The 57,486-nt window shown below is 64.3% G+C and carries 50 protein-coding genes and 1 riboswitch (2 of these 51 running past the window's edge); of the genes, 18 read left to right on the plus strand and 32 right to left on the minus strand.

Annotated features, from left to right (window positions below; genetic code table 11):
- Positions 1-3,317: the 5' portion of a YhdP family phospholipid transporter gene (locus NCS02_RS02480; RefSeq protein WP_250519307.1), read on the minus strand. 1,009 nt of this gene lie to the left of the window's left edge; the window shows 3,317 of its 4,326 coding nt (coding positions 1-3,317); the start codon lies at positions 3,315-3,317; the stop codon falls past the left edge of the window.
- A 182-nt stretch (positions 3,318-3,499) separates the two neighbouring features.
- Between NCS02_RS02480 and glnE the strand changes: the two genes are divergently transcribed.
- A complete protein-coding gene (gene glnE, locus NCS02_RS02485) occupies positions 3,500-6,298 on the plus strand; it encodes a bifunctional [glutamate--ammonia ligase]-adenylyl-L-tyrosine phosphorylase/[glutamate--ammonia-ligase] adenylyltransferase (RefSeq protein WP_175979811.1) in 2,799 nt (932 codons plus the stop codon).
- Positions 6,299-6,307: 9 nt separating this feature from the next.
- Here glnE and recN read toward each other — a convergent pair whose 3' ends face one another.
- Together recN and NCS02_RS02495 are read right to left on the minus strand one after the other, a co-directional pair.
- Positions 6,308-7,960 (minus strand): DNA repair protein RecN, encoded by a 1,653-nt coding sequence (gene recN / locus NCS02_RS02490; protein WP_034470661.1) that lies wholly within the window; start codon positions 7,958-7,960, stop codon positions 6,308-6,310.
- Between the two features lie 30 nt (positions 7,961-7,990).
- On the minus strand, positions 7,991-8,887 hold the full coding sequence (locus NCS02_RS02495; RefSeq protein ID WP_008351476.1) for an NAD kinase: 897 nt from the start codon (positions 8,885-8,887) through the stop codon (positions 7,991-7,993).
- Between the two features lie 186 nt (positions 8,888-9,073).
- On the opposite strand from NCS02_RS02495, the gene hrcA reads away from it, so the two are divergent.
- The 3 genes from hrcA to NCS02_RS02510 all read left to right on the plus strand — a co-directional run bounded on the left by hrcA (position 9,074) and on the right by NCS02_RS02510 (position 11,714).
- On the plus strand, positions 9,074-10,090 hold the full coding sequence (hrcA, locus tag NCS02_RS02500) for a heat-inducible transcriptional repressor HrcA (protein ID WP_008351475.1): 1,017 nt from the start codon (positions 9,074-9,076) through the stop codon (positions 10,088-10,090).
- Positions 10,091-10,213: 123 nt separating this feature from the next.
- Positions 10,214-11,281 (plus strand): ferrochelatase, encoded by a 1,068-nt coding sequence (gene hemH, locus NCS02_RS02505; protein ID WP_008351474.1) that lies wholly within the window; start codon positions 10,214-10,216, stop codon positions 11,279-11,281.
- A 25-nt stretch (positions 11,282-11,306) separates the two neighbouring features.
- Positions 11,307-11,714, plus strand: coding sequence for an RNA-binding S4 domain-containing protein (locus NCS02_RS02510; RefSeq protein ID WP_008351473.1), 408 nt, complete (start codon positions 11,307-11,309; stop codon positions 11,712-11,714).
- Here NCS02_RS02510 and NCS02_RS02515 read toward each other — a convergent pair.
- On the minus strand, positions 11,686-11,847 hold the full coding sequence (locus tag NCS02_RS02515; protein ID WP_008351472.1) for a hypothetical protein: 162 nt from the start codon (positions 11,845-11,847) through the stop codon (positions 11,686-11,688). The two genes, NCS02_RS02510 and NCS02_RS02515, sit on opposite strands and share 29 nt — an antisense overlap.
- A gap of 360 nt (positions 11,848-12,207) precedes the next feature.
- Here NCS02_RS02515 and grpE point away from each other — a divergent pair, with 360 nt between their 5' ends.
- From grpE to pabB, 4 genes are all read left to right on the plus strand, one after another.
- The gene (gene grpE / locus NCS02_RS02520) at positions 12,208-12,810 is read left to right on the plus strand and encodes a nucleotide exchange factor GrpE (protein WP_008351471.1); all 603 of its coding nucleotides are present in this window, start codon (positions 12,208-12,210) and stop codon (positions 12,808-12,810) included.
- Positions 12,811-13,021: 211 nt separating this feature from the next.
- A complete protein-coding gene (gene dnaK, locus NCS02_RS02525; RefSeq protein WP_008351469.1) occupies positions 13,022-14,977 on the plus strand; it encodes a molecular chaperone DnaK in 1,956 nt (651 codons plus the stop codon).
- Positions 14,978-15,221: 244 nt separating this feature from the next.
- Positions 15,222-16,358, plus strand: a complete 1,137-nt coding sequence (gene dnaJ / locus NCS02_RS02530) for a molecular chaperone DnaJ (RefSeq protein WP_008351467.1) — start codon at positions 15,222-15,224, stop codon at positions 16,356-16,358.
- 37 nt (positions 16,359-16,395) lie between these two features.
- Positions 16,396-18,174 carry an aminodeoxychorismate synthase component I gene (pabB, locus tag NCS02_RS02535; RefSeq protein WP_502800860.1) on the plus strand — a complete coding sequence of 593 codons (1,779 nt, stop codon included), beginning with the start codon at positions 16,396-16,398 and terminating at the stop codon, positions 18,172-18,174.
- Positions 18,175-18,180: 6 nt separating this feature from the next.
- Here the strand turns inward: pabB and dgoD are convergent, their stop codons facing one another.
- A complete protein-coding gene (dgoD, locus tag NCS02_RS02540; protein ID WP_008351463.1) occupies positions 18,181-19,329 on the minus strand; it encodes a galactonate dehydratase in 1,149 nt (382 codons plus the stop codon).
- Between the two features lie 140 nt (positions 19,330-19,469).
- Between dgoD and NCS02_RS02545 the strand changes: the two genes are divergently transcribed.
- On the plus strand, positions 19,470-20,150 hold the full coding sequence (locus NCS02_RS02545; RefSeq protein WP_033536533.1) for a FadR/GntR family transcriptional regulator: 681 nt from the start codon (positions 19,470-19,472) through the stop codon (positions 20,148-20,150).
- Here the strand turns inward: NCS02_RS02545 and NCS02_RS02550 are convergent.
- The gene (locus tag NCS02_RS02550) at positions 20,147-21,007 is read right to left on the minus strand and encodes an MBL fold metallo-hydrolase (protein WP_250481478.1); all 861 of its coding nucleotides are present in this window, start codon (positions 21,005-21,007) and stop codon (positions 20,147-20,149) included. The genes NCS02_RS02545 and NCS02_RS02550 overlap by 4 nt on opposite strands.
- Before the next feature lie 151 nt (positions 21,008-21,158).
- Here NCS02_RS02550 and NCS02_RS02555 point away from each other — a divergent pair, with 151 nt between their 5' ends.
- On the plus strand, positions 21,159-22,172 hold the full coding sequence (locus tag NCS02_RS02555; RefSeq protein ID WP_008351458.1) for a DedA family protein/thiosulfate sulfurtransferase GlpE: 1,014 nt from the start codon (positions 21,159-21,161) through the stop codon (positions 22,170-22,172).
- 7 nt (positions 22,173-22,179) lie between these two features.
- Here the strand turns inward: NCS02_RS02555 and NCS02_RS02560 are convergent, their stop codons facing one another.
- From NCS02_RS02560 to NCS02_RS02625, 14 genes are all read right to left on the minus strand, one after another.
- Positions 22,180-23,109, minus strand: a complete 930-nt coding sequence (locus NCS02_RS02560; protein WP_250481479.1) for a DMT family transporter — start codon at positions 23,107-23,109, stop codon at positions 22,180-22,182.
- A 147-nt stretch (positions 23,110-23,256) separates the two neighbouring features.
- Positions 23,257-23,643, minus strand: coding sequence for a lactoylglutathione lyase (gene gloA / locus NCS02_RS02565; protein WP_008351454.1), 387 nt, complete (start codon positions 23,641-23,643; stop codon positions 23,257-23,259).
- A 77-nt stretch (positions 23,644-23,720) separates the two neighbouring features.
- Positions 23,721-24,647, minus strand: coding sequence for a M48 family metallopeptidase (locus NCS02_RS02570; RefSeq protein ID WP_250433723.1), 927 nt, complete (start codon positions 24,645-24,647; stop codon positions 23,721-23,723).
- An 82-nt stretch (positions 24,648-24,729) separates the two neighbouring features.
- Positions 24,730-25,503, minus strand: coding sequence for a lysophospholipid acyltransferase family protein (locus NCS02_RS02575; protein WP_008351449.1), 774 nt, complete (start codon positions 25,501-25,503; stop codon positions 24,730-24,732).
- 10 nt (positions 25,504-25,513) lie between these two features.
- Positions 25,514-26,086: a D-glycero-beta-D-manno-heptose 1,7-bisphosphate 7-phosphatase gene (gene gmhB / locus NCS02_RS02580; protein WP_008351447.1), complete on the minus strand. Its 573-nt coding sequence runs from the start codon at positions 26,084-26,086 to the stop codon at positions 25,514-25,516.
- 12 nt (positions 26,087-26,098) lie between these two features.
- A complete protein-coding gene (glyS, locus tag NCS02_RS02585; protein ID WP_034470666.1) occupies positions 26,099-28,198 on the minus strand; it encodes a glycine--tRNA ligase subunit beta in 2,100 nt (699 codons plus the stop codon).
- A 17-nt stretch (positions 28,199-28,215) separates the two neighbouring features.
- Positions 28,216-29,244, minus strand: a complete 1,029-nt coding sequence (glyQ, locus tag NCS02_RS02590) for a glycine--tRNA ligase subunit alpha (protein WP_075583488.1) — start codon at positions 29,242-29,244, stop codon at positions 28,216-28,218.
- A gap of 172 nt (positions 29,245-29,416) precedes the next feature.
- Positions 29,417-31,084 (minus strand): apolipoprotein N-acyltransferase, encoded by a 1,668-nt coding sequence (gene lnt, locus NCS02_RS02595; RefSeq protein ID WP_250481480.1) that lies wholly within the window; start codon positions 31,082-31,084, stop codon positions 29,417-29,419.
- A gap of 81 nt (positions 31,085-31,165) precedes the next feature.
- Positions 31,166-32,071 (minus strand): CorC family transporter, encoded by a 906-nt coding sequence (locus NCS02_RS02600; protein WP_008351437.1) that lies wholly within the window; start codon positions 32,069-32,071, stop codon positions 31,166-31,168.
- Between the two features lie 201 nt (positions 32,072-32,272).
- A complete protein-coding gene (locus NCS02_RS02605) occupies positions 32,273-32,962 on the minus strand; it encodes a gamma-glutamylcyclotransferase (protein WP_008351435.1) in 690 nt (229 codons plus the stop codon).
- A 35-nt stretch (positions 32,963-32,997) separates the two neighbouring features.
- Entirely contained in the window at positions 32,998-33,459 is a 462-nt protein-coding gene (gene ybeY / locus NCS02_RS02610) for an rRNA maturation RNase YbeY (protein WP_008351433.1), read from the minus strand.
- Complete coding sequence (locus NCS02_RS02615) at positions 33,459-34,577, minus strand: PhoH family protein (RefSeq protein ID WP_008351431.1); 1,119 nt, start codon at positions 34,575-34,577, stop codon at positions 33,459-33,461. The genes ybeY and NCS02_RS02615 overlap by 1 nt, the downstream gene beginning before the upstream one ends.
- 21 nt (positions 34,578-34,598) lie before the next feature.
- Positions 34,599-35,960 carry a tRNA (N6-isopentenyl adenosine(37)-C2)-methylthiotransferase MiaB gene (gene miaB / locus NCS02_RS02620; RefSeq protein WP_008351429.1) on the minus strand — a complete coding sequence of 454 codons (1,362 nt, stop codon included), beginning with the start codon at positions 35,958-35,960 and terminating at the stop codon, positions 34,599-34,601.
- 114 nt (positions 35,961-36,074) lie between these two features.
- On the minus strand, positions 36,075-37,046 hold the full coding sequence (locus NCS02_RS02625) for a LysR family transcriptional regulator (RefSeq protein ID WP_200889180.1): 972 nt from the start codon (positions 37,044-37,046) through the stop codon (positions 36,075-36,077).
- A gap of 104 nt (positions 37,047-37,150) precedes the next feature.
- Between NCS02_RS02625 and NCS02_RS02630 the strand changes: the two genes are divergently transcribed.
- Both NCS02_RS02630 and NCS02_RS02635 read left to right on the plus strand, forming a co-directional pair.
- Complete coding sequence (locus tag NCS02_RS02630; RefSeq protein ID WP_034470678.1) at positions 37,151-38,329, plus strand: MFS transporter; 1,179 nt, start codon at positions 37,151-37,153, stop codon at positions 38,327-38,329.
- 37 nt (positions 38,330-38,366) lie between these two features.
- Entirely contained in the window at positions 38,367-39,053 is a 687-nt protein-coding gene (locus NCS02_RS02635; RefSeq protein WP_008351424.1) for an HAD family hydrolase, read from the plus strand.
- Between the two features lie 3 nt (positions 39,054-39,056).
- Here NCS02_RS02635 and ribB read toward each other — a convergent pair whose 3' ends face one another.
- Positions 39,057-39,767, minus strand: coding sequence for a 3,4-dihydroxy-2-butanone-4-phosphate synthase (gene ribB, locus NCS02_RS02640; RefSeq protein WP_244808097.1), 711 nt, complete (start codon positions 39,765-39,767; stop codon positions 39,057-39,059).
- A 174-nt stretch (positions 39,768-39,941) separates the two neighbouring features.
- Positions 39,942-40,105: riboswitch (FMN riboswitch) on the minus strand.
- A gap of 107 nt (positions 40,106-40,212) precedes the next feature.
- Positions 40,213-41,709 carry a glycerol kinase GlpK gene (gene glpK / locus NCS02_RS02645; protein WP_250522877.1) on the minus strand — a complete coding sequence of 499 codons (1,497 nt, stop codon included), beginning with the start codon at positions 41,707-41,709 and terminating at the stop codon, positions 40,213-40,215.
- Between the two features lie 224 nt (positions 41,710-41,933).
- Between glpK and NCS02_RS02650 the strand changes: the two genes are divergently transcribed.
- Entirely contained in the window at positions 41,934-42,314 is a 381-nt protein-coding gene (locus NCS02_RS02650; protein WP_034470682.1) for a hypothetical protein, read from the plus strand.
- Positions 42,315-42,387: 73 nt separating this feature from the next.
- Here the strand turns inward: NCS02_RS02650 and NCS02_RS02655 are convergent, their stop codons facing one another.
- The gene (locus NCS02_RS02655; RefSeq protein ID WP_008351420.1) at positions 42,388-42,585 is read right to left on the minus strand and encodes a hypothetical protein; all 198 of its coding nucleotides are present in this window, start codon (positions 42,583-42,585) and stop codon (positions 42,388-42,390) included.
- 460 nt (positions 42,586-43,045) lie between these two features.
- Between NCS02_RS02655 and ggt the strand changes: the two genes are divergently transcribed.
- From ggt to NCS02_RS02675, 4 genes are all read left to right on the plus strand, one after another.
- Complete coding sequence (gene ggt, locus NCS02_RS02660) at positions 43,046-44,683, plus strand: gamma-glutamyltransferase (RefSeq protein WP_034470684.1); 1,638 nt, start codon at positions 43,046-43,048, stop codon at positions 44,681-44,683.
- A 150-nt stretch (positions 44,684-44,833) separates the two neighbouring features.
- Positions 44,834-46,168: an MFS transporter gene (locus NCS02_RS02665; RefSeq protein ID WP_425306891.1), complete on the plus strand. Its 1,335-nt coding sequence runs from the start codon at positions 44,834-44,836 to the stop codon at positions 46,166-46,168.
- 349 nt (positions 46,169-46,517) lie between these two features.
- Positions 46,518-47,342, plus strand: coding sequence for a ferritin-like domain-containing protein (locus NCS02_RS02670; protein ID WP_008351417.1), 825 nt, complete (start codon positions 46,518-46,520; stop codon positions 47,340-47,342).
- A gap of 39 nt (positions 47,343-47,381) precedes the next feature.
- Positions 47,382-47,894, plus strand: a complete 513-nt coding sequence (locus NCS02_RS02675; protein ID WP_244807699.1) for a PNPOx family protein — start codon at positions 47,382-47,384, stop codon at positions 47,892-47,894.
- Between the two features lie 15 nt (positions 47,895-47,909).
- Here NCS02_RS02675 and NCS02_RS02680 read toward each other — a convergent pair whose 3' ends face one another.
- The 4 genes from NCS02_RS02680 to NCS02_RS02695 all read right to left on the minus strand — a co-directional run bounded on the left by NCS02_RS02680 (position 47,910) and on the right by NCS02_RS02695 (position 52,434).
- Positions 47,910-49,418, minus strand: a complete 1,509-nt coding sequence (locus NCS02_RS02680; RefSeq protein WP_008351412.1) for a DEAD/DEAH box helicase — start codon at positions 49,416-49,418, stop codon at positions 47,910-47,912.
- A gap of 236 nt (positions 49,419-49,654) precedes the next feature.
- Entirely contained in the window at positions 49,655-50,275 is a 621-nt protein-coding gene (gene trhA / locus NCS02_RS02685; protein ID WP_008351409.1) for a PAQR family membrane homeostasis protein TrhA, read from the minus strand.
- A gap of 92 nt (positions 50,276-50,367) precedes the next feature.
- Positions 50,368-51,666, minus strand: a complete 1,299-nt coding sequence (locus tag NCS02_RS02690; RefSeq protein ID WP_008351407.1) for a c-type cytochrome — start codon at positions 51,664-51,666, stop codon at positions 50,368-50,370.
- 21 nt (positions 51,667-51,687) lie between these two features.
- A complete protein-coding gene (locus NCS02_RS02695) occupies positions 51,688-52,434 on the minus strand; it encodes a c-type cytochrome (RefSeq protein WP_008351405.1) in 747 nt (248 codons plus the stop codon).
- Positions 52,435-52,895: 461 nt separating this feature from the next.
- Here NCS02_RS02695 and NCS02_RS02700 point away from each other — a divergent pair, with 461 nt between their 5' ends.
- Positions 52,896-53,828 (plus strand): CopD family protein, encoded by a 933-nt coding sequence (locus NCS02_RS02700; RefSeq protein WP_175979825.1) that lies wholly within the window; start codon positions 52,896-52,898, stop codon positions 53,826-53,828.
- Positions 53,829-53,846: 18 nt separating this feature from the next.
- On the opposite strand, the gene NCS02_RS02705 is transcribed toward NCS02_RS02700, so the two are convergent.
- From NCS02_RS02705 to pcnB, 5 genes are all read right to left on the minus strand, one after another.
- Entirely contained in the window at positions 53,847-54,146 is a 300-nt protein-coding gene (locus tag NCS02_RS02705; RefSeq protein ID WP_008351402.1) for a hypothetical protein, read from the minus strand.
- 110 nt (positions 54,147-54,256) lie between these two features.
- Positions 54,257-55,072, minus strand: a complete 816-nt coding sequence (gene panB / locus NCS02_RS02710) for a 3-methyl-2-oxobutanoate hydroxymethyltransferase (RefSeq protein ID WP_008351400.1) — start codon at positions 55,070-55,072, stop codon at positions 54,257-54,259.
- Between the two features lie 38 nt (positions 55,073-55,110).
- A complete protein-coding gene (locus NCS02_RS02715) occupies positions 55,111-55,791 on the minus strand; it encodes a deoxynucleoside kinase (RefSeq protein WP_008351398.1) in 681 nt (226 codons plus the stop codon).
- Complete coding sequence (gene folK, locus NCS02_RS02720; RefSeq protein ID WP_008351396.1) at positions 55,788-56,342, minus strand: 2-amino-4-hydroxy-6-hydroxymethyldihydropteridine diphosphokinase; 555 nt, start codon at positions 56,340-56,342, stop codon at positions 55,788-55,790. The genes NCS02_RS02715 and folK overlap by 4 nt, the downstream gene beginning before the upstream one ends.
- A gap of 78 nt (positions 56,343-56,420) precedes the next feature.
- A protein-coding gene (gene pcnB, locus NCS02_RS02725) for a polynucleotide adenylyltransferase PcnB (RefSeq protein WP_008351395.1) crosses the window boundary here: on the minus strand, positions 56,421-57,486 show its 3' portion. Its footprint extends 512 nt past the window's final position; 1,066 of the gene's 1,578 nt are visible here — the last part of the coding sequence; the start codon falls outside the window, past its right edge; the stop codon is at positions 56,421-56,423.

Below are 57,486 nucleotides of genomic sequence, written 5' to 3' on the forward strand. Positions count from 1 at the left end.
AACGCGCCGGGGCTTTCCTTCTTCGCGCCGGGCGTCCACGAGACATCGCCCGACATCTGATTCGACGCGATGTTCGCTTGCCATGTGCGATCGGTCTCGCTTTCACTCGCGGCAATCGCGACGTTCTCCCAGCGCCGGTCGAGCAGATTGAGCGTCGTGAAATGGATGGCGGCGCGCGTTGGGATGAATTGCTTCACGTTCTCGCTCATCGGTGCGCGCGGCGCGTTCGCGTCGGCGGGCGAGTCGGCGGGCGAGTCAGGCATCGCGGCGCTGAGTTCGGCGAAAGTCTTGCGCCAGGCATCGGCATCGAATTCGTTCAGATCGGCGGTCGCGCTCACGCCTTCGGCCGGCAAATCCGCCGGCTTGTTCAGGCCGATCGCGCCGCGCACGACCTTCACGCGCGCGCGCATGTTCATCGGCTCGGCGACGTTCTGCGGATCGATCTTGACCTGAGCCTTGCCGATCTGCTGAAACACGTAATGCGCGGCCACCGGCCCGACGTTCAACTGCGCATCATGCAGATCCGGCGCGCCGCCCGATGATGGCTGGAAGCTGAAGGTGAGCGGCATCGGCGCGCCTTTCGCCTTGCCGAACGGCGCGGGCAGATCGATGCCGAGTCCGGTCAGATCCGAACTCGCCTGCACGACCGGCAGCGCGTTCTTGGCGCCGTGAACGTGCATCTCGTAAGGCGCGGCGCCGTCGATGCGCTTCATGAAAGCCGCGACTTGCGGCGTCATCGGCTTGTTGAGGCGGCCCGCGGCATCCGCGCCGATGCGTCCGTTCACGTCGAACGCATAGCTGCCGTCCGCCTGCACGCCGCCCTTGGCGCGCACATCGCCGCCGAGCAATTGCGCCGAGAGGCCATTGAGCGTGACGGTTTTCGCGGCGAAATCGGCACGGCCGCGCAGATGCGAGAGCGGCGGCAGATTGGCGTACCTGACTTCGTTGTCGGCGAAGGTGAGCGAGCCTTTGTACTCCGGCTTGATCGGCGGCTGCGGCGCGGGCGGCCGATAGCGCGGAATGCCGAGCGTGAGCGCGAGATCCGCGTTGCCTTTTGCGTCGATCTTGCGGGTCGCGTGCTTCGCCATCAGGCCGAGCGAGCTGTCGTCGACGTACTTCAGCATGTCGGCGAGCGGGCCGCGCGCCTTGCCGTCGATCCACAGCTTGGTTTCGCGATTGCCCGTATCGTTGATGCGCCCGACGACCTTCGAGACCTTGACGCCACGATAATGCCCGCGGCCGATATCGAAGCCGAGCTTGTTCTGCGCGAGCGTGAACGTCCCGTCGATACCCTCGAACGCCGGCCAGAAGTTCGGCAGGCCGTTGGCCATCTTGCGCGGCGGGAAGGGCGTGGGATCGAACTTGCCGCCGGTGAACGGCGCCTCGATGCGGAAGATGCCCGCATCGGGAAATTTCGCGTACGGAAAGCGCGTGAGATCGCCGTGCACTTCGATCGTCCCGTTCTTCGCGACGCCCGCCTGCAGCGCATGGCCGAGATAGACGCGCACGCGCTCGTTGAGGCTCGTCGGCAGATAGCGCACGAGACTCGTCACTTTCAGATGCGAGACCTTCGCCTTCAGATCGAGATTGCCGCGCCCGTGGCCCTGATTCCAGTAGTCCGCGGTGGCCTCGCCTTCGGCATCCGCGTTCTTCACGCGCAGCGTCTCCAGATGCAGCGTGAACGCGCGGCGCAGTTCGCCGGGCGCGATCGCATCGGCGACGGTCCAGCGCGCGCGGCCTTGCAGCGAATCGAAGACGAGGCGCGGATCGTCGAACGCGCCGGGAACGGTGACGGCGACGTTCTTCGTGTCGATCGTGATGTGGCCGCCTTTCTCGTTCGCGTCGACGCTGCCCCACAGATTCTCGACGCCCGGAATGCCCGCGCGCGGATGGTTGTTGATCGTGAGCCCGGGCGGCGGCTCCTGCGCCTGCACGCTCAGGCCGTTGAGATCGCCCTTGAACGCGTAGTGCAGAAGCGGCGCGTCGCCTTTCTTGCGCTGCTGCTGCGCTTCTTCCTCGGTCTTCGGCGCGGCGCGCTCGGTGTAGATCGTGTAATCGGACACCTGGCCGCGCGGATTGAAGCGCACGAGCTCGTTGAGAATCTTCGCCGGCAGCGGCAGCGCGCGCGCGAATTCCGCGAGGATGCCGATATCGACGCTATCGCCCGTCAGCCGCAGCAATTGCCCCTTGCCGACCGAAGGCAGCCGGTACGTGGCCGTCAGCGCGCGCGACACGAGCAGACGCGCGACCGGCGTGCCGTCGTCGAGCGGCAACTGGCCGAACTCCGCGTGCAGGTCGCGCAGATCGAGCGTGTACGCGTTGTCGCTTTTGTCGATGTTCCAGTTGAAGCTGGCGATCGGAAGATCGAGGCGCGGCTGCGTCGGGCGCGTGCGCAGCGCGACGTTCGCGCCGGTCAGGTCGCCGGTCGCGTTCTGCAATTGGCCGCCCGCGAAGTTCAGCCAGATCTGGTTGTTGATGCGGCCGCTGTACATCTGGAACGGCAGCTTCACGTAGCGCGCGAGCGTCGGCAGATCGACGGGACCGGTCGAAACGTAGAGACGGCCGGTCCAGTTCGCGGGCGCGCCCATCGCCGAGAAGGGTTGATGACGGAAGTCCGCGCGGATATCGAGCGGGCCGTGCAGCACGTCGCCATCGGCGGGCGCCTTGAGCGCAAGCCGATGACGCGCGCCGTCGTTGACGATCGCGAGGTGCAGGCGCTTGAACGCGATCTCGGGCGCGGCGCGCTGCGCGTCGCGCCAGCGCAGCGTGCCATCGCGCAGAAGAATGCGGTCCTGGCCGAGCAGCCAGGTCGTGAATGCGTTCGAACCGGTGTGATGCGTGGGAATCGGCACGCCCGCGACAGTAACCGCGCCATCGGCGTTGCGCGCGATGATGACATCGGGTCCGTCGACGGTCAGATCGGCGAGCTTGGGCCGCAGATGCAGCAGCGATCCCCACGCGATGCTCGCGCTCGCGTGCGGCACGGCGAGGCCCGGCGAGCCATCGGCGGCGTCGATGCGCAGGTTGTCGATATCGATCGTCGGCGAGAGCCCGGACCATCGCGCGGAAATCCTGCCGATGCGCAACTGGGCGTGAATCTGCGATGAGACGAGTTGCTCGATCCGCGGCCGGAACGAATCGACCTGCGGCATGACGATATAGCGCAGGCCGACATACACGCCCGCCACCGCGAAATACGCGATGGCCGCAATGACGAGAAGGAATTTGAAGACGCGCGCAAGCACGCGCTCGGCGTTGCCGCTGGGCCTGGCTTGTCCAACTTCGGTCGGGTCGACGGATCGTCTGCTGTCGGACATGCTGCTGCTGTTCGGCGATATGGTAGTTTTGCGTGTTTGACGCTGAAATGTAACACGGGCATTGCGGCGACGGCCGCTGCCTGCGCACTCGTGGAGGCTCGCTGAGCCGCGCCCGGCAAGACTTGCGGCGCGGTGTTATACCGCGATGCCTTTCCGGAAGCAATGAGCGAACCTAACCTTTCATGACCGACGCAACTCTTCTCAGTTCCGATTATTCCAACTATGCGGCGCGCGCGTACTCGGCGCGTCCCGAACTGGCGTCGAATGTCGCGCAATGGGCGCAGACGCGCATCACGCGTGGGTGGATCGAAGCGCGGCTGGACGCGCACTGCACGCCTTGCACCGAAAGCGGCGTGCTCGATGAAGCCGCGCTCAAGACCGCGTTGCGCCGCTTGCGGACCGAAGTGTTCTGCACGGTGATGGAGCGCGATCTCGCGGGCACCGCCGATGTCGCCGAAGTCACCGGCGCGATGACCGATCTCGCCGAAGTCACGGTGCAGCGCGCGCTGGCGGTGCTGTCGGCCGATCTCGAAGCGCTCTTCGGCGAGCCGCGCGGACCGGACGGCGAGCGGCTCACGCTCGGCGTCGTCGGCATGGGCAAGCTGGGCGGGCGCGAGCTGAACGCATCGTCGGATATCGATCTGATCTTCGTCTACGAAGAGGACGGCGAAACCTCGGGCGGCACGCGCTCGGCACTCCCGACGCAGGAATTCTTCACACGGCTCGGCCGGCGGCTGATCGGCGCGCTCGCGGAAATGACGCAAGACGGCTACGTCTTTCGCGTCGACATGCGGCTGCGTCCCAACGGCGACTCCGGCCCGCTCGTGTGCAGTCTCGGCATGCTCGAAGAGTATTTCTACGTGCAGGGCCGCGAATGGGAGCGCTACGCGTGGATCAAGGGCCGGCTCATCTCGGAGACGAAGAGCGATTCGGCGAAGCGTCTCGCGAAGCAGCTCGAAGCCATCGCGACGCCCTTCATCTACCGGCGCTATCTCGATTACGGCGTGATCGCCGCGATCCGCTCGCTGCATCAGCAGATTCGGCAGGAAGCGCGGCGGCGCGCGTCGATGCGCCCCGACAAGGCCGACGACATCAAGCTCGGGCGCGGCGGCATTCGCGAGATCGAATTCAGCGCGCAAGTATTTCAGTTGATTCGCGGCGGACAGGCAGCGGATTTCCGCATTCGTCCGACGCTCGCGGTGCTCGAACGCGCCGCCGCGCATGGCCTGCTCGCGCCGCAGGTGTGCAAGGCGCTGTCCGACGCTTATCTCTTTTTGCGCACGGTCGAGCATCGGCTGCAATACCGCAACGATGCACAGACGCACGCGATGCCCGTCGCCGACGACGAGCGCGCGTTGCTCGCGAAATCGCTCGGCTTCGCGGACTACGCCGCGCTGATGGAAACACTCGACGCGCATCGCGAGCTCGTCGAGCAGCAGTTCGACGCGATCTTCGCCGACAAGGTGAGCGGGCAGGGCGGCTGCGGCGTCGCGGAGGATTCGGTGGCGTCGTGGATCTGGAGCGGCGCGCTCGCCGACGATTCCGCGCAGGAAGAGCTCGCCGCGCGCCTCATGGAACTCGGCTTCGCGGACCCGGCGCCGGTGCTCGCACGTCTGACGGGCGTGTGGAATTCGGCGCGTTACGCCGGCTTGCCGTCGCAGAGCCGCGAACGCTTCGATATCGTCGCTCAACGCTCGATAGAAGCCGTGCAGTCGATCGATGCGCCGCGCCGCGCCGACACCATCATGCGGCTTTTCGATCTGCTCGAAGCGACGGCCAAGCGCGGCGCGTATCTCGCGCTGCTGACCGAATATCCGGCGGCGCTCGCGCGCGTGCTCTCGGTGCTGTCGGGGTCGCGCTGGGCGGCGGGCTATCTGATCCGCCATCCGCAATTGCTCGATGAATTGCTCGACGACGAAGCCATCGCCAGCCCGTTCGACTGGGCCGCGTTCAAACGCTCGCTGATCGCACGGCTCGATGCCGCCGAGGACGCAGAACATCAAATGGATCTGCTGCGTCACGCGCATCAGGCCGAAGTATTTCGCATTCTGCTGATCGATCTCGCCGGGCATCTGAGCGTCGAGCACGTGAGCGACCGTCTCTCCGAACTCGCCGACGCCGTGCTCGACGTCACCGTGCAGACCGTGTGGAAGCAGTTCCCGAAGCGGCATCGCGAGACGCCGCGCTTTGCGGTCATCGCGTACGGAAAGCTCGGCGGCAAGGAACTGGGCTACGCGTCGGACCTCGACCTCATCTTTCTGTACGACGATCCCGACGACGCGGCCTCCGACATCTACGCGATGTTCACGCGCCGCCTCATTACGTGGCTCACGTCGGCGACGGGCGCGGGCACGCTCTTCGACGTCGACTTGCGTCTGCGGCCGAATGGCGAATCGGGCCTGCTCGTGACCGACCTCGCATCGTTTCGCCGCTATCAGATTCGCGAGGGCGACGCGGCGAACACGGCGTGGGTCTGGGAGCATCAGGCGCTTTCGCGCGCACGCTACAGCGCGGGCGATGCCGAAATCGGCGCGGAGTTCGAGCAGATTCGCGCCGACGTGCTCGTCATGGAACGCGACGCGGCCGCGCTCGCGCGCGAGATCGTGTCGATGCGCCAGCGCGTCGCCGATGGCCATCCGAATCGCAGCGACCTGTTCGATCTGAAGCACGATCGCGGCGGCATGGTCGATATCGAGTTCATCGTTCAGTACTGGGTGTTGCTGCACGCGCGCGAGCATCGCGAGTTTCTGCGCAACGCGGGGAATATCACGCTGTTGAAGATCGCCGCGAAAAGCGGATTGATCGCCGAAGCAGAAGCCGATGCGATCGGCGCGGCGTATCGCCAGTACCGCAAGCTGCAGCACACGCTGCGGCTCGACGGTATGGAAAAGGCGCGCGTCGATCCGGCCACGGTTCAGACCGAACGCGACGCGGTGACGGCGCTGTGGGACCGCGTGTTCGCAGTGGCGTCGGCGGGCTGACGCGGATGCTTAAGCCGCCAGCATTTCCTTCGCGTGCTTGCGGGTGGTCGCGGTGATTTCGAGACCGCCGAGCATGCGCGCGACTTCTTCCACGCGTTTTGCGCGATCGAGTTGCTTTACCGTGCTCACCGTGCCGCCCGCATCGTCCGACGATTTCGCGACCTGGAAATGCTGATCGCCACGCGCGGCCACTTGCGGCAAGTGCGTGACGCACAGCACCTGACGGTCGCGGCCGAGCTGATGCAACAGACGCCCGACCACTTCCGCGACGCCGCCGCCGATGCCCGTGTCCACTTCGTCGAAGATGAGCGTGGGCGTCGGACTCGCCGTGCTCGCGATGACGGCGAGCGCAAGACTGATGCGCGCCAGTTCGCCGCCCGACGCGACTTTCGCGAGCGGCCGCAGCGCGACGCCCGCGTGTCCCGCGACGCGGAATTCGATCTGCTCCAGCCCGTTCGCGCCGCCTTCGGCGAGCGGCACGAGCGCGACCTCGAAGCTGCCGCCTGCCATCGACAGTTCCTGCATGCCTTCCGTGACCGCTTTCGACAGATTTTTCGCGGCCTTCGCGCGCGCCTTGGACAGCACCTTGGCTTGCGCGAGATATTCGCTCTTCGCTTTCTCGGCGGCGGCGTTGAGCGCATCGAGATCGGCGGCGGCATCGAGTTCGGCGAGCTGGCGGCGGCGCGCGTCGTGTTCTTCCGGCAGCGTTTCGGGTTGAAGGCGGAACTTGCGCGCGGTCGAGTGCAGTTGCTCCATGCGTCTTTCGACTTGCGCGAGCCGGTCAGGATCGAGCTCCAGCCGCTGCGCGTAGTGCGATAGCGAATACGACGCTTCCTGCAACTGGATTTCCGCCGGTTCGAGCGACGCGAGCACGTCGTTCAACGCGGGATCGATATCGGACAGGCCGCGCAGCTTCGAGATGATGGCGCCGAGCTGCGAGATCATCGCTTCGTCGGATTCGGAGAGCGCGCCGAGCGCACCCTGCACGCCGTCGATGAGACTCGCCGAATGCGACAGCCGATGATGCTCCGCGCTCACTTCTTCCCATTCGCCGGGCTGCGGCGCGAGCTTGTCGAACTCGCTCAGTTGCCACGCGAGACGCTCGCGTTCCAGTTGCAGCTCGCGGTCGCGATTCTGGGCGGTCTCGACGGCTTGCTGCGCGTCGCGCATCGCTCGCCACGCACGATTCACCGCGCCGGCCGTGTCGAGCAACTGCGCGTGCGTGTCGAAGAGTTCGCGTTGCGCGTCCGGTCGCATCAACAATTGATGCGCGTGCTGGCCGTGGATATCGACGAGCATTTCGCCGACTTCGCGCAACTGCGCGAGCGTCGCGGGCGTGCCATTGATGAACGCTCGCGAGCGGCCGCCCGAATCGATCACCCGCCGCAGCATGACCGAATCGGCGTCCTGCGTGAGCGCGTGTTCGTCCAGCCAGCGCACGACGAGCGGATGCGTCGAAAATTCGGCGGTGATGTCGGCGCGCGCCTGACCGGCGCGCACGACGCTCGCGTCGCCGCGCGCGCCGAGCGTGAGCGCGAGGGCGTCGATGAGGATCGACTTGCCCGCGCCGGTTTCACCCGAAAAGACCGTGAAGCCTGGATCGAAATCGATATCCAGCGTGGCGACGATGACGAAATCTCGAATGGAAAGATGACGGAGCATGGACGCTTCGGGGAAGGAAGTTCTGGCAGATCAGAGAGCGGACGAATCCTGCGACGGATGCTCGTTCCAGTGCAGCTTCTTGCGCAGCGTGGCGTACGTGCTGTAGCCGACCGGATGCAGCACCGGCACCGTATGCTTCGAGCGCCGCACTTCAATCGCGTCGTTCAGTTCGACGGCGGTGAACGACTGCATGTCGAAGTTCACGTTGACGTCGCGACCGCCGATGATCTGAATGGTCACTTTCGAATCGTCGGGCAGCACGATCGGCCGGTTCGACAGCGAATGCGGCGCGATCGGCACGAGCACGAAGCCCTGCAATTGCGGATGCAGGATCGGCCCCGCCGACGACAGCGCGTAGGCGGTCGAGCCGGTCGGCGTCGCGACGATCAGTCCGTCGGAACGCTGGTTGTACATGAAGTGGCCGTCCACCGACACGCGCAGCTCCGCCATGCCGGAGAAGCCGCTGCGATTCACCACGACGTCGTTGAACGCGAGCGCGTGGTAGATCGGCTTGTCGTTGCGCACGATGCGCGCTTCGAGCAGGCTGCGTTCCTCGCGCTCGAACTGGCCGGCGAGCATTTGCGGGACGATTTCCTGCATCGCCTTGAGCGGAATGTCGGTGATGAAGCCGAGCCGGCCATGATTCACGCCGATGAGCGGTGTTTTATACGGCGCGAGCTGCCGTCCGATGCCGAGCATCGTGCCGTCGCCGCCGAGCACGATTGCAACGTCCGCGCGCGCGCCCATCTCCGCGATGGAGAGCGCCGGGAACTCCGTCACGCCGACGTCCTTCGCGGTGCCCGCCTCGAAGACGACCTCGAAGCCCTGGCTCCTGAGGAGATCGGCGAGCGATCTCAGCGGCGCCTCGATGCCCGGCGTGTTGGTGCGCCCCACGAGGGCGACGGTCTTGAATTGGCCAATTTCCATGCCGGCATTACACCATAGTCAGAGAGCGAAAAGAACCGTGGGCGATGGCCGCCGGGCGCGCCGCGACGAGACCGTGCGGCATGACGCGGGCAGGCTCGCCGTTTGTCGCTAGAATGGAGCGGACGTTGAATGCCGACCACCCGGCGCGGCTCGCCGCTATCCGACACGTTGAGCTAAAATTTCCCCATGCTAGACCCACGTGCACAAACCCTCCTCAAAACGTTGATCGAGCGCTACATCGCCGAAGGTCAGCCGGTCGGTTCGCGCACGTTATCACGTCATTCCGGCCTCGAACTGAGCCCCGCGACCATCCGCAACGTCATGTCGGATCTCGAAGACCTCGGGCTGGTCGCGAGCCCGCATACGTCGGCGGGACGCATTCCCACGCCGCGCGGCTACCGGCTCTTCGTCGACACGATGCTGACTGTAGAAGCACCGCAAGACGAGGCCATGACCACCGCGGTCAAGACTCGCCTGCAAGGCGAGGAGCCGCAGAAGATCGTCGCGGCGGCGGCGAGCGTGCTGTCCAATCTGTCTTCGTTCGCGGGCGTCGTGCTCACGCCGCGCCGGAGCCACATGTTCAAGCAGATCGAGTTCATGCGGCTGTCGGACAAGCGCATTCTGCTCATCATCGTGACGCCCGAAGGCGACGTGCAGAACCGCATGATGGCCACGCAACGCGACTATTCGCCTTCGCAACTCGTAGAAGCCTCCAATTACATCAACGCGCATTTCGCGGGCCTGTCCTTCGACGAAGTACGCCGCCGTTTGCGCGAGGAAATCGACCAGTTGCGCGGCGACATGACCGCGCTCATGCAGGCGGCCGTGGTCGCGAGCACCGCCGAGACGGACCCCACTGACACCGTGCTGATTTCCGGCGAGCGCAACCTGCTCGAAGTGGCGGACCTTTCGTCCGACATGGCGCGGCTGCGCAAGCTTTTCGATTTGTTCGACCAAAAGACGAGCCTCCTGCAATTGCTGGATGTATCGAGTCACGCGCAAGGCGTGCAGATTTTCATCGGCGGAGAAAGCAATCTCGTGCCGATCGAGGAAATGAGCGTCGTGACGGCGCCATACGAGGTCAACGGGAAGATCGTCGGCACGCTCGGCGTGATCGGCCCGACGCGCATGGCGTACAACCGCGTGATTCCGATCGTCGATATCACCGCGCGTTTGCTGTCGATGTCGCTCAGTCATCAGTGACGCCATCTTGGCGCGCCGCGAAAGAGCGCGCCACTAGGCCGTTCGGCCAATGATGCGTCCGGAAACGCGCCGCTATAATGGTCCTCAACTTTTCCGACGACCATCTTCAGGCTCGCTTCCCTTATGCGTTTCGACCTCGAGTTGCCCTCGCAGCCCAGCGCTTCGCATCGCGTCGCGGTGCTGCTGATCAATCTCGGCACGCCGGACGCGCCCACGCCGCGGGCGGTGCGCAAGTATCTGGCGCAATTCCTGTCCGATCCGCGCGTCGTCGAAATTCCGTCATTCGTGTGGCAATTCATTCTGCGCGGCCTGATCCTGCCGTTTCGCGGGCGCGCATCGGCGAAGAAGTACGCGCAAGTGTGGATGCCCGAAGGCTCGCCGCTGCGCGTGCATACGGAAAAGCAGGTCGACGGCTTGCGGCGGCTCTTCGCGGCGAACGACTATCACGTCATCGTCGACTATGCGATGCGCTACGGCACGCCGGGCATCGGCGCGATGCTCAATCAGCTGAAGCTCGAAGGCGCCGACCGCATTCTCCTGTTGCCGATGTATCCGCAATACTCGTCGTCCACGACGGCCACCGCGTTCGACGACGCGTTCGCCGCGCTCAAGCGCGTGCGCAATCAGCCGGAAATCCGCACGATCCGCCATTACGCCGATCATCCGGCGTATATCGCGGCGCTCGCGGAGCAGGTGCGCGACTATTGGCGGCATCACGGCCAGCCGGATTTCGCCGCGGGCGACAAGCTCGTGCTGAGCTTCCACGGCGTGCCGAAGCGCACGATGGATCTCGGCGATCCGTATCACGACCAGTGCCAGCTGACCGGTTCGTTGCTCATGGCCGCGCTCGGGCTTACGCCGGTCGAATGCCGCGTGACGTTCCAGTCGCGCTTTGGGCGGGCGGAGTGGCTTCAGCCGTACACCGCGCCGACGGTCGCGGAGCTCGGCGCGGGCGGCGTTTCTCGTGTGGACGTGTTCTGTCCCGGCTTCACGGCGGATTGTCTCGAGACGATCGAGGAAATCGGCATCGAGGTGCGCGACGAATTTCTGAAGGCGGGCGGCAAGCATTTTCACCGGATTGCCTGCCTGAACTCAGCGCCCGCGTGGATCAAGGCACTGGGCGAGATCGCCGCGCAACATCTTCAGGGATGGCCCGTGCAGACTGTGCAGCCGCTCAGCGCAGTCGCCTGAGCGCGGCTTTTTCAGGCATTCACCCATGAACTACAAGATTTCGACGGAACCTGGCGCGCGTTTGCGCATCGATAAGTGGCTTTGGGCAGCGCGTTTCTTCAAGACGCGTTCGCTCGCGAGCGATGCGGTCGAGAAAGGCCGCGTGAAGATCGGCGGGGCGAATGTGAAGCCGTCTAAGGACGTGCGCGTCGGCGATATCGTCGAGATCGATATCGAACGGCTGGTGTGGCAGGTCGAAGTGCTCGGGATATGCGATGTGCGCGGCCCGGCGCCGGTCGCCCAGACGCTCTATGCCGAAACCGGGGAAGGCCGCGCGAAACGCATGGCCGAGGCCGAGCGCCGCAAGAATTTCCGCGAGCCCGCAGCGGAACTGCAGGGAAGGCCGACGAAGCGCGACCGGCGCACTATCGACAAATTTTCTCGTTCGGATTGAAGTAGCTTTCGATGGTCGCGTGAACGCCGCCGTACTCGGTGGTACGTTCGGTCACGACGCCGGACATGCAGATGGTGGTCGTTCCCGCGACGAGTACCAGGGCGACCACCGCGATAGCAAAGGTCAGTTTCATGGTATCCCCGGGAAGCGGGTTGCCCGGTCAGAAGGCGGCCGGATCAGGAAACGGGCAAGGGCTGAAAGCGGTTTGAAGCAATTCGTAGGATTAGGGTTAACGTGCGTCCTGCGCTGCTTTTTTGAAGTGTAGGCGACTCAGGGCTTTCCCTCAATCCGAAAATCGCGCGCCGCGGCGAAGTGTGTATTACGAGCCATTGCGGCGCCACCTTGCTGTCGAGATTTGTCCGAAAAACCGTTTCGAAGGCTTGAAAAAGCTTTCGGCGCCCTCATTTCGGCCGTTAGTGCGAAAAATGCGTCCGACTTTCGGTCTGGCCGCTTTCGCAGCCGATTCAACTCACTGCAATACATATTCAGCGACATGGAAAACACGCAAGAGAATCCAGCGAGCCAGAACGCAACGCCCGCCGACGATAACGCGCGCCAGTCCGCCGACCCGACCAGCGCGGCGGCTCCCGCGTCCCAAGGCGCGCCGGCTGATGCCGCCGCCGCGCCGCAAGCCGCGCCGAATGAGGCCGAAGCTGCGCTCGCCGAAGCGCAGGCCACCATCGCCGCGCTCAAGGAAGACTTCCTGCGCGCGAAGGCCGAAACCGAGAACGTGCGCCGCCGCAGTCAGGAAGATGTCGCGAAGGCGCATAAATTCGCCATCGAAAATTTTGCGGAGAACCTGCTTCCGGTGCTCGACAGCCTGGAAGCCGCGCTCGCCGACCAGTCGACGGATGTCGCCAAGGTTCGCGAAGGCGTCGAACTGACGCTGCGTCAACTGACGGGCGCGTTGGAGAAAGGCCGCGTGATCGCGGTGAACCCGGTCGGCGAAAAATTCGATCCGCATCGCCATCAGGCCATCTCGATGGTTCCGGCGGAACAAGACCCGAATACTGTCGTCACGGTGCTGCAGAAGGGCTACGTCATCGCCGACCGGGTGCTGCGTCCGGCGCTCGTGACCGTCGCCGCGCCGAAGTAATCGGTCTCGCGGCGTACGTGCCGGCCGTGTCGGTCGCCGCACAAAAAAAACTTATAGACCGCATCGTTTGCAGGGTCTTGAAATCGAAACTGACGCTCTTATCTTGCGTACAGGTATGAATTTTGGGCGTTCGGCCCGGTAAATCGGCAAAAGCCGGCATCGAAAGGCCGGCCGCAACGCCACTGCGATCAAAGCTAGGAGAGGATAAAAAATGGGCAGAATCATCGGTATCGACCTCGGCACCACGAACTCGTGCGTGGCGCTGATGGAAGGCAATCAGGTCAAGGTCATCGAGAACTCGGAAGGCGCGCGCACCACGCCGTCTATCATCGCGTACATGGATGACAACGAGATCCTCGTCGGCGCGCCTGCGAAGCGCCAGTCGGTCACCAATCCGAAGAACACGCTGTACGCGGTCAAGCGCCTGATCGGCCGCCGCTTCGACGAGAAGGAAGTGCAGAAGGACATCAACCTGATGCCCTACAAGATCGTCAAGCACGACAACGGCGATGCATGGGTCGAAGCGCACGGCAAGAACCTCGCGCCGTCGCAGGTTTCGGCTGAAGTCCTGCGCAAGATGAAGAAGACCGCTGAAGACTACCTCGGCGAGCCGGTGACGGAAGCCGTCATCACGGTTCCGGCGTACTTCAACGACAGCCAGCGTCAGGCAACGAAGGACGCGGGCCGCATCGCCGGTCTGGAAGTGAAGCGCATCATCAACGAGCCGACCGCGGCCGCGCTCGCGTTCGGTCTCGACAAGGCCGAAAAGGGCGACCGCAAGATCGCCGTGTTCGACTTGGGCGGCGGCACGTTCGACATCTCGATCATCGAGATCGCGGACGTGGACGGCGAAATGCAGTTCGAAGTGCTGTCGACGAACGGCGATACGTTCCTCGGCGGTGAAGACTTCGACCAGCGCATCATCGATTACATCATCGGCGAGTTCAAGAAAGAGCAGGGCGTCGACCTGTCCAAGGACGTGCTCGCGCTGCAACGCCTGAAGGAAGCCGCTGAAAAGGCGAAGATCGAACTGTCGTCGACGGCTCAGACCGACATCAACCTGCCGTACATCACGGCGGACGCGTCCGGTCCGAAGCACCTGAACCTCAAGTTCACGCGTGCCAAGCTCGAAGCGCTCGTCGAAGAGCTGATCGAGCGCACGATCGAACCCTGCCGCATCGCGATCAAGGATGCGGGCGTGAAGGTCGGCGACATCGACGACGTGATTCTCGTCGGCGGCATGACGCGTATGCCGAAGGTGCAGGAGAAGGTGAAGGAATTCTTCGGCAAGGATCCGCGCCGTGACGTGAACCCGGACGAAGCCGTCGCCGTGGGCGCCGCGATTCAAGGCCAGGTTCTGTCGGGCGACCGCAAGGACGTGCTGCTGCTCGACGTGACGCCGCTGTCGCTCGGCATCGAGACGCTCGGCGGTGTGATGACGAAGATGATCAACAAGAACACGACCATCCCGACGAAGCACTCGCAAGTGTATTCGACGGCGGACGACAACCAGGGCGCCGTGACGATCAAGGTGTTCCAGGGCGAGCGCGAAATGGCCGTCGGCAACAAGCTGCTCGGCGAGTTCAACCTCGAAGGCATTCCGCCCGCACCGCGCGGCGTGCCGCAGATCGAAGTGACCTTCGACATCGACGCGAACGGCATTCTGCACGTTGGCGCGAAGGACAAGGCGACGGGCAAGGAAAACAAGATCACCATCAAGGCGAACTCGGGTCTGACGGACGCGGAAATCGACAAGATGGTGAAGGACGCCGAAGCCAACGCCGAGGAAGATCACAAGCTGCGTGAGCTGGCCGACGCGCGCAACCAGGGCGATGCGCTGGTTCACAGCACGAAGAAGGCGGTCGCGGAGTACGGTGACAAGGTCGACGCTTCGGAGAAGGAAAAGATCGAAGCGGCGCTGAAGGACCTCGAAGAGGCGCTGAAGAGCAGCTCGAGCGACAAGGCCACGATCGAAGCAAAGGTCGAGGCGCTGGCTCAGGCTTCGCAGAAGCTCGGCGAAAAGATGTACGCCGACATGCAGGCGCAGCAAGGCGCGGCGAGCGCGGCCGCGGGTGCGGCAGGCGCGGGCGCGTCGGCGGATGCGGGCGCGAGCCAGCATCACGATGACGTCGTCGACGCCGACTTCAAGGAAGTGAAGAAGGACTAACGCCGAATCGGGCGCGTGAGTGGCGACATTCACGCGCTTTTCGGTGGTATCACCGGGACGCGTTGGCGTCTGACGTGGAGCGCGCCTGGCGAGCCTTTCGGCTCTCCGGGCACGTTGTTTTTAGAGGCGCGTTGCTTCTGGCGAGGCGCAAAAAGTTTTACGCGCGGGTTGCGAGCGACATCCGCAGCATCTCGCAGCATCTGACAGGAACCGCGGCGCTCAAGCGCGGCGGCATCGAACCGACATGGCGAAACGGGATTACTACGACGTTCTGGGCGTCGCGAAAAATGCGAGCGACGACGAGATCAAGAAGGCGTATCGCAAGCTCGCGATGAAGTATCACCCTGACCGCAACCCGGACAACAAGAAGGCGGAAGAGAATTTCAAGGAGGCGAAGGAAGCCTACGAAATGCTCTCCGACCAGCAGAAGCGGGCCGCCTACGATCAGTACGGCCACGCGGGCGTGGATCCGAACATGGCGGGCGCGGGCGCGCAAGGTTTCGGCGGTTTCGCCGATGCCTTCGGCGATATCTTCGGCGACATCTTCGGACAGACGGCGGGTGGCGCCGGCGCGCGCGGCCGCAGCGGTCCGCAGGTGTATCGCGGCGCGGACTTGCGCTACAGCATGGAAATCACGCTGGAGCAGGCGGCGCACGGCTACGACACGCAGATTCGCGTGCCGAGCTGGGTGAACTGCAACGTCTGCCACGGCTCCGGTGCGAAGCCGGGCACGAAGCCCGAAACCTGCCCGACCTGTCATGGTCAGGGCCAGGTACGCATGTCGCAAGGGTTTTTCAGCATCCAGCAGACGTGCCCGAAGTGTCACGGCAGCGGCAGCTACATCCCCGATCCGTGCGCGAACTGCCACGGCGCGGGCAAGGTGAAGGAAACGAAGACGCTGGAAGTGAAGATTCCGGCGGGCATCGACGACGGCATGCGAATCCGCTCGGCGGGCAATGGCGAGCCGGGCATCAACGGTGGTCCGGCCGGCGACTTGTATGTGGAAATCCACATCAAGCAGCATTCGGTGTTCGAGCGTGACGGCGACGACCTGCATTGCCAGATGCCGATTCCGTTCACGACGGCGGCGCTCGGCGGCGAGATCGAAGTGCCGACGCTCGCGGGCCGCGCGAGCTTCACGGTGCCGGAAGGCACGCAGTCGGGCAAGACGTTCCGTTTGCGCGGCAAGGGCATCAAGGGCTTGCGTTCGAGCATCGCCGGCGATCTGTATGTGCATGTCCAGGTGGAAACGCCGGTCAAGCTCACCGACGCGCAGCGCGATTTGCTCAAGCAGTTCGAGAAGTCGCTCGTCGAGGGTGGCGCGCGGCATAGTCCGCAAAGCAAGAGCTGGTTCGACCGCGTGAAGAGCTTCTTCGATTGATGCGGTCGAGTGCGTCGTACGTCGGGCAGGTATGACGATGAAAACCGAAGAGCGCAGCGCGGTGTTCGCGCTGCTCGACGATTGCGATGCGACCGCCGAAAGGCGGTCGAGTCGTTTGTACACGGACTTCGTGCGCGAACGCGTGTGCGTGAACGCGCGCGATCTCGATGCCGTTTGCGCCGAAATCGAGCGCGATCTGCAGAGCGGCCTGCATGCGCTTGTCGTCGCGGATTACGAGTTCGGACGCAATCTCCAGTTCGGTGAAATCGGGCGTGGTGAAGATCAGGCGCTTCGCGTGCTGATGTTTCGCTCGTGCGTGTTTCTGTCGCGTAAGGAAGTGAGCGCCTGGCTCGCCGATGACGAGGTTGCAGGCGTCGCGGGCATTGCGCCGAGCGTCACCCGCGACGAGTTCGACAAGGCCATCGCCACGGTTCAGGAGGCGTTGAAGGAAGGCGAGTCGTATCAGATCAACTACACGTATCGGCTGAATTTCGATGTATTCGGCACGCCGCTCGCGCTGTATCGGCGATTGCGCGAGCGGCAAGCCGTGCATTTCGGCGCGTTCATCGCGTTGCCGGACGGCAGGTCGGTCGTGTCGTGCTCGCCGGAATTGTTCGTCGAGAAACATGGCGATCTGTTGCGCGCGCGGCCGATGAAAGGCACCGCGCCGCGGGATGCCGATCCCGAATCGCTGCGCCTCGACCCGAAGAATCGCGCCGAGAACGTGATGATCGTCGACTTGTTGCGCAACGACATGTCGCGCGTGGCGGTCACGGGTTCGGTCAACGTACCAGCGCTGTTCTCGGTCGAGCCGTACGCATCGGTGTGGCAGATGACGTCGACGATCGAAGCGCGCGTCATTCCGGGCACGTCGTTCGCGGACATCGTGCGCGCGCTCTTTCCGTGCGGCTCGATCACCGGCGCGCCGAAGTATCGGACGATGCAACTGATCGACGAAATCGAGAGCACGCCGCGCGGGCTTTACACCGGCGCGATCGGCTGGCTCGATGCGAGCGGCGACTTCTGCATGTCGGTGGCGATTCGTACGCTCGTCATCGATGCGGCCGCGCGGCACGGCGTGCTCGGCATCGGCGCGGGCATCGTGCTCGATAGTGTCGCCGCCGACGAATACGAGGAGTGTCTGTTGAAAGCGCGTTTTCTGACGGGCGCGGATCCCGGCTTCGAACTGTTCGAGACGACATACGCGACACGCGATAAAGGCGTGCGCCATTACGCGCGCCACGTCGCGCGGTTGAAGGCGAGCGCGGCGTATCTCGGTTTCACGTTCGACGAAGCTTCGTTGCATGAGCAGACCGCGCAACATATCGCGGACTTCGAAGGCCAGAAACCGTATCGAATGCGTATCGCGCTGGCCAAGAGCGGGCGCATCACGATGACGAGCGCGCCGCTTGCGCCGTTGCCATCGGATACGGTGAACGTGCTGCTCGCTTCGGAGCGCGGATTCGCGCCGCAAAGCTCGGCCGATCCGCTGCTCAGACACAAGACGACGCGTCGCGCGGATTACGATCGTGCGTGGAAAGCCGCCGAAGCCGAAGGCGCGTTCGACATGTTGTTCGTCAACGAGCGCGGCGAGTTGACCGAGGGCGGCCGCTCGAGCGTGTTCGTGAAGCTCGACGGCGAGTGGTTCACGCCGCCCATCGATGCCGGCGTGCTGCCGGGCGTGATGCGCGCGGTGTTGATGGAAGAACTCGGCGCGCGCGAACGCGCGCTTACGCCGAACGAACTCGACAACGCGCAGAGCCTGCTGATCAGCAACGCCCTGCGCGGCGCGGTCGAAGCGCGCCTCAAGCGTTAGCCAGAATCACCACTCGGCGACGCTGCCATCCGCGTGACGCCACACCGGATTGCGCCAGCGATGGCCGACCTTCGCCATTTCGCGCACTTTCTCCTCGTTCACCTCGATTCCCAAGCCCGGCCCTTGCGGAATCGACACCATCCCGTCTTCGTACTTGAAGACTTCCGGATTCCTGATGTAATCGAGCAGGTCATTGCCCTTGTTGTAGTGAATGCCGAGGCTCTGTTCCTGGATGAACGCGTTATAGCTGACCGCATCGATCTGCAGACAGGTTGCGAGCGCGATCGGACCGAGCGGGCAGTGCAGCGCGAGCGCGACATCGTAGGCTTCGGCCATCGTCGCGATCTTGCGGCATTCGGTGAGACCGCCCGCGTGCGACGCGTCCGGCTGAATGATGTCGACGTAACCGCCCGCCAGAATGTGCTTGAAATCCCAGCGCGAGTAGAGCCGCTCGCCGAGCGCGATCGGCGTGCTTGTCTGGTTGACGATATCGCGCAGCGCCTCGACGTTTTCCGAAAGCACCGGCTCTTCGATGAACATCAGCTTGAACGGATCGAGCTCCTTCGCGAGCACTTTCGCCATCGGCTTGTGCACGCGTCCGTGAAAGTCGACGCCGATGCCCACGTTCGGCCCGACCGCTTCGCGCACCGCTTGCACGTTGTCGATCACGCCCTGAACCTTGTCGAAGGTATCGATGATCTGCAGCTCTTCCGAGCCGTTCATCTTCACGGCCTTGAAGCCGCGCTCGACCACCGCCCGCGCGTTGTTCGCGACGTCGCTCGGACGGTCCCCGCCGATCCACGAATACACCTTGATCTTGTCGCGCACCTGGCCGCCGAGCAGCGCGTGCACCGGCACGCCGTGATGCTTGCCGAGAATGTCCCACAACGCCTGATCGACGCCCGCGATCGCGCTCATGCCGATCGGCCCGCCGCGATAGAAGCCCGCGCGGTACATGACCTGCCACAAGTCTTCGATATGGCGCGGGTCCTTGCCGACGAGATAGTCGGCGAGTTCATCGACGGCTGCGGCGACCGTATGCGCGCGGCCTTCCACAACCGGCTCGCCCCAGCCCGTGATGCCCTCGTCGGTTTCGATCTTGAGGAAGCACCAGCGCGGCGGAACGATGAAGGTCTCGAGTTTCGTGATTTTCATTGAGCGTCTCCTGAAGGGTTTTACATGGTAGCAAAAAGGCGATGTCTGGTCATATTAATAGTATTATTCGCATAAAGATTGGGACTTACGAAACATCAGTCGAATGCCCGATAATCGTGCTCAATATATGAAGGGAGACCATCATTTACCGCGATCTGCATGGCCGTGTGACGCATGAACTGGGCATGGCGATCCTGCGCGGCGACTTTGCGCCGGGTTCGCCATTGCCGCGCGAAGCGGAACTGATGGAGCGCTTCGGCGTGAGCCGCACGGTGTTGCGCGAGTCGTTGCGCACGCTGACATCGAAAGGATTGATCGAGTCGCGGCCGAAAGTCGGTACGCGCGTGCGCGCGCAAGACGCGTGGAATCTGCTCGATGCCGACATGCTCGACTGGTACTCGCGCGTCGCGCCGCCGCTGCAATTCGCACTCAAGCTTCAGGAAATGCGCGAGATGATCGAGCCGTACGCCGCCGCGCTCGCCGCCGACAACCACGAAGAACGCACGCGCGAACGACTCACGCGCGCGCATCAGGCGATGGCGGACGCGCAGAACGTCGATGAATGGGTGCGCGCCGATCTCGACTTCCATCTGGGCGTGCTCGCCGCGTGCAGCAACGAATTGCTGATTCCGCTCGGCGCGCTGATCGAGCGCACGCTCGAAGGCCAGTTGCGCCTGAACGCGAAGCGCGCCGACGTCTACAACGCGTCGCTCGCGGAACATACGGCGGTTTTCGAAGCGATCATCGCGCGCGATTCGAACGGCGCGCGCCGCGCGATGGCCGGTCTGCTTGGTGTGACACGCGGCCGGATCGAAGGCTAGAACGCGTTCAGCGGAATCTTCAGATAGGTCGTGCCGTTGCTCGCCGCGTCGGGAAAGTGGCCCGCGCGGATATTGACCTGAATGGCGGGCAAGATGAGCGTCGGCATGCCGAGCGTCGCGTCGCGCGCCTCGCGCATCGCGACGAACTCGTCCTCGGTCTTGCCGCCGCCGACGTGGATGTTCTTCTCACGCTGCTCGCGCACCGTGGCTTGCCATTGCGGAGCGCGCGTCTCCGGCGGATAGTCGTGACACACGAAAAGCCGCGTGTCGGGATCGAGCGCGAGCAGGCGCTGAATCGATCGATACATCGCGCGGGCGTCGCCGCCCGGGAAATCGCAGCGCGCGGTGCCCAAGTCCGGCATGAAGAGCGTGTCGCCGACGAACACCGCATCGCCGACGTGATACGCCATGTCGGCGGGCGTATGTCCCGGCACGAAGAGCGCGGTTGCTTCGAGCGCGCCGATCATGAACCGCTCGCCGTCGGCGAACAGATGATCGAACTGCGAGCCGTCGAGCTGGAACTCGGGTTCGAGATCGAAGATCTTCTTGAACACGCCCTGCACCGTGCGTATCGACTCGCCAATTCCGATCTTCCCGCCGAGCGTGCGTTTCAGATACGGCGCCGCCGAGAGATGATCGGCGTGCGCGTGCGTCTCCAGAATCCATTCGACGGAAAGCCGCTGGTCCCGCACGAACGCGACGACCGCATCGGCGGATTTCGTCGATGTGCGCGCGGCTTTGGGATCGTAGTCGAGCACCGGATCGACGATAGCCGCGGCGGAGCCGGGCGCTTCGTAGACGACGTACGTCATCGTGCCGGTGTTGATGTCGAAGAAGGGCTGAATGATCGCTTGCACGCTGATTCCCCCGGTGCGTCACGCGATCCTGTGCTTTTGCGGCCCGGATGGATTGGGCGTGTTTGTCAGGATCGCGATACAGTGTAACCCTTTGCGCCGGGCATCGATGCGCCGGCCGTCGTCTTCCCGAAAGCTCCATCGAGAGGTTTGAATGCCGCACGTCCCGACCGCGCTCGCGTCGTCCTGGGGCGCGTGGGCCGTGTTCGTCAGCGTCCTCGCGACGCAGCTCGGCGTGCCGGTCCCCGCCGCGCCGATGCTCATTCTCGCCGGCACGCTCGTCGCCGCCGGCAACGTGCCGTTCTGGCAAATGCTGGTGGCCGCAGTGCTCGCGGTGCTCATCGCCGATTCCTTGTGGTTCACCGCGGGCCGTCTCTACGGCCGCACCTTTCTCAATTCGCTCGTGCGCTTCTCACTGTCGATCGATACCACGCTGCGCACCGCGCGCCGATGGTTCGAGCGCTTCGGCGTGCCGCTGCTCGCGCTGTCGAAGTTCGTGCCGGGGCTCGGGCTCGTGTCGGCGCCGCTGCTCGGCACCACGCAGATCGAAGTGCGCGTCTTCGTGTTGTGGGATCTGATCGGCGCGACGGCGTGGGCGAGCTTCTGGATGCTCGGCGGCGCGGCGCTCGAGGCGCAGATCGGCCGGCTCATCGAACTGGTGCGCGCGAACGGCACGACGCTGATCGACGTGCTCGTGATCATCGCGCTCGGCTTCGTGCTGTATCGATGGATCCGGCGCGAGCAGTTTCGTCAGTGGCTCGCGAAGTATCACATCACGCCCGATCAGCTCGACGCGATGATGCACTCCGACACGCCACCCGTGATCTACGACGCGCGTCCGGCGGACATTCGCCGTCGCGAGCCGTATCGCATCGCGGGCGCGATCGCGCTCGATCTCGATTCGCCGGATCGCGTCGATCAGTTGTATGCGGAGCACGAGGTCGTCGTGTATTGCGTGTGTCCGAACGAGGCGACGGCGAAGACCATCGCGCGTCAATTGCGGGCGAAGGGCTTCAGACACGTGCGGCCGCTGAAGGGCGGGCTCGATGCGTGGGAAAAGCACGGCTATCCGACCGAGCCGATTCCGCCCGAGCACTTGCGCGCGCCCGCCGATCACGACGACATCGATCACGATATGGTGACGATCCGCGCGACCGCGCCGGAATGAGCCGACCCTAGCTGCGGCGCGCCGGCCGGTTCACGAGCGCGATGCCCGCGAGGACCATCGCGGCGGCGACCATGAAGCGCGCGGTGAAATGCTCGCCGAGCAAGAGCACGCCGAAGGTGACGCCGAAGATCGGCGTGAGAAACGAGAACACGGAAAGCCGCGACGCCATGTAGCGCGTGAGCAGCCAGAACCACGTCAGATAGCTGATGAACGCGACGACGATCGCCTGATACGCGAGACTCGCGATCGCTATGGGCGACACGGCTTCGACGTGCGTCTGCCCGATGCCCGCCGCGAGCACGAGCAGCAGAACCGCCGATACCGCCAGCTGATAGAACAGCGTCTTGCTCGCGCTCGCATGGGAGAGCGCGGACGCGCGCACGACGACCGTCGTCGCGGCCCAGAAGATGCCGGCCATGATGCCGAGCGCATCGCCAGCGATGCCTTGCAACGTCGATGCGCTATTCGGATTGCCGTGCAGAAAGCCGTCCGCGAACGCGAGCGCGATGCCGCAGAACGCGAGCACGATGCCGCTCCACTGCGTGCGCGAAAGCCGCTCGCCCGCGACGAACCAGTGCAGCCCGAGCGCGGTGAAACAGGGCGCGGTGTAGAGAAACACGGCCATGCGTGTGGCCGTCGTGAGACTCAGGCCGAAGAAGATGCAGACGAACTCGCCGCCGAACAGCACGCCCGCGAGCAGTCCGGCGGGCAGCGTGTCGTCGCGCTGAAAGAGCGGCACGCCGCGCGTGCGCGTCCAGATCCATACGAGCAATGTGGCGATCAGCGAGCGGATGCCGGCCTGCAGCATCGGCGGAATCGAGGCGTTGGCTTCCTTGATCGCGACTTGCTGTAATCCCCACGCGCCGCAGAGGGCGATCATCACGATAACGGCGGTGGCGTCGGGGGCGCGGCGCAGGGAGAGGGATGGCGAGCTCATCGGCTGTCGGTTAAGCGTGCACTGATCTGGAGCGTCGATTGTGCCAGCGAACCGCTGCGATGAACGAAAGGTCGGGACGAGCCCGTGGAGATTGCGCGCCGCGACGAGCGTGCGGCGCGCGCTTTGAAAGCGTGGATTGAGCGCGGTTCAGGAATGCTTTTCGATCAGTTCGACCTTGTAGCCGTCCGGATCTTCGACGAACGCGATCACCGTCGTGCCGCCCTTCACCGGACCGGCTTCGCGCGTCACCTTGCCGCCCGCCTGACGGATGCGCTCGCACGCATCGGCGGCGTTATCGACTTCGAGCGCGATATGACCGTAAGCCGTGCCGAGATCGTACTTGTCGGTGCCCCAGTTGTAGGTCAGTTCGAGCACGCTGTTCTCGCTTTCCGGGCCGTAGCCGACGAACGCGAGCGTGTACTTGTACTCGGTGTTTTCGCTTTGACGCAGCACATGCATGCCGAGAATGCGCGTGTAGAAATCGATGGAACGCTGCAGGTCGCCGACGCGCAGCATCGTGTGGAGGAGTCGCATGGTGGGATTCCTGTTTGTAGGTTTGCGGGGACAGGAATGAAATTGTACCGTCGGCGCTTTTTACGCGCTGACCGCGCTCACAGTGCCGGCAGCAAGTCCGGCGGATGATGCTTGAGCGTATGCCGCGCCTCGCGGAACTCGGGGAAGATCGATTCCACCGTCTGCCAGAAACGCGGGCTGTGATTCATCTCGCGCAGATGCGCGAGCTCGTGCGCGACGACGTAATCGATGATCGACATCGGAAAATGGATGAGCCGCCAGTTGAGGCGAATCTTGCCGTCGCTGGAGCAACTGCCCCAGCGCGTCGCCGCCGACGACAGCGCATACGCGCGGTACTCGACGCCGAGCTTCGCCGCATAGACCGCGAGCCGCGCACCGAAGATGCGCTTCGCTTCGCTTTGCAGCCAGCCTTGCACGCGATCCTTGATCTGCTGCGCGTCGGCGGATGCTGGCAGCGGAAGCGTGAGCACGCCGGTTTCGTCATCGAACGAAAGCGCGCTCGCAGAGTTGAGCGACACGCTGATCGTCTTGCCGAGAAACGGAAACTGCGCGCCGTCCTTCCATTCGATGCGCGGCAGCGCGCGCTGCTCCACGCGCGTCTGCCATTCGGTGAGCTTCCTGACGATCCAGTTCTGCTTGTCGAGAATCGCGCTTTCGATATCGGCGATCGTCACCCAGCGCGGCGCGGTGATCGCGAGCCCGGTTCCGTCGATGCAAAAGCCGATCGTGCGCCGCGACGAACGACGCAACCGGTATTCGAGCGCGCCCGCTTTGAGCACGATGCGACGCAGGCGCACGCCATCGGGCAGCGGTGCGGTGGGCGCGTTCGGTGCGGCGGGCGTGAGGACGGGAACGGGATCGGCGGGGGGAACATCGCCGCGCAGCGGAGCCGGTCCGTTCGCGGGCGGCGCGCCGGAGTAAGCCGGCGCATGCTCGAACGGCAGATCGAGTTGCAGGGTATCGAGCGCGACGGCGGGGCGCTGTCGCGAAGGGGCTTTCTGCATCGGCTCCGCTTTGCGCTCACGGCGCAGGAATGACGAGAAGAAAGAGTAGGGCACGCCTCGGCTCGAATCGAACGCCGCCGCGTCAGCGGCCCGCGCCCGCAGCGCCGGCTTTGGCCGGCTGCGCGTTCGGCACGGCGTAAGCGTGCGGATCGATGCGGCGCATTTCCGTCTCGATCCAGCTTTCGACGCGCGCGTTCACTTCCTCGGGCGTGAGACCGGCCGTATCGATCGGCTTGCCGACCGACACCGTGACTATACCCGGATATTTGATGAACGAATTGCGTGGCCACACGTGACCGGCGTTGTGCGCGATGGGCACGACCGGCGCGCCGGTTGCAACCGCGAAGCGTGCGCCGCCGGTCTTGTACTTGCCCTGGCTGCCGACGCGTGTGCGCGTGCCTTCGGGGAACATGATGATCCACGCGCCTTCGTCCATGCGCGCGCGGCCTTGCCTGGTGACGGAGACGAAGGCGTCGCGGCCCTGCTTGCGATCGATGTGCACCATCTTCAGGAGTCCGAGCGCCCAGCCGAAGAACGGCACATAGAGCAGCTCGCGCTTGAACACGTAGCAGAGCGGCCGCGGCATCAGCGCGGGAAACGCGAGCGTCTCCCATGCGGACTGATGCTTCGACAGCAGCACGGCCGGACCATTCGGCAGGTTCTCCATGCCTTCGATCGTGTAGCGAATGCCGATCAGATGCCGCAGCACGACGATCGTCGACTTGCACCAGCCGGCGGCCATCCAGTAACGCTTGTCTGCGCGCATGAACGGAAACGCGATGAAGCAGGCGATCGCGTACGGCACCGTGTACACGACGAAGTAAAGCATCAACAGCAACGAACGGATGAAGCGCATGGAATATCTGTTACTGAGCCGCGGCGCGATCCTGATGCCGCGCGAGGAAATCGAGCGCGAATGCGCGCAAGTCCTTGTGAACGAGGGTGCCTTCGGGCAACTGGCCTTCCTTGAGCGTCTTTTCGCCTTTGCCGGTCAGCACGAGATGCGTGGGAAAGCCCAGCGCCGCGCCCGCCTGGAGATCGCGCAAAGAATCGCCGACGACCGGCGTATCTTCCGGATCGATCTCGAAGCGGTCGATGATCTGTTGCAGCATGCCGGGCCGGGGCTTTCTGCAATCGCACTGATCTTCGGCCGTGTGCGGGCAGAAAAACACCGCGTCGATGCGCCCGCCGACGGCCGCGACCGCGCGATTCATCTTCTGATGCATTGCGTTGAGTGCGGCCATGTCGAATAGACCGCGCCCGATGCCCGACTGATTCGACGCGATCGCCACGCGATAGCCCGACTGGTTCAGCCGCGCGATCGCTTCGAGACTGCCGGGAATGGCGACCCATTCGTCCGGCGACTTGATGAAGGCATCCGAATCGACGTTGATGACGCCGTCGCGATCGAGGATGACCAGTTTGCGGTTCATGACCATGGGCGGCGTTTCTTAAGCAGCGAGCTTCGAGATGTCGGCGACGCAGTTCATCTGCTGATGCAGCGCGTTGAGCAGCGCAAGACGATTGTTGCGCAGCGCCGGGTCTTCCGCGTTCACCATCACGTCGTTGAAGAACGTATCGACGGATTCGCGCAACGCGGCGAGCGCGGTGAGCGCCTCCGTATAGTTGCGCGCGGCGAGCTGGCTTTGCACGCGCGGCGTCACTTGCTCGATCTGCGCGTACAGATCCTTCTCGGCCGCTTCGACGAGCAGTTCCTTGTCGACCACCGAAGGCGCGCCTTGCTCCGACTTCTTCAGAATGTTCGAGATGCGCTTGTTGGCCGCCGCGAGCGCCGCGGCTTCCGGCAGCGCCGCGAATTCGCGCACGGCGTCGAGGCGCGCGACGATGTCGTCGAGGCGCGTCGGGTTCAGGCTCAGGACCGCTTCGATATCGTTCGCTTCGAAGCCGCGCTCGCGCAACAGTCCGCGCAGACGATCGAGGAAGAAGGCGTAGACCGCTTCGGTCGAATCGGCGACTTGCGGCATGCCCGCGAACTGACGTTGCGCCGCGCCGACGAGATCGCGCAGATCGACCGGCAGCTTCTTTTCGAGCAGGATGCGCAGCACGCCCAGCGCGTGACGGCGCAGCGCGAACGGATCTTTCTCGCCCGTCGGCGCGAGCCCGATGCCCCAGATGCCGACGATCGTTTCGAGCTTGTCCGCGAGCGCGACCGCGGCACCGACGCCCGTCGACGGCGTTTCGTCGCCCGAGAAGCGCGGCTGATAATGCTCCGAGCACGCGAGCGCGACTTCTTCCGGCTCGCCGTCGTGACGCGCGTAGTACGTGCCCATCGTGCCTTGCAGCTCGGGGAATTCGCCGACCATGTCGGTCAGCAGATCCGCCTTCGCGAGACGCGCGGCGCGGCGCGTCAGCGCGGGATCGACCCCGACCATCGGCGCGATTTCGCCCGCGAGCGCTTCGAGACGCTCGACGCGCTGCAGCGTCGAGCCGAGCTTGTTGTGATAGACGACGTTCGCGAGCAGCGGCACGCGATCTTCGAGGCGCTTCTTCTTGTCCTGCGTAAAGAAGAACTTTGCGTCGGCGAGGCGCGGGCGCACGACGCGCTCGTTGCCTTCGACGATCTCGCCGGGCGTCTTCGTATCGATATTCGACACGATCAGAAAACGCGAGCGCAGCTTGCCGTTCTGGTCCGTGAGCGCGAAGTATTTCTGGTTCGTCTGCATCGTGAGGATCAGACATTCCTGCGGCACCTGCAGGAATTCCTCGTCGAAGCGGCATTCGTAGACGACCGGCCATTCGACGAGCGCGTTCACTTCGTCGAGCAGCGCTTCGGGCATCACGACGCGATCTTCGCCCGCAAACGCCTGCAGTTGCGTGCGGATCGATTCGCGGCGATCGTCGAAGTTCGCGACGACGCGGCCTTTGTCGAGCAGGGTGTCGGCGTAGTCGTCGGCATGAGCGATCGCGACGAAGCCTTCCGACATGAAGCGATGCCCGATGGTCGTATCGCCCGCATCGACGCCAAGCGCGCTGACCGGCACGACGTCGCGGCCGTGCATCGCGATCAGGCGCTGCACCGGACGCACGAACTGCACGCTGGTGCCGTCCGGACGCTGATACGTCATGACCTTCGGAATGGGCAGCTTGCCGAGGGTTTCGTCGAGCGCGGCTTGCAGGCCGTCGGCGAGCGTCGCGCCGGGCGCGGCGTAGCGCAGGAAGAAGGCTTCGGCCTTGCCGTCCTGCGCGCGTTCGAGTTCGGCGATGGGAAAGTCGGGGAAGCCGAGCGCCGCGAGTTTCTTCGCGAGCGGCGGCGTGGGGTTGCCTTCCTTATCGAGCGCGACCGTTACCGGCAAGACTTTCTCGCGCACCTGCTTTTCCGGCGCGACATCGCGCACATTGCGGATGAGCACGGCGAGGCGGCGCGGCGTCGCGTACTTTTCGAACGAAGGCGCGCCGTCGATGAGATCGCGCGCGGCGAGACGCTCGACGATGCCATCGGCGAAAGCGGTGCCGAGACGCGCAAGCGCTTTCGGCGGCAGTTCTTCGGTGAGCAGCTCGACGAGGAGCGAAGCGTGGTTGGATTGCGTCATTGTTCTAGCGAGCCTCGTCAAGCCTGTTCGTTGTTGCTGGGTTCGCCCGGCGGCGTGCTTTCCACCTTGAGCGGCGGCGCCCATGCCGGACGCTGCGCTTCCTGCTCGTCGCTGACGAGATCGCGATCGCCCTTGACCGGATTGCCGAGCATCGGGAAGCCGAGCGCTTCGCGCGAATCGTAATAAGCCTGCGCCACGAGGCGCGACAACGCACGGATGCGGCCGATATACGCCGCGCGCTCAGTCACGGAAATGGCGCCGCGCGCATCGAGCAGATTGAACGTATGGCCGGCCTTCAGCACGAGCTCATACGCGGGTAGCGCGAGCTTCGCATCGATCATCTTCTTCGCTTCTTCTTCGTAGCTCTTGAAGAACGTGAACAGCAGATCGACGTTCGCGTGCTCGAAGTTGTACGTGGACTGCTCGACCTCGTTCTGGTGATACACGTCGCCGTAGGTGAGGCGGCGCAGTTCGCGGCCGTTCGGGCCGTCTTCTTCCCATTCGGTCCAGATGAGGTCGTACACGTTCTCGACCTTCTGCAGGTACATGGCGAGGCGTTCGAGACCGTAGGTGATTTCGCCGAGCACGGGCTTGCAGTCGATGCCGCCCGCTTGCTGGAAGTACGTGAACTGCGTCACTTCCATGCCGTTGAGCCACACTTCCCAGCCGAGTCCCCAGGCGCCGAGCGTCGGGTTCTCCCAGTCGTCCTCGACGAAGCGCACGTCGTTCTGCTTCAGATCGAAGCCGAGCGCTTCGAGCGAGCCGAGGTACAAATCGAGGATGTTTTCCGGCGCGGGCTTCAGCACGACCTGATACTGATAGTAGTGCTGCAGGCGGTTGGGATTCTCGCCATAGCGGCCGTCCTTCGGGCGGCGCGACGGTTGAACGTAGGCCGCGCGCCACGGCTCCGGGCCGATCGCGCGCAGGAACGTGTGGACGTGCGAGGTGCCTGCGCCGACTTCCATGTCGATCGGCTGGAGGAGCGCGCAGCCCTTTTCGTTCCAGTAGGACTGCAGCGTCAGAATGATTTGCTGGAAAGTGAGCATGATTGCCTTTTGCGGGCGAACGCGGCGCGGCCATCGTCGTGACGACGCGACTCGGAGGCTCGGCCGAAGTACTTAAACGGAGAATTTTAGCCGAACGGACGGGCGGGTGCGGCTTTTTGGGAGAAGGCGGGCCGCGTCGCATCGCGCGACGCGGCTTTGTTTCAGCCGATGTTCAACGCTCGCCCGAACGTTTCCGATTCGGCGCGAATGCAAACGCGAACGCCAGCAGAATCAGCGATACCGCGATCACCGTCATGTTCCCGCTCGTCACATACGGCGTGCTGCCCGACGTGCCTTGCACGCGCGCTTCGAGCACGCCCGTGGCGAACGTCGGCAGCTTCGAGATGACATCGCCGTTGGCCGCGATCGCCGCCGTCATGCCGGTGTTGGTCGCGCGCAGCATCGGCCGGCCGGTTTCCATCGACCGCATCCGTGCGATCTGCAAGTGCTGATCGAGCGCGATGGTATTACCGAACCACGCGAGATTCGTCGAGTTGATGAGAATGCCCGCGGGCGTTTCCTGCTCGCGGATCGTGCGCGCGATCTCTTCGCCGAAGATGTCCTCGTAGCAGATATCGACGGCGACCGGCTGGTTGTGCACGACGAATGCCTTCTGCGCGATCGGCCCGCGCGCGAGATCGCCGAGCGGAATGCCCATCATGCGCACGAACCAGTGAAAGCCGGGCGGCACGAATTCGCCGAAGGGCACGAGATGATGCTTGTCGTAGCGATACACGCCGTTCACATGCGGCGTGACGCCGAAGAGACTGTTGGTGAAATCGGTTGCGCGGCCATCGGGCAGAATCGTGACGCCGATCGCGCCGAAGAGAATCGACGAGTTCGTGTCGTCGGCGAAATTGCGGATCGCGACGGCGAAATCCTGCGGAATCTGCACCGACAGCACCGGCAGCGCGGTTTCCGGCGTGACGATCAGATCAGCGGGCTTCTCGGTGATGAGGCGCTTGTAGAGCGCGAGCGAGTCATCGACGCCCGACTGCTCGAACTTCATTTCCTGCTTCACGTTGCCTTGCAAGAGACGCACGTCGAGCGGTGCGTTGGCGGGCGTCGTCCATTGGACGAGCGACAGCAGCATGCCCGCGACGATCAGCGCAACCGCGACGACGCCCGGCGCGAACGCGAGCCGCCGCGTCTTGCGCAAGTGATAGACGGCCTGCACGATCAGCGCGGCGACGAGCGCGAGCACCCAGCCGACGCCGTACACGCCGACGATCGCGCCGAAGCCCTTGAGCGGACCGTCGACTTGCGCATAACCGCTCGCGAGCCAGGGAAAGCCGGTGAACACGAGGCCGCGCAGCCATTCGCCGAGCGCCCAGGCGCTCGCGAACGCGAACGCGCCGTGCCATGTCGGCGCATAGCGCGGCGATGCTTCGATGTCGCGTGCGGTGGCGGCGTCTTCATCGCCGAAGCGCGCGCGCCCCGCGACGAACGACCAGACCACGCTCGACAACGCCGGATAGATCGCGAGATACAGCGAGAACAGTGCGACGGCGGCGGCGGCGAGCGGCGCGGCCATGCCGCCGTAGACATGCATGCTGATGTAGAGCCACCACACGCCCGTCACGAAGTTGCCGAAGCCGAATGCCCAGCCGGTCGCGGCGGCGCTTTTCCAGCCGTTCGCGCGCGAGAGCCACGCGAAGAACAACGCGAACACGGCGAGCTCGATCCATCCGCCGTGCGGCGTCGGCGCGAAGGAGAGCGTATTGATCGCGCCGAGCACGGCGGCGACGAGGTAATGCCAGAACGGCAATGCGCGACGCGTATCGGGTGTCACGGAGACGTCGCGTTGACGGGAGAGAAAGCGAAACGATGAATCGGCCATTGATGACGGTCGAGATGAAACGGCAAAAGCGAGTGTAGGACTGACAGCGGGCGCCGTTCGGCTGCGGCGCCCGCGAAGCGCTTAGTCGCGCAGTTCGTCTTCGTCGTCGCCCGCGTGGTGATGTTGCTGCGCGAGATTCGGCACGCGCCGCACGAGAAGAACGTGAATCTGGCGGGCGTCGCCGCGCAGGATCTCGAACACGAAATCGTCGATGCGTACTTTTTCGCCGCGATGCGGCACGCGCCCGAAGCGATGCGTGACGAGTCCGCCGATGGTATCGACTTCTTCGTCGGAGAAATCGGTGCCGAATTCCTCGTTGAATTGCTCGATGCCGGTGAGCGCGCGCACGCGATACTTGCCGTCGGGCGTCGCGATGATATTGCCGGCTTCCTCGTCGAAGTCGTATTCGTCCTCGATGTCGCCGACGATCTGTTCGAGCACGTCCTCGATCGTGATGAGGCCGGCGACGCCGCCGTATTCATCGACGACGATCGCGATGTGATTGCGGTTCACGCGAAAGTCGTGCAGCAGTACGTTCAGACGCTTCGATTCGGGGATGAAGACGGCGGGACGCAGCATGCCGCGCACGTCGAATTCTTCTTCGGCGTAGTAGCGCAGCAGGTCTTTCGCGAGCAGCACGCCGATGACGTTGTCGCGATTGCCTTCGTACACCGGATAGCGCGAGTGTGCTTTTTCGAGCACGAAGGGGATGAATTCCGCGGGCGTTTCCGCGATGTTGATGGCGTCCATCTGGGCGCGCGGCACCATGATGTCGCGCGCGCAGAGGTCGGACACCTGAAAGACGCCTTCGATCATCGAGAGCGAGTCGGCGTCGAGCAGGTTGCGCTCGTGCGCGTCCTGAAGCACTTCGAGAAGTTCGTCGCGCGATTCCGGCTCGTGCGAGATGAAATCGGTCAGGCGTTCGAGGAGCGAGCGCTTTTCTTGCGGTTTGTCGGTGTGGCGTCGACTGGGATAGGGATCGTTCATAGCGGAGCGCCCGGGAGTTCCCGGGCGCAGGTTAGCGGAAAGTTAAGCATACACCAAGGCAAAAAGCGGGCTGCGTGGCGCGGCGCGCATGACTTCAGCCATGCTAGCCGATAAATGTGCGAGAAGTATGTCCAGCGGAAAGCGTTGGCCGAATGGACGATATCAGGCGCGAAAATCATATGGAGGCAAAAAGCGCCAACGTCAGCGTCCGCCCTGCGCCTGGCAACGCTTCAACAACGCCTCCAGCGCCCGATCCGGCATGCCGCTCTCGCGCAGCGCCTCCACCGTCCGGCTGACGTAATCCAGCGTCGTCCCATATCGGCCGCTCGCGCAGCCGAGCACCGTGCGCACGACCGGATCGGCGAGCTTGCCGGTATAAGACGCCGCATCGCGCCGCATGACGAACGCGAGCGCATCGACGCGCCGTCCGTCCGCGAGCGTACAGGGCAGCCACGCGGGGCGGTACGAACCCATCGCCATTTCGCGGCGCCACAGCACGTCGAGATGCTCGATCGCTCCGACGCCCGCGAGCCGGAACGCCATGCCGGTGCACGAGCCGCCGCGATCGAGCGCGAGCACGAGACCCGGCTGCTCCGGCGTGCCGCGATTCACGCGCGACCACAGATAAAGCCCGCGATGATAGCCATGCACTTTGCCGCGCACCGCTTCGACTGTCGGCAGCCCGGGGTTCCAGATCAGCGAACCGTAGCCGAAGAGCCACACGTCCGACTCGCCGTCCCAATGCGCGAACGCCGCCTCGCGCGATGCCGCAAGTTCGGCATCCGTCCACAATGCGGATTCGCCGAGCGCGGGCGGATAGCCGGCGCACGGCTCGGGCGCGATGTCAGGAAGTGACTCGGGATGCGTGGGTTCGGGCAGCTTGTCGTTCACGGCGCGTTGGGAACATCGGGGACATCGGACCGGCTTCAGGTCGAAGGCACGTAAGGATCGGAAAATCCCAGAGACTGCATGATATCCGTCTCGATGGATTCCATCTCTTGCGCTTCGCTCTCGACTTCATGGTCGTAGCCCTGCGCATGGAGCGTGCCGTGGACGATCAGATGCGCGTAATGCGCGGCGAGCGGCTTGCCCTGTTCGGCCGCCTCGCGCTCGACGACCGGGCAGCACAGAATCAGATCGCCCGCGACCGGATCGTCCTCCGATTCTGCATACGCGAAAGTCAGCACGTTCGTCGCGTAATCCTTCTGCCGATACGTGCGGTTGAGCATCCGGCCTTCTTCTTCGTCGACGAAGCGCACGGTCAGTTCGGCGTCCGCGAACAGCGACGCCTTGATCCAGCGCGCGACCGTCGCGCGCGGCAGGATCGCCTTGTGCGACGGATACGCCTTCGCCGCTGGAAACTGCAGGGTCAACGTGAGGCGCGGCATTATTCGGGCTTCTGCGCTTGCTGTTGCGCAGCGCGCGCGGCCTCGGCGAGCGCGGCGTCTTTCTGCGATTGCGCGTCGTAAGCCTCGACGATGCGCGCGACGAGCGGATGCCGCACCACGTCCGCCGACGTGAAATGCGTGATCGCGATGCCGCGCACTTCCGACAGCACATGCTGCGCCTCGATCAGGCCGCTCTTGTGGCCGCGCGGCAAGTCGACCTGCGTCGTATCGCCGGTGACGACCGCCTTCGAGCCGAAGCCGATCCGCGTCAGGAACATCTTCATCTGCTCGGGCGTGGTGTTCTGCGCTTCGTCGAGGATGATGAACGCGTGATTCAGCGTGCGCCCGCGCATGTACGCGAGCGGCGCGATTTCGATCATCTGGCGCTCGAACATCTTCGCGGTCTTGTCGAAGCCGAGCAGATCGTAAAGCGCGTCGTAAAGCGGACGCAGATACGGATCGACCTTCTGCGCGAGATCGCCCGGCAGAAAACCGAGCCGCTCGCCCGCTTCGACGGCGGGGCGCGTCAGCACGATGCGCTTGACCTGATCGCGCTCGAGCGCATCGACCGCGCACGCGACCGCGAGATACGTTTTGCCCGTGCCCGCCGGCCCGATGCCGAAGGTCACGTCGTGCGCGATGATCTGCTTCAGATACTCGCGCTGCGCGGGCGTGCGTCCGCGCAGATCGGCGCGTCGCGTGTAGAGCTTCGGACCGTGGTCTTCGTCTTCGCCGAGATCGATCGTCGCGCTCGGTTCATCGAACGGATGATCGGGATCGCCACGAAAACGCGGATCGATTTCGCCTTCTTCGCCGTTAGCTTCGCGCGCATCCTTCGCGCGACGCGTCGCATGACGCGCTTCGACGAGCGCGAGCTGAATGTCGTCGACGGAAATCGGATCCCGCGCGCGGTTGTAGAAGTTTTCGAGCGCCGCGAGCGCGACTTTGGCGCCACGACCACGAATCGCGATCTTGTGGCCGCGTCGCGAAAGCGTCACATCGAGCGCCTGCTCGATCTGCCGCAGGTTTTCGTCGAGCGGGCCGCAGAGGTTGGCGAGCCGCGCGTTGTCGTCGCGCGGAGCGGTGAATTCCAGATGCTGCGTGGGAGCGTTCTTCAAAGTGAACTTGAGTTCCTGTCTTTAGTGCGCAAGCTCGGGCGCCATGACCAGTTCGCCGCGCAGCGAGTGCGGATAGGCATGCACGATCTTCACGTCGATCATCTGGCCGATGAGCCGCGCGTGCGATTCTGCCGGCGCCGGGAAATTGACGACGCGGTTGTTCTGCGTGCGTCCCGCGAGTTCGTTCGGATCCTTGCGCGCCGGGCGTTCGACCAGAATGCGCTCGACCTTGCCGACCATCGATTCGCTGATGCGCTGCACGTTTTCCTCGATCGTCGCCTGCAAATGCTGCAGACGCTTCAGCTTGACTTCGCGCGGCGTGTCGTCGTGCAGATTCGCTGCCGGCGTGCCGGGGCGCGGGCTGTAGATGAACGAGAAGCTCGTGTCGTAGCTCATCTCGTCGACGAGCGCCATCATCTTGTTGAAATCGTCTTCGGTCTCGCCGGGAAAGCCGACGATGAAATCCGTCGACAGCGACAGATCCGGGCGGATCGCGCGCAACTTGCGGATGACCGACTTGTATTCGAGCACGCTGTAGCCGCGCTTCATCGCCATCAGAATGCGATCCGAGCCGTGCTGCACCGGCAAATGCAGATGCGAGACGAGCTTCGGCACTTTCGCGTAAGTGTCGATCAGGCGCTGCGTGAATTCCTTCGGATGCGACGTCGTATAGCGGATGCGTTCGATGCCCGGAATGTCCGCGACGTATTCGATGAGCGTCGCGAAATCCGCGATCTCGCTCGAACCGAGCGTCAGCGCGCCGCGATAAGCGTTCACGTTCTGGCCGAGCAGCGTGACTTCGCGCACGCCCTGGTCCGCGAGACCGGCGACTTCGGTGAGCACGTCGTCGAGCGGGCGAGACACTTCCTCGCCGCGCGTGTACGGCACGACGCAGTAGCTGCAGTATTTCGAGCAGCCTTCCATGATCGACACGAACGCGCTCGGGCCATCGACGCGCGCCGGCGGCAGATGATCGAACTTCTCGATTTCCGGAAACGTGATGTCGACCTGCGCGCGGCCGGTCGCGCGGCGCTGATCGATCATCGCGGGCAGACGATGCAGCGTCTGCGGACCGAACACGAGATCGACATACGGCGCACGCGCGACGATCGACGCGCCTTCCTGACTCGCGACGCAACCGCCGACGCCGATCAGCAGATTCGGGTTCGCTTCCTTCAGCTCGCGCACACGGCCGAGATCGGAGAACACCTTCTCCTGGGCTTTTTCGCGCACCGAGCACGTATTGAACAGAATGACGTCCGCGTCTTCGGGCGTATCCGTCTTGATGAGTCCTTCCGCCGCGCCGAGCACGTCGACCATCTTGTCGGAGTCGTACTCGTTCATCTGGCAGCCGAAGGTCTTTACATAAACTTTCTTGGTCATGAATCGTCGCCGGTCGCAGTGGTTAACCTGGGGGCGCTGTAAAAGAGATTAAAGAGGGAATTTGCGGCGCAATTACACTGATCTGCACCGCTTTTTACTGTATTTGACCCAATATTATAGCTCTGGCCGCCATTCCCGACGCTTCCCGCGCGCGTCGGGCGGATACGCCAGGTCGCCGAGCAGGTCGTTCGTCGTTTTTTCGAAACGCTCGACGAGAAAGTCCAGCAGCACCCGCACGCGCGGCGCCATGTACCGATTGGCGTGAAAAAGCGCGTGCACGGCGGCTTCGTGCGTACACCAGTCGGGCAACACCATCTGCAGCGTGCCGGCGCGCACGTCGGCGGCGATATCCCAGATCGATTTATGCGCGATGCCGTGGCCCGCCAGCGCCCATTCGCGCAGCAGCGCGCCGTCGTTGGTTTCCCAGGCGTCGGCGAGCGGAATCGTGTACGCGTAACGCTCGTCGCCGCGCACGAAGACGAGCTCGTTGAGCGGCCCGTTCGCCGTAACGACGACGAGGAAGTCATGCCCGGTCAGATCGGCGGGCGTTTCGGGCACGCCCATGCGCGCGAGATACGCGGGCGACGCGCACAGCACGCGGCGATTCGGCGCGAGCGCGCGGGCGGCGAGGCCGCTGTCGGGCGGGGCGCCGAAGCGGATCGCGAGATCGATCTCTTCCAGCAAAAGATTCGACACCGAATCCGATAGTGTGAGCGCGAATTTCACGTCCGGATGCAGCGCGCTGAATCCGTCGAGCCAGCCGTTCAGCATGGAGCGACCGAAATTCGATGTCGCCGAAATGCGAACCTTGCCGCGCACGACGTTCTGGCCGGCCTGCAGCGCGGCTTCGGCATCGTCGATCGCCTGCAGCGCGATCCGGCAATGCTGCAAATACACGCGGCCTTCGTCGGTTACGCGCAATTGGCGCGTCGTGCGCTCGAAGAGCCGCGTGTGCAGCGCTTTTTCCAGCTTGATGAGCCGCGCGCTCGCCGCCGCCGGCGACAGGCCCAGCTTGCGGCCCGCCGCCGACAGGCTTCCCGCCGACGCAGCTTCCACGAACAGGCGCATGTCGCCGAGCCGATCCATCGTCATTTTCAAATCCGGTTTGAGAATAATTCAAAGGGTAGGCCAATTCTCAAATCGCTGCGTGGCTTGCACAATGCGCTACGTGTAAACCCTTCCATCTCATCATGCCTCTTCCACTTCTCGCGCTTGCGATCAGCGCATTCGCCATCGGCACGACGGAGTTCGTCATCATGGGCCTCTTGCCCAACGTGGCGCACGATCTCTCTGTGACGATTCCATCGGCGGGGCTGCTCGTCACGGGCTACGCGCTCGGTGTCGCGGTCGGCGCACCGCTGCTCGCCGTGCTGACGAGCAAGCTGCCGCGCAAGCTCGCGCTGCAGTTGCTGATGCTCGTGTTCATCGTCGGCAACGTGCTGTGCGCGCTCGCGCCGGGCTATGGCCTGCTGATGGTCGCGCGCGTCGTGACCTCGTTCGCGCACGGCTCGTTCTTCGGCATCGGCGCGGTCGTGGCCGCGTCGCTCGTTCCGGCGGAAAAGCGCGCGAGCGCCATCGCGCTGATGTTCACCGGGCTCACGCTCGCGAACGTGCTGGGCGTGCCGTTCGGGACGTTCATCGGGCAGGAGCTCGGCTGGCGCGCGACGTTCTGGATCGTCGCGGGCTTGGGCGTATTGTCCGCGCTCGGCGTGACCGCGCTCGTGCCGAACCGCCACGACGCCGCGCCGAGCACGCTCGGCCGGGAAGTGCGCGTGCTGCGCGACGGCCAGGTCTGGCTCGCGCTCACGATGACGGTGCTCGGTTTCGGCGGCGTGTTCGTCGTGTTCACGTACATCGCGCCGATTCTCGAACAGGTGGGCGGCTTCTCGCCGCGCGCCGTCACGCTGATCCTGGTGCTGTTCGGCGTCGGGCTGACGATCGGCAACACGATCGGCGGCAAGCTTGCGGACCGCGCGCTGATGCCGTCGCTGATGGGCATTCTGTTCGCGCTCGCCGTCGTGATGGCGGTGTTCGCGAAGACGAGCCACAGCCAGACCGGCGCGATCCTGACAATTTTCGTCTGGGGCATCGCGGCGTTCGCGACGGTGCCGCCGTTGCAGACGCGCGTCGTCGAGAAAGCGAAGGACGCGCCGAATCTCGCTTCGACGCTCAATATCGGCGCGTTCAACGTCGGCAATGCGGGCGGCGCGTGGCTCGGCGGCGCGGTGCTGACGCACGGTCACGGTCTCGACGCGCTTCCGTGGGCCGCGGCGGCGGTCGCGCTGGCCGCGCTCGCGGTGACGTGGTTCGCCGCGCGCCTGGATGTCCCGCGCGTTACCTCGGACATAAAAGCAGCCGACGCTTGCTGAGCGCTTATCATGTTGGCTCAACGTAATTCGAGCCAACATGATCGATCATCTCATCTGCGATTGCGACGGCGTGCTCGTCGATAGCGAAGTCATCGCGGATCGCGTGATGCTGGACGTGCTCACCGAGACGTTTCCCGGCATCGACTTCAGACCGGTCGTCAAGACGGCTTTCGGACAGCAGACCTCGCGCTTCCTGACTCATCTGGAGACGAAGTTCGGCATCGTGATGCCGCCCGATTTCGTCGATACGATCGAGGCGCGCGTTTCCGTGGAACTCGCGCGCTCGGTCGGACCGATCGCCGGCGTGCGCGCCGCGCTGGAAGGCTGCGGCCTGCCGGTGGCGGTCGTGTCGAACAGCCGGATGGAGCGCGTGCGCGCGTCGGTGCGGCGGGCGGGGCTCTCCGAGATCGTCGGCGCGCGCGTGTTCAGCGCGCAGCAAGTCGAGCGGCCGAAGCCTTATCCCGACGTGTATCTGCTCGCGGCGCGCACGCTCGATGTCGCGCCCGAGCGCTGCCTCGTCGTCGAGGACAGCGTCGCCGGACTGACGGCGGCGCGCGCGGCGGGCATGAAGACCATCGCGTTCGTCGGCGCGAGCCATATTCCGTCCGGCTACGCGCAAGTGCTGCGCGAAACCGGCATCACGCGAATCATGGAGCACATGGACGAGCTGCCCGCGCTCGTCGCGGCGGGCGTGCGCGGGGATTTCGGCGACGTGCTCTCCTGATCCTTACGCCGCTTCCTCGACGGATTCACGTGCGGCCGCCAGCGCCGCGCGGAATTCGACCAGTTCCGCGATGGTCAGCATCGGCAGGCCGTGCTCCTGCGCGAAACGCTCGACTTGCGCGCCGCGCGTCATGGTGCCGTCGGCGTTCATCAGTTCGCAGAGTACGCCGGCAGGCTTGAGGCCGGCGAGGATCGCCAGGTCGACCGTGCCTTCGGTGTGACCACGCCGCGCGAGCACGCCGCCGGGCATCGCGCGCAGCGGAAAGACGTGGCCGGGCCGCACGATGTCCGCCGGGTTCGCGTTTTCGGCGATCGCCGCGCGGATCGTCGTGACGCGATCCGCCGCCGATACGCCCGTCGTCACGCCTTCCCGCGCTTCGATCGACACGGTGAACGCCGTGCCGTAGCGGCTGCCGTTCGCGGCGGCCATCGGCGGGAGTTCGAGCGCGCGTACTTTGTCGTCGGGCAGACACAGGCACACGATGCCGCTGCATTCGCGGATCAGAAGGGCCATGGTGGCGTCGGTGAGTTTTTCGGCGGCGACGATCAGATCGGCTTCGTTCTCGCGATCGTCGTCGTCCTGAAGCACGACCGGACGGCCTTCGCGCATGGCGTCGAGCGCGGCGGCGATGCGCGGCGGAACGTCGAACGAAGCGAGCTGGGGAAGGTCGGCAAAAGCGTCATCGGCGATGACGGCCGGTGTGGCGAACGACAGGCTGGCAGCTTGGGACTGGGACATGTGAAACGCTCTCGCAGGAAATGTAAGCGAAAAACGTTTCAGGGCATTGCAAACAGACAGAACGGCACCCCACGGCGACGCGCCAAGAGGCGCGGCGGCGTCCGGTTCGGCACGATGCGGAAATCGCCAAGGGGACGGACATGACCATCTGCACATCTTCTCTCATCCGGACTATGACCGTCGGCTCTGGCATCTCACCAGATCTGCTGACCCCGCGCGTGAATCCTGCGCGGGCGCTCGCGGGCTCGTGGTCCGGCCGCGAAGCCTCGCCACATACCGCCGGTGGGGAATTGCACCCCGCCCTGAAGACGTACTCGATGCCGCAAGCCGCAAGGCTCGCGAGCTTTTTTAGGATACCGCACGCCGGCGGTTTTTGCACCGCCGCACGACGCGAAAGGGTGCGATACGCCATGCATAGCCGTTAGCTGTCCGCCCATGCCTTCGCCGCGTTGACCGCGCGGCGCCACCCGGCGAGGCAGGAATCGATCTCCGGTTTCGGCATCGACGGCGTGAAGCGGCGCTCCAGTTGCCATTGCGCCTTGAGTTCGTCGACGTCCTTCCAGTAGCCGACCGCGAGCCCCGCCAGATAAGCCGCGCCGAGCGCCGTCGTCTCGGCGATGCGCGGACGCGCGACATCGACGCCGAGAATGTCGGCCTGGAATTGCATCAGCAGATCGTTCGCGCAGGCGCCGCCATCGACACGCAATTCGCCGATGCGGATGCCCGAGTCCGCTTCCATGGCTTTCAAGACGTCGAGGGACTGATAGGCGATCGAATCGAGCGCCGCCCGCGCGACATGACTCGATGTCGTTCCGCGCGTGACGCCGAAGAGCGTGCCGCGTGCGCGCGCGTTCCAGTGCGGCGCGCCGAGCCCGGCGAACGCAGGCACGAGATACACGCCGTCGCTGTGCGGCACGCCGCGCGCGAGCGTCTCGATTTCGCTCGCGCGCCGGATGAGGCCGAGGCCGTCGCGCAGCCATTGAACGACCGCGCCCGCGATGAAGATGCTGCCTTCGAGCGCATAGCTGACGTGATCGCCGATCTGCCAGGCAATCGTGGTGACGAGGTTGTTGCGCGACTCGATGGGCTTGTCGCCCGTGTTCATGACGAGAAAGCAGCCGGTGCCGTAGGTGTTCTTCACCATGCCGGAATCCGTGCACATCTGGCCGAAGAGCGCGGCGTGCTGATCGCCGGCAAGCGCTGCAAGCGGGACATCGGCGTTGAACACGGTGCCTCGCGCCGTGCCATAACGTTCCGACGACGTCCGCACTTCGGGAAGCATGCTGCGGGGAATGCCGAGCGCGTCGAGCAGTTCGTCGTCCCAGCGGCGTTCGTGAATGTTGAAGAGCATCGTGCGCGAGGCGTTCGTGACGTCGGTGACATGCAAGCCGTGACGCGTGAAATTCCACACGAGCCAGCTATCGACGGTGCCGAACGCGAGCCGCCCTTGCTTCGCCTTGTCGCGCGCACCTTCTACGTTATCGAGAATCCAGCGGATTTTCGTCGCCGAAAAGTATGCGTCGATAGGCAAACCGGTTTTCGCGCGAACCATCGCTTCGAGGCCGCGCGACTTGAGCTCGTCACAGAAGCCGGCCGTGCGGCGGTCCTGCCAGACAATCGCGTTATAGACCGGCGCGCCCGTCTCGCGATCCCAGACGATCGTAGTCTCGCGCTGGTTCGCTATGCCGACTGCCGCGATCGAAGCAGCGCTCGCGCCGGCGCGCGTGACGGCTTCCGCGGCGACGCCTGCCTGCGTCGACCAGATTTCGCGCGGATCATGTTCGACCCAGCCCGCCTCGGGATAAATTTGCTGGAATTCCTTCTGCGCCAAGGACACGATGTTGCCGTTCCGGTCGAACAGCATGGCCCGTGAGCTGGTGGTGCCCTGATCGAGCGCGAGAACGTACTGATCCTGCATGGTCTCCTCCGGTTCGAACGGACGTCGACGTTTCGGGCAGCAAAGGCGCTGTCCGTTTGCGCAATCTATCGGAGCGAGGCGACGCGGACAAGCTGGCCGAACGGCATAAGCCGCGCGACATCGACCGCTCGAATGCGGATTTGGGCTATGCCATTCGGCCGAGTGGCGCGGCGTTCGTGTTCGTCCGATACTGGCGGCACGAAACCGATTGAAGGGTGAGTGCGATGCGTATGCTGTTGATTTCCGGCGTGCTGGGCGCGGCGCTTCTGACGGGCTGCGTGGGCACGCCCAGCCTGGACGGCTCATTGGGCGCGCCGTCGTTCAGCGCGCTGCAGGACATGTGCGGGACCTCGCCCGTCGACTACGGCGCGGACGCGCAATCGGTCTATTCAGCCTTCTACGATGCCTATGTGGCCGAACGGCGCGGCGGGTTGCAGAAGGAGCGCTTCTGCGCATTCCAGGCGGCGATTGCAGAACGGTATCGTGCTTATCGCGCGAACCCCGGCCCCGAAGCGCAAAGCGCGTGGGCCAAGTTCTTCCTGGAGCAGCGCGCGCAGGCGTTGAGCTGGCGTGCGGCAGTGGACCCGACACTGCGGGCCGGCTGACGCGACTTGACGGTAGGTGAAGGTTAAGTGAAGCGGACGCGGCCTTGCACCGCGTCCCGAGTCCTGCCGCGTGCTACGAGTAACGCTTGAAAGCCTTGACTGTGGAGTCGCCGGTGGCGGTGAGGCGCCATTGCTGACGTCCCGATGCGAGATTTTCGAGTTGGACGAGCTGACGTTCGAGCAGGGCGTCGAGCTCTTCGCGTTCCATGTCGACCTGATTAGGCGCTTCCTGAACCAATAGCAGCGTGGCGAATTCGTGCGGACTCAGCATTGTGTTCTCCATGACGACCGAACGGCATAAGCAACCGGCCTTGTAAGCCGGGTCTTTTTGCTTCGAAACGTTGTACGGGAAAACTGAAAAATTGCCGGGCAAACGCGTCGATTTTGTGCTGCGGATGCCGGGAATTGGGATTGTAGGCAAGCGTCTGACAAGTGCCAAATTTGCCGAGAAAATTTTGGCTTTGACTTTTTATCAATGCAGAAGCGGTTCATCGCTCACGCGAATTCGAAGAATCCACTTGAGGTTCGTGCGGCGGCGCACACAAGGATCGGCATGCGAGCACACGCAATCAGCGACGCCTGATCGCCCGGTTAATGCGCAATGCGCATTAATTTATACGATAAATGAATTTGTTTTGGATTAAGCGGACAATGCAATATTCCCCCTTTGCCCGGATTGGCCACAAGGTCGGCCGGCACGTTCTGCCCGCTGGAATTTCGGACTTCATTCAATGACTCGCTTCAACTGGCAAAACCCGTATCCCACCCCGCGCCTTCCGGTGTTCGCCCGCAATATCGTTTCGACGTCTCATCCGCTCGCCGCGCAGGCCGGTCTGCGCATGCTATGGAAGGGGGGCAATGCGGTCGATGCAGCCATCGCGGCCGCGGCGGCCATTACCGTGGTGGAACCCGTGTCATGCGGGCTGGGCGGCGACGCTTTCGCGCTCGTCTGGGACGGTCGGAAGCTGCACGGGCTGAATGCTTCGGGCGTATCGCCGGCGGCGTGGAACGTCGATTATTTCCGGCGCAAGTACGGCGAGGAAAACGGTCTCGCGCGCCAGCCCAAGCGCGGCTGGGACGCCGTGACGGTGCCGGGTGTCATCGCCGGGTGGGAAGCGTTGCACGCGAAGTTCGGCACGCTGCCCTTCGCGGATCTGATGGAGCCAGCCATCGAAATCGCCGAGCGCGGTCATGCGGTGGCGAGCATCGTCGCCTACAAGTGGGCGGCGGCGGTGCCGGAGCTCAAGGACATGCCGGGTTTCGCCGATGTATTCATGCCGCACGGCCGCGCGCCTGACGTGAGCGAACTCGTGCGCTTCCCCGGCCACGCAAAAACGCTGCGCCTGCTCGCGCAGCAAGGTCCGCGCGCGTTCTACGAAGGCGAGATCGCCGAGCGCATCGCCGCGTTCGCGCGCGCGGGCGGCGCGGCGTTGACGATGGACGACCTGCGCAACTATCGCGCGGACTGGGTCGAGCCGATCAGCAAGGATTATCGCGGCTACACGGTGCACGAGATTCCGCCGAACGGACAGGGCATCGCGGCGCTCATCGCGCTCGGCATTCTCGACAAGTTCGACGTGAGCGCTTTGAACGTCGATCGCATCGAGTCGCAGCATCTGCAAATCGAGGCGATGAAGCTCGCCTTCGCGGATGTCTATCGCTACGTCGCCGATCCGCGCTCGATGGAAGTCACGCCGGAACACATGCTCGACGACGCCTATCTGACCGAACGCGCGAAGCTCATCGATCCGAAAAAGGCGACGCACTTCGACTTCGGCATGCCCAAGGCGGGCGGCACCATCTATATGTCCGTCGCCGATGAGCGCGGCATGATGGTCAGCTTCATCCAGTCGAATTACATGGGCTTCGGTTCGGGCGTGGTCGTTCCCGACACCGGTATCGCGCTGCAGAACCGCGGTTGCGGCTTTTCGATGGATCCGAAGTCCGCGAACGTCGTGGAAGGCGGCAAGCGTCCGTTCCATACCATCATTCCGGCTTTCCTCACTCAGCAGGTCGATGGCAGGCAGGAAGCCGTCATGAGCTTCGGCGTGATGGGCGGCGACATGCAGCCGCAAGGCCATCTGCAATCCATCGTACGCATGCTCGACTACGGCCAGCAGCCGCAGGCCGCGTGCGACGCGCCGCGCTGGAAGGTGAACCGCGACTTCACGATCGACATCGAAGCCACGCTCGATCTCGAAACCGCGCGCGCGCTCGAGGGTCTCGGCCACACGATCAAGTCCATCGACGATCCCTACATGGACTTCGGCTCCGGCCAGTACATCTGGAAGCTGGATCGCAATGATCCGGAGCGCGGCTATGTCGCGGCGAGCGACAGCCGGCGCGACGGACTCGCCGCAGGCTTCTGAGGCTGCCATCGGAGGCCGCGCCGTCGGCCGGTCTCCGTCGATAAAAAACCACGCATCCGATCGCCGCAATTGTGCAGGCGAGGGGGCTGCGCGCCCGCGCCTCGTGGCCTCGGTCGGACATCACGACATGGAAGCGGGATAGGAGAAATCATGAACGAACGCGTGTATCAAGGCGCTGCTCCGACGCAGGCGCAAACGCCCGCGCCGCACCCGGCGCCATCCAAGGCGATGATCCGCCGCATCGTGTTCTCGTCGTCGATCGGCAACGCGCTCGAGTGGTTCGACTTTCTCGTCTATGGCTATTTCGCGACGGTCATCGCGAAGGCGTTCTTCCCGTCGAATGACGAATGGCTCTCGACGATGCTTGCCATCGGCACGTTCGGCATCTCGTTCCTGATGCGCCCGCTCGGCGCGATCGTGCTCGGCATCTACGGCGACCGCAAAGGACGCAAGGCCGCGCTCACGCTCGCCATTCTGCTGATGATGGTCGGCACGCTCACCATGGCCGTGATGCCTTCGTATCAGCACATCGGAATCGCCGCGCCGCTTTTGATCTTGCTCGCGCGTCTCGTGCAGGGCTTCGCGGTCGGCGGCGAGTTCGGCAGCGCGACCGCGTTCATGGTCGAGCACAGCGAAGCGCGGCGCGGCTACTACGCGAGCTGGCAGTTCGCGAGCCAAGGGCTTGCCGCGATCATGGCCGCGGCGTTCGGCTCGGTACTCAGCGCCTGGCTGCCGCAGCCGCAACTCGAAAGCTGGGGCTGGCGCATTCCGTTTGTCTTCGGTCTGCTCGTCGGGCCGGTTGGCTATTACATCCGCTCGCATCTGGACGAAACGCCGGAGTTTCTCGCGACGCGCTCCGCGCAGAAGGCGAGCGCGCCAGGCGTGTCGTTCGCGAATCAATGGCTGAATCTTTTGCTGGCCGTGGGCATCGTCGCGCAATCGACGGTCGGCGTGTACGTCCTGCAACTCTATATGCCGCTGTACGCAGTCAAGCAGTTGCACCTGCCGGCGACCGCATCGTTCGCCGTCGTGGTGCTCAATGGCGGACTTCAGTTCATCTTCTCTCCGTTGATGGGCGCGCTCTCCGACCGGCTCGGGCGCATCCGCATCATGCTCGGTACATCGATTATCATGGGCGTCACGATTTATCCGATGTTTGCGTGGCTGCAAGCGCATCCGACAGTCGCGTCGCTGGTCGTTCTCCAATCGGTCGCGGGCATTCTCAAGGCCGCGTATTCCGGTCCAATGCCCGCGCTTATGTCCGAAATCTTCCCGACTCGCGTGCGTTCGACGGGTCTTTCCATCGGCTACGCGCTCGGCGTCACGCTGTTTGGCGGTTTTGCGCCGACCATCGTAGAAGCCTTCATCCATGTCACGGGGGACAAGCTCGCGCCGAGTTACTACGTGTTGCTGGCTGCCGTCTTGTCGGGAATCTCGCTGGCGATCGTCGCCTGGCGCATGCGCGCGGCACGACGCGCAACGTAACGGCGCGCTGCGCGACGGCATCGCGCGAAACAATCGAGGCGGCTTCGGCCGCCTTTTGCATTTCGAACACGACGCAACCATATACAGAGCCGACCGGCATGAATAATGCTGCAGCGCACCGACGACTCGACCGCGCCGGATCGTAAGAATTTGGAACGCATGGAACTGGCGGGCCGCGGGTGAGTCTGTCCCCATGTCTGCAAACTCACTGCAGGGCGGCTAAGATGAAAACAAGCCGCTGACACTTGAAGTCAACAGCGCCGGGGTCGATCCAATCACGGCGTCGCCTGAACCTCGGCCGTTTCTCATCGGCCGATGGCGCGTTCAGTCCAGCCAGGGAGCGCGATATATGCATACGGACAGTACACATGTGATGCCTTGGCGCATCGAAGACATCGATCTCACGCGAATCGATCGTCAGAAGGCGGCATCCAACGAGCATCTTCTCTTGTTGTTGTGCGCCTGCTCGTTCATCGAGAGCGGGACGGACCTCTATACGAGCAATCTCAGCAAGTATTTTCACGACGATCCCGAAATCTCGGCGTGGCTCAACAACGAATGGGAGCCCGAAGAGATGCAGCACGGCAGGGCGCTCAAGACCTACATCAACCACGTGTGGCCCGAGTTCGACTGGGACACTGCGTTCAGGAATTTCTTCGACGAATACTCGCTCACTTGTTCATACGAGGAGTTCGAGAAGAAGCGCGCGCTCGAGATGGTTGCGCGCTGCGTCGTCGAGACGGGAACGGCCACGCTTTATCGCGCGATCAACGATTGTTCGGATGAACCGGTGCTGAAGGAAATCACCGACAACATCCGCACGGACGAAGTGCGGCATTACAAGCACTTTTTCCATTTCTTCAAGAAGTGGAACAAGATCGAGGGCAATGGCCGCATGGCCGTGCTCGGCGCGCTCGTGCGGCGCGTCGTGGAACTGAAAAGCGAGGATTCGGAGATCGCGCTGCGGCACGTCTTCGCGATTCGTTATCCGGAGCGCGCGCAGGATGTCGAGTACAACCGCGAGCTCTCCGCGCGAGTGAATGCGCTCGTGCGGCGCAATCTGTCGGCGGATCAGGCCATCAAGATGCTGCTCAAGCCGCTCGATCTGCCCGCGCGCATTCAACCCGGCGTGCACTATCCGCTGTCGAAGATGACGCAGTTATTCTTCCGCTAACCTTGTTCGACGATGCCGGCGCAAAGCCGGCATCTTTTCATGACCGATCACAACACGCCCCGACCGTCGCTTTCGTCGCAATCCGTTTTCGATGAATGGCCGCCCGAGCTGCGCGCGCGCTTCGACGGCGCGCTCGCTCGCGCCGACGACGGCTTCACCGTTTCGCTATGCGCGGCGGATGAGGCTCATCGCGTGCGAACCGCTTTGTTGAGCGCTGGTGAGCTGTACGCGCCGGATGCGCGCAGACTCGCGTTCGCGTTGTGGCCGTCGTCGCGGACGGCGCAGGCTGTCGCCGCGAGCGGACGCGCGACACTCGCCTTCGTATCCGATGAGGCGTTTTATCAAGTGCATCTGGACGTGCGTCGCGTGCCGCTCGACGATGTGCCGCTCGCGTGCTTCGTCGGCACGATCGAGAGCGGTGAGGTTCAACGGGTGGGATATGCGCGACTCACGAACGGAATCGCCTTCGAACTGACCGAAGCGCAATCGGCGCTCGCGCGCTGGCGCGAGCAACTCGACTGGCTGAAGCGGGCGGCGAGCGTCGCCGCCTGAATCACGACAGATGCATTAACGGCTGCGATCGCCCGATCGCAATGCGTCGCGCCGTCCGCCGAGCAATGCGCCGGGATTGCCGCCAGGCTTGCGCGAGTTCGCGACCTGACCGGCTTGAACCGGCTCCTGACGACGCGGCGCGGAACCCGCGTTCACGTTCGGCTTGCTGTGAGTGCGCGCATCGCGCGAAGGCTGCGCGCCGCCGTTGTTCGGCTTCGCCGGACGCGCGCCGCGTGCATCGCCGTTCGGACGGCCGCCTTCGCGGCGTGCTTCGCCACTCGAACGTCCCTCGCCGTTACGCGGATTCTGGCGTCCCTGACCTTGACCTTGTCCCTGGCCGCGTCCTTGACTGCGGCGCTGGATCGGCTCCGGCTTCGCGTTCGGATCCGGCTCGAAGCCGGGAATCACTTCGCGCGGAATCGGCCGCTTGATGAGGCGCTCGATGTCCTTCAGCAGTTGATGCTCGTCCACGCACACCAGCGACACCGCTTCGCCTTCCGCGCCCGCGCGACCCGTGCGGCCGATGCGATGCACATAGTCTTCCGGCACGTTCGGCAGATCAAAGTTGACGACGTGAGGCAACTGATCGATGTCGATGCCGCGCGCCGCGATATCGGTGGCGACGAGCACCTGCAGCGTCTCGGCCTTGAATTCGCTGAGCGCGCGCGTGCGGGCCGACTGGCTCTTGTTGCCGTGAATCGCGAGCGCGCTGATGCCGTCTTTCGTGAGCTGCTCGGCGAGCCGGTTCGCGCCGTGCTTCGTGCGCGTGAACACGAGCACCTGGAACCAGTTGTTGCCGCGGATCAGATGCGTGAGCAACTCGCGCTTGCGATCGCGATCGACCGGATGGATCTTCTGATCGACGGTCTCAGCCGTCGTATTGCGGCGCGCGACTTCGATCAGCGCGGGCGAATCGAGCAGGCTGTCGGCGAGCGCCTTGATCTCGTCGGAGAAAGTCGCCGAGAACAGCAGGTTCTGGCGCTTCGCCGGCAGGCGCGCGAGCACGCGCTTGATGTCGTGGATGAAGCCCATGTCGAGCATGCGGTCGGCTTCATCGAGCACGAGAATTTCGAGCTGCGAAACGTCGATCGTCTTTTGCTGCATGTGATCGAGCAGACGTCCCGGCGTCGCCACGACGATATCGACGCCGCGCTTCAACGCGTCGATCTGCGGATTGATGCCGACGCCGCCGAACATCACCGTCGACTTGAGCTTCAGATATTTGCCGTACGCGCGCACGCTTTCTTCGACCTGCGCGGCGAGTTCGCGCGTGGGCGTGAGGATGAGCGCGCGCACCGGACGCTTGGCGCCACCCGTGACGGGCGCGAGTTGCGACAGGCGCTGCAGGATAGGCAGCGTGAAGCCGGCGGTCTTGCCGGTGCCCGTCTGCGCGCCCGCGAGCAGATCGCCGCCTTTCAGAACGGCAGGAATCGCCTGAAGCTGGATCGGAGTGGGACTGGAATAGCCGAGTTCGTTGACGGCGCGAAGCAGAGGTTCGGACAGGCCGAGTGAATCAAAGGACATAAATTGGATGCTTATTCGTTGTGTCGAACGGCGCGCATGCGAATGGGCCACGGCGAAAAGTTTCGGCCGGCAGAGCGCATGTGCATCGCTCGAAGGAAAATCGGGCGGCGGGCCAGTTGGCGATCAGCGATCGCCGGGCGTTGCCGCGAGGTTCGACGTGCTATCAAGACACGTCATCTGGCGCTTAGTTGCATCGATGGACACTTCGACGCTGCGGCACCCGTTCCAGCCGGCGCTCACGCGACATAGCGCGCGACGCTCACGAACTGGCACAGGCTGCCTGCGAGCACGAACAGATGCCAGATGCCATGTCCGTGCCGGATGCGCTCGTCGTTGATGAAAAACCAGATGCCCGCGGTGTACACGACGCCGCCCGCCACCAGCCACGCGGTTCCCGCGGGCGGCAGCGCCGTCACGAGCGGATGAATGGCTACGAGCGCGAGCCATCCCATCAACACGTACAGCACCATCGAAACGCTGCGGGTTCGCCGCCCGAGCGTGAGTTCCTGCACGATCCCGAGCGCGGCGAGCCCCCAGCTCACGCCGAAGAGCGACCAGCCCCAGGGACCGCGCAAGGTCACTAGTGTATACGGCGTGTAGCTGCCGGCTATCAACAAGTAGATGGCCGAGTGATCGCACTTCTGCAGTATCGCTTTCATGCGCGGCGAGCGCGCGCAGTGATACAGCGTGGAGATCACGTAGAGCGCGCAGAGCATCGCGCCGTACACCGCGAAGCTCACGACCTTGTACGCGTCACCGTCGAGCGCGCCCATCGTGACGAGCGCAGCCAGACCCGCAACCGACAGCAGCGCGCCGATCAAATGGCTGATGCTGTTAAAACGCTCGCCGACATGCATATCGAATTCACCAAAAGACAAGGGGCGCGGCCACGAAGGCTGCGCCCCATATGCGTATTGTACGCTGTCCCGGCGAAGGACCTATGAAGCCATCAGTCGAGCGGCGCCGAACGCAGGTTGCTCACCTGCTGCGGCGACACCGGCGTGCCGTGGTTGCCCCACGACATACGGATGTACGTCACGACTGCGGCGACTTCCGTATCCGACAGCGACTGTGCGAACGGCGGCATACCGTGCGGCATCGGGTTGCCTTCCGTACTCGGCGGATAACCGCCGTTCAGCGTCATACGGATCGGATTGACGGCCGATTGCATCTGGATCGACTGGTTGTTCGCGAGCGGCGGGTATGCAGGCGGCTTGCCGAGACCGTTCTCCGCGTGGCACTTCGCGCAGTTTTCGGTGTAGACCTTCTTGCCGAGCGTGAGCAGTTCGCCGCCGAACTTCTCGGACGTCTCCAGCTGCATGACTTCCGGCGCTTCCTTCTTTTGCGGAATCGACTTGAGATACGTCGAGATCGCGTTGATGTCCGCGTCGGTCATGTACTGCAGGCTGTTGTGAACCACTTCCGCCATCGGGCCGAACACCGCGCCGCGCTGCGACACGCCGGTCTTCAGCAGATCGTTGATGTCCTTCAGGTCCCAGTCGCCCAGACCGGCTTCCTTGTTCGACGTCAGCGACGGCGCGTACCAGTTCTGCAGCGGGATGAGGCCGCCGGCGAAGGCCGCCGAGCTGACCGGGCCGCCCATCGCGTTGATCGACGTGTGGCACATGCCGCAGTGACCGAGGCCTTCGACGAGATACGCGCCGCGGTTCCATTCGACCGACTTGGTCGGATCCGGCTTGTACTCGCCTTCCGAGAAGAACAGCGTGCGCCAGCCGATCAGCAGGTTGCGGTTGTTGAACGGGAAGCGCAGTTCATGCGGACGGCTCGGTTCGGAAACCGGCGGCACCGAGCGCAGATACGCGTAGATCGCGTCCGAGTCCGCGCGCGTGACCTTCGTGTAGCTCGTGAACGGGAAGCCCGGATAGAGCAGCGAACCGTCTTTCGAGCGGCCCGTGTGCATCGCGCGATAGAAGTCGTCGGAGGTCCACTTGCCGATGCCGTATTGATCGTCCGGCGTGATGTTCGGCGTGAACATCGTGCCGAACGGCGTGGCCATCGGCAGGCCGCCGCCGAATTCCTTGCCGCCGCGAACCGTGTGGCACGCGATACAGTCGCCGGCGCGGGCGAGGTACTCACCTTGTTTGATGAGCGCGGCTTTGTCGGCAGGCGTCGCCGCGATGGCGCCGCCCGAATGCAGGTTGTCGCCGCCCGACCAGAGGACGGCGCCGGCTGCGACGGCTGCCACCACGACAGCCGAGGAAAGTGCGAACAGGGACTTGCGTTTCATTGTGTTGTCGCTCCAGACGCCTTATTGCGGTTCGCTGCCGCACTTGAGCGGCATCTTCAACGAGCCAGCGGGCGCGGGCACCGGGTTGGCGGGTGCGGTTTGCGTAGAGAGCCATGCGGCGACGGCGGTCACGTCGTCGTCCGTCAGGCGCGAGGCGATCTGCTGCATGCAATCGGGCGCCTTCGCGTGACGCGTGCCCGACTTCCATGCGCCGACTTGCGCGCTGATGTAGTCCGAATGCAGGCCGACGAGACCCGGGATGGCCGGCTGCATGCCGGTCAGACCCTTGCCGTGGCAGGCCGCGCACGCGGGAATGTTCTTCGATGCATCGCCGTTCAGCACGAGCTGCTGGCCGCGCGCGAGCGTCGTGGCCGACACGTTCGACTTCACGGGCGTCGGATACGGCGGGCGCTGGTTCGAGAAGTACGTCGCGATCTGATGAAGGTAATCGTCCGAGAGATACGTGACGAGGTAGTTCATCGGCGGGTACTTGCGCCGCCCTTCGCGGAAATTCTGGAGCTGGTTGTACAGATAGTCGGCAGGCTTGCCGGCAAGACGCGGGAAGTAATCGTTGTCCGTGCCTTCACCGTGAACGCCGTGGCACGCGGTACAGCCTTGCACGCGCGCGGCCATCGTGTCCGGTGCGATCGGCTGGTTCTGCGCCTGCGCGGCGGAGCTGAAAACGCCAGCGCTGCCTACCAGAGCCGAGGCAAAAGCCATAGCGAGCAGCGGACGAAAAATGCGTCTTGAAAACACGCGACACTCCATGAAATTCGGGGACCTGCCGAGCTTCGTGCGGCTCGGTGCGAAGGTGGCGAACCACGGCCACGCAGGGGGCGGTGGGTGGCGGACCACGGCCACAGCGGCTCGACGAGCCTCTGATGCGACGCGGCATTCTATCATCGATGCATGATGATGACTATTTGACACAATCTCGCTCTAAGTCCCGCTGCAGCGCATTCGCGACAATATGCCGCGCGGCTATTGACCACCCGCGACGAACTTCCTAGGCGCGTGTGGTTCATTGCCTCTCGACAAATATTCGACTCGATGCGAGACGCCCGATCGACGTGCTTCATGCGGTTTCGGAAGCGTCCGGCAAAAATTCAAGGCGTTTCGCTCGTGTTCGATGCTGTGCTGCACCGTGGACCTTCATTCAGACTCCGCAAAATTCCTTCGATGACCTTCCCTTTAGCAATGCGCGTTCACGCCGCGCCCGGTTCCGCATGATGAACGACGATCCTCTCTCGCTCGCGCAGACGGCCTTCGCCGCGCTCGCCGATCTGGCCTTCGCCTGCGTACTCGGCGCGCTGCTGCTGAACGTGTGGCTGTCGCGCGAACAGGCGTTCGCGACCGTATCGCCCGCGCGGCGCGGCTGGTTGCGGGCGGCGCGCGGCGGTCCGATCGCAGCCATCGCGCTCGTTCTGTGCAACTTCGCTTCGTTGTGGCTGCAGGCGGCGGCGATGAGCGGCGCGCCGATCGTGCAGGCGGGCGGCGCGTTGTGGCTCGTCGCGACGGGCACGCACGCGGGCATCGGCTGGTCGGTGGCACTGGCGGGCAGCGTGCTGTTGCTGCTCGCGTCGGCGGGCGGCGGCGCGCTTTCCGGTACGCGGATCGGCATGGCGCTCGTTGCCGCGCTGATCGTCGCGGCGGGCAAATCGGCGATCGGCCATGCCGCCGATGCCGGCGCGTTCTCGCTCGCCGAAGCGGTTCAGACGCTGCATCTGCTCGCGACGGCGGCGTGGGGCGGCATTGTGATCGCGGGTGCGTTCGTATTGCCGGCGCTCGATACGTCGCTTGCGCGCGCATATCTGATCCGCACGGTCGCGCGCATGTCGCGAGCGGCGTCGATCGCGGTCGCGTTCGTCGTGCTGACGGGCGTGTTCAACGCGTGGCGCGGCATCGGCGGATCGGCCGCGGTGCTGACCGCGAGCGCGTGGGGTCATGCGTTGATCGTGAAGATGCTGCTGGTTGCGGCGGCGCTCGCGTTCGGCGCGCTCAACCGCTGGTCGGCGTTGCCGCGCCTGTCGCGCTCGGCATCGACGATGGACGCGCATACGGTCATCAACGTGATGCGCGTCGAAGCGCTGATGATGGCGGGTGTGTTCGTGGCGGCGGCGGTGCTGTCGCACAGCGTGCCGGGTTCGTCGCTCGCGGGATGAAAACGGCGACGCGCGGCGTTACTCGTAGCCGAGCCTGTGACTGACGATCGGCGCGCAAAACAGCGCGACCGCGCAGCCGATGATCTTGCCTTGCAACTCGACGAACGCCGTATGCGAACCGCCGACGAAGATCACTTCGACCAGTTGCGGCAGGCAGAACACGACCGCCGCACCGATGAACCAGCGCGTCACGGCCGCGATGCGCCAGCCGCGCTGCGCCCCGATTCCCGCGGCCACCACGCGCGCCACGCCCAGCGCGACGAGCGAGCCGACCGCGAGCTGGGCACGGACGTATTCATCGGGAAGGACCTGCCACATGATTGTTCTCGCTTTTTTGGTGACTATCGGCAGCGTATGCGCAAGAAGCTCGCCAGTATGTACGAGAAAACGCAGATCGTGAAGCGCGGCCCGCGCGGGGCCGCATTCGCTCAGAACGTGTGCTCCGGGCCGGGAAAACTGCCGTCCTTCACCGCGCGCACATAGGCTTCGACGGCGGCGAAAATGTTCGGCTGACCCTGCATGAAATCCTTGACGAAGCGCGGCCGCTTGCCGTGAAAGATGCCGAGCATGTCGTGCAGCACGAGCACTTGTCCGGAACAGTCGACGCCCGCGCCGATGCCGATCGTCGGAATCGCGAGCGCTGCGGTCACTTCGCGCGCGAGCAACGTCGGCACGGCTTCGATCACGATCAGTTGCGCGCCGGCTTCCTGCAGCGCGATGGCGTCGCGCTTCATCTGCTCGGCCGCCGCTTCGGACTTGCCCTGCACCTTGAAGCCGCCGAATGCGTGCACCGATTGCGGCGTGAGACCGACGTGCCCGCACACCGGAATCGAGCGCTCGACGAGAAAGCGCACGGTATCCGCGAGCCATTCGCCGCCTTCGATCTTCACCATCTGCGCGCCCGCGCGCATCAGTTGCACGGCGTTCGCATAGGCGTCTTCCTTCGAGCCGATGGTGCCGAACGGCATGTCCGCGACGATCAGCGCGCTGCGATTGCCGCGCGCGACCGACGCCGTGTGATACGCGATGTCCGCGAGCGTCACTGGCAGTGTCGTGTTGTGGCCTTGCAGCACATTGCCGAGCGAGTCGCCGATCAGCATGACATCGACGCCCGCGCGTTCGAGCAGCGCGCTGAAGCTCGCGTCGTAACACGTGAGCATCGCGATGCGCTCGCCGTTTTCGCGCATGGTCTGGAGCTTGGGGACGGTGATCGTCGCGCGATTCGTTTCCTGCAGATACGTCATGGTCGTTTCACTGAAGAGAGCGTGGCCGGGCTGCGAATTCAGACCGATACGCCTTTGACAAAGAATTCCTTGCGCCCGCGCATGGCGCCGATGCGCTCGATCAGAAGCGCGAGGTCGTCATCCGAGGCGAGCGGGTTCAGGTGCTCCGCGTTCACCGTGAGCAACGGCGTCGCGTCGTAGTGATAGAAGAAGTCGTTATAAGCATCGCAGAGCGCGCGCAGATACGAATCGGAAATTTGCAGCTCCATCGGCAGCGCGCGCTTCTGGATGCGCGAAAAAAGCACTTCCGGACTCGCCTGCAGATAGACGACGAGATCGGGTGCGGGCGCGCTCGCATGAATACGCGAGGCGATGTCCTTGTAGAGCTGGAACTCGTCGTCGGGCAGGGTGAGGCGCGCGAAGAGCTCGCTCTTCTGCGTGAGAAAGTCGGTCATCAGCGCGGCGCCGCTCGTGACGATATCGGCGGCTTCCTGCGTCTGCGATGCGCGCTGCAACGCGAAGCTCAACTGCGTGGCGAGCGCGTGCCGCGTGGTGTCGCGATAGAAGCGCTCGAGAAACGGATTGTCCTGCGGGCGCTCGAACAGCGTGCGCATCGACCACCGTTCGGCGAGCAGCGTCGCGAGCGTGGTCTTGCCGACGCCGATCGGCCCTTCGATCGCGATGTAACGATGCGGCGGCCGCAGTTGAGGCGCGGTGACGGTGAGTGGCGGAACGCTCATCGGCAGTCTGTCTTCGTGGAAGGGGAGTCGGTTGCGTTGGAGCCGCGCGGTTGCGTCGCGACCATGCACTGACACGTCGCGACTTTCTCGATGCGCTGATCGGCGACGCCGTCGATGAACGCATCGGCGCGACCGCGTTGAGGAAGGATGAGATCCGGCTCGAGCTCGACGAGCGGCACGAGCACGAAGGCGCGCTCGGTCATGCGCGGATGCGGCACGACGAGATCGGCTTCGTCGATGCTCGATGCGCCGTACAGCAGGATGTCGAGATCGAGCGTGCGCGGCGCATTGCGATACGGCCGCTCGCGCCCGAACTGCAACTCGATGTGATGACACAGGCGCAGCAGCGATCGCGCGGGCAGGCTCGTTTCGAGCTTGACGACGCAATTGAAGTAATCGTCGCCCGATGAATCGATCGGCGCGGTGCGATAGACGCTCGATTTCGCGAGCACGGTGATCGTGTGCTGCTGGGCGAGACACACGACTGCGTCTTTCAGGGTCTGGCGCGCATCGCCGAGATTCGCCCCCAGGCCCAGATAAGCAATCGTCATGGCAGAAGTCCTACGCGTGGGTCACAGCGGAAAGCGGGAGAACAGGATCGCTCTTCGCTACTGTAACCAAATCCGGCGTTACTCGTCGTCGGCGGCTTCGCGCCTGTTCGCCGCACTCGATACCGCGTCGTCATTGCCTGCCTGCGCGGCTTGCTCGTCCTGCGCGCCGGGTTCGCCCGAGCGACGCTTCGCGTTGCTGCGGCGCCGGCGCTTCTTCGGTGCGTTGCGATCCTTGCCGCCTTGCGACAGGAGTGCTTCGCGCTCGGCGTGATCGCCGTCGATGAAGTCGCTCCACCATTGGCCGATGGCCGCATCGAGCTCGCCCGATTCGCAACGCAACAGCAGGAAATCATACCCCGCTCTGAATCTTTGGTGTTCCAGCAGCTTCAGCGCGCTGCGGCCGCGTTTTTCCAGCCGATGCTGAAGACCCCAGATCTCGCGCATGTCGGACGAGTAGCGCTTGTGGATCGCGAGTTTCTCCGTCTGCATATCGAGGACATCGTCCATCGCGCGATGCAATGCGGGCACCGGATAGTCGCCGTTCGCGGTGTATTGCTGCCAGCGCGTCTGCACGTCGTGCCACAGGAGCGTCGCGAAGAGAAAGCCCGGCGACACGCCCTTGCCGGCGCGCACGCGCTCGTCGGTGCTGGTGAGCGCGAGCGTGACGAACTTCTCGCCGTGCGGCTGTTCGAGCACGACATCGAGCAGAGGCAACACGCCGTGATGCAGCCCTTCCTGACGCAGCCGCGTGAGACACGCGAGCGCATGGCCGGACAAGAGCAGCTTCAGCATCTCGTCGAAGAGACGCGCGGCCGGCACGTTGTTCATCAGGTCGGCGAGATCCTTGATCGGCGCGCGCGTGGCTTCGTCGATCTCGAAGCCGAGCTTCGCCGCGAAACGCACGACGCGCAGCATGCGTACCGGATCTTCGCGATAACGCGTGGCCGGATCGCCGATCATGCGCAACAGGCGCGCGCGGATGTCGGCCATGCCGTCGTGATAATCCAGCACCGTTTGCGTGGCCGGATCGTAGTACATCGCGTTGATGGTGAAGTCGCGGCGCGTGGCGTCTTCGTGCTGCTCGCCCCAGACGTTGTCGCGCAGCACGCGGCCGCTCGCATCGACGGCGTGCGTGCGCGCATCG

Origin of the sequence: Caballeronia sp. NCF2 (genome assembly GCF_023631205.1) — a bacterium.
Lineage (GTDB): Bacteria > Pseudomonadota > Gammaproteobacteria > Burkholderiales > Burkholderiaceae > Caballeronia > Caballeronia zhejiangensis.

Bases quoted from the DNA above. Each gene is read 5' to 3' on its own strand.
- glnE (WP_175979811.1), top strand. From the start codon at position 3,500: ATGACCGACGCAACTCTTCTCAGTTCCGATTATTCCAACTATGCGGCG.
- recN (WP_034470661.1), bottom strand. From the start codon at position 7,960: ATGCTCCGTCATCTTTCCATTCGAGATTTCGTCATCGTCGCCACGCTG.
- NCS02_RS02495 (WP_008351476.1), bottom strand. From the start codon at position 8,887: ATGGAAATTGGCCAATTCAAGACCGTCGCCCTCGTGGGGCGCACCAAC.
- hrcA (WP_008351475.1), top strand. From the start codon at position 9,074: ATGCTAGACCCACGTGCACAAACCCTCCTCAAAACGTTGATCGAGCGC.
- hemH (WP_008351474.1), top strand. From the start codon at position 10,214: ATGCGTTTCGACCTCGAGTTGCCCTCGCAGCCCAGCGCTTCGCATCGC.
- NCS02_RS02510 (WP_008351473.1), top strand. From the start codon at position 11,307: ATGAACTACAAGATTTCGACGGAACCTGGCGCGCGTTTGCGCATCGAT.
- NCS02_RS02515 (WP_008351472.1), bottom strand. From the start codon at position 11,847: ATGAAACTGACCTTTGCTATCGCGGTGGTCGCCCTGGTACTCGTCGCG.
- grpE (WP_008351471.1), top strand. From the start codon at position 12,208: ATGGAAAACACGCAAGAGAATCCAGCGAGCCAGAACGCAACGCCCGCC.
- dnaK (WP_008351469.1), top strand. From the start codon at position 13,022: ATGGGCAGAATCATCGGTATCGACCTCGGCACCACGAACTCGTGCGTG.
- dnaJ (WP_008351467.1), top strand. From the start codon at position 15,222: ATGGCGAAACGGGATTACTACGACGTTCTGGGCGTCGCGAAAAATGCG.
- pabB (WP_502800860.1), top strand. From the start codon at position 16,396: ATGAAAACCGAAGAGCGCAGCGCGGTGTTCGCGCTGCTCGACGATTGC.
- dgoD (WP_008351463.1), bottom strand. From the start codon at position 19,329: ATGAAAATCACGAAACTCGAGACCTTCATCGTTCCGCCGCGCTGGTGC.
- NCS02_RS02555 (WP_008351458.1), top strand. From the start codon at position 21,159: ATGCCGCACGTCCCGACCGCGCTCGCGTCGTCCTGGGGCGCGTGGGCC.
- NCS02_RS02560 (WP_250481479.1), bottom strand. From the start codon at position 23,109: ATGAGCTCGCCATCCCTCTCCCTGCGCCGCGCCCCCGACGCCACCGCC.
- gloA (WP_008351454.1), bottom strand. From the start codon at position 23,643: ATGCGACTCCTCCACACGATGCTGCGCGTCGGCGACCTGCAGCGTTCC.
- NCS02_RS02570 (WP_250433723.1), bottom strand. From the start codon at position 24,647: ATGCAGAAAGCCCCTTCGCGACAGCGCCCCGCCGTCGCGCTCGATACC.
- NCS02_RS02575 (WP_008351449.1), bottom strand. From the start codon at position 25,503: ATGCGCTTCATCCGTTCGTTGCTGTTGATGCTTTACTTCGTCGTGTAC.
- gmhB (WP_008351447.1), bottom strand. From the start codon at position 26,086: ATGGTCATGAACCGCAAACTGGTCATCCTCGATCGCGACGGCGTCATC.
- glyS (WP_034470666.1), bottom strand. From the start codon at position 28,198: ATGACGCAATCCAACCACGCTTCGCTCCTCGTCGAGCTGCTCACCGAA.
- glyQ (WP_075583488.1), bottom strand. From the start codon at position 29,244: ATGCTCACTTTCCAGCAAATCATTCTGACGCTGCAGTCCTACTGGAAC.
- lnt (WP_250481480.1), bottom strand. From the start codon at position 31,084: ATGGCCGATTCATCGTTTCGCTTTCTCTCCCGTCAACGCGACGTCTCC.
- NCS02_RS02600 (WP_008351437.1), bottom strand. From the start codon at position 32,071: ATGAACGATCCCTATCCCAGTCGACGCCACACCGACAAACCGCAAGAA.
- ybeY (WP_008351433.1), bottom strand. From the start codon at position 33,459: ATGCCGCGCCTCACGTTGACCCTGCAGTTTCCAGCGGCGAAGGCGTAT.
- miaB (WP_008351429.1), bottom strand. From the start codon at position 35,960: ATGACCAAGAAAGTTTATGTAAAGACCTTCGGCTGCCAGATGAACGAG.
- NCS02_RS02625 (WP_200889180.1), bottom strand. From the start codon at position 37,046: ATGGATCGGCTCGGCGACATGCGCCTGTTCGTGGAAGCTGCGTCGGCG.
- NCS02_RS02630 (WP_034470678.1), top strand. From the start codon at position 37,151: ATGCCTCTTCCACTTCTCGCGCTTGCGATCAGCGCATTCGCCATCGGC.
- NCS02_RS02635 (WP_008351424.1), top strand. From the start codon at position 38,367: ATGATCGATCATCTCATCTGCGATTGCGACGGCGTGCTCGTCGATAGC.
- glpK (WP_250522877.1), bottom strand. From the start codon at position 41,709: ATGCAGGATCAGTACGTTCTCGCGCTCGATCAGGGCACCACCAGCTCA.
- NCS02_RS02650 (WP_034470682.1), top strand. From the start codon at position 41,934: ATGCGTATGCTGTTGATTTCCGGCGTGCTGGGCGCGGCGCTTCTGACG.
- NCS02_RS02655 (WP_008351420.1), bottom strand. From the start codon at position 42,585: ATGCTGAGTCCGCACGAATTCGCCACGCTGCTATTGGTTCAGGAAGCG.
- ggt (WP_034470684.1), top strand. From the start codon at position 43,046: ATGACTCGCTTCAACTGGCAAAACCCGTATCCCACCCCGCGCCTTCCG.
- NCS02_RS02665 (WP_425306891.1), top strand. From the start codon at position 44,834: ATGAACGAACGCGTGTATCAAGGCGCTGCTCCGACGCAGGCGCAAACG.
- NCS02_RS02670 (WP_008351417.1), top strand. From the start codon at position 46,518: ATGCATACGGACAGTACACATGTGATGCCTTGGCGCATCGAAGACATC.
- NCS02_RS02675 (WP_244807699.1), top strand. From the start codon at position 47,382: ATGACCGATCACAACACGCCCCGACCGTCGCTTTCGTCGCAATCCGTT.
- NCS02_RS02680 (WP_008351412.1), bottom strand. From the start codon at position 49,418: ATGTCCTTTGATTCACTCGGCCTGTCCGAACCTCTGCTTCGCGCCGTC.
- trhA (WP_008351409.1), bottom strand. From the start codon at position 50,275: ATGCATGTCGGCGAGCGTTTTAACAGCATCAGCCATTTGATCGGCGCG.
- NCS02_RS02690 (WP_008351407.1), bottom strand. From the start codon at position 51,666: ATGAAACGCAAGTCCCTGTTCGCACTTTCCTCGGCTGTCGTGGTGGCA.
- NCS02_RS02695 (WP_008351405.1), bottom strand. From the start codon at position 52,434: ATGGAGTGTCGCGTGTTTTCAAGACGCATTTTTCGTCCGCTGCTCGCT.
- NCS02_RS02700 (WP_175979825.1), top strand. From the start codon at position 52,896: ATGAACGACGATCCTCTCTCGCTCGCGCAGACGGCCTTCGCCGCGCTC.
- NCS02_RS02705 (WP_008351402.1), bottom strand. From the start codon at position 54,146: ATGTGGCAGGTCCTTCCCGATGAATACGTCCGTGCCCAGCTCGCGGTC.
- panB (WP_008351400.1), bottom strand. From the start codon at position 55,072: ATGACGTATCTGCAGGAAACGAATCGCGCGACGATCACCGTCCCCAAG.
- NCS02_RS02715 (WP_008351398.1), bottom strand. From the start codon at position 55,791: ATGAGCGTTCCGCCACTCACCGTCACCGCGCCTCAACTGCGGCCGCCG.
- folK (WP_008351396.1), bottom strand. From the start codon at position 56,342: ATGACGATTGCTTATCTGGGCCTGGGGGCGAATCTCGGCGATGCGCGC.